General features: G+C 37.4%; 53 protein-coding genes and 1 tRNA gene (2 of these 54 cut by a window edge). 14 read left to right on the top strand and 40 right to left on the bottom strand.

Annotated elements, in window-relative coordinates:
* From J4051_RS12855 to J4051_RS12835, 5 genes are all read right to left on the bottom strand, one after another.
* Positions 1-123 carry the start of a DUF3592 domain-containing protein gene (locus tag J4051_RS12855; protein ID WP_208234278.1) on the bottom strand. The gene continues 387 nt to the left of window position 1, outside the view, so only the first 123 of its 510 coding nucleotides appear in the window; the start codon lies at positions 121-123; its stop codon lies off the left edge, out of view.
* Between the two features lie 252 nt (positions 124-375).
* On the bottom strand, positions 376-3,045 hold the full coding sequence (locus J4051_RS12850; RefSeq protein ID WP_208234277.1) for a T9SS type A sorting domain-containing protein: 2,670 nt from the start codon (positions 3,043-3,045) through the stop codon (positions 376-378).
* A gap of 41 nt (positions 3,046-3,086) precedes the next feature.
* On the bottom strand, positions 3,087-3,911 hold the full coding sequence (locus tag J4051_RS12845) for a DUF4412 domain-containing protein (RefSeq protein WP_208234276.1): 825 nt from the start codon (positions 3,909-3,911) through the stop codon (positions 3,087-3,089).
* A 3-nt stretch (positions 3,912-3,914) separates the two neighbouring features.
* On the bottom strand, positions 3,915-4,364 hold the full coding sequence (locus J4051_RS12840; protein ID WP_208234275.1) for a hypothetical protein: 450 nt from the start codon (positions 4,362-4,364) through the stop codon (positions 3,915-3,917).
* Positions 4,365-4,564: 200 nt separating this feature from the next.
* The gene (locus J4051_RS12835; RefSeq protein ID WP_208234274.1) at positions 4,565-8,551 is read right to left on the bottom strand and encodes a hybrid sensor histidine kinase/response regulator transcription factor; all 3,987 of its coding nucleotides are present in this window, start codon (positions 8,549-8,551) and stop codon (positions 4,565-4,567) included.
* A 376-nt stretch (positions 8,552-8,927) separates the two neighbouring features.
* On the opposite strand from J4051_RS12835, the gene J4051_RS12830 reads away from it, so the two are divergent.
* Positions 8,928-9,296: a hypothetical protein gene (locus tag J4051_RS12830; protein WP_208234273.1), complete on the top strand. Its 369-nt coding sequence runs from the start codon at positions 8,928-8,930 to the stop codon at positions 9,294-9,296.
* A gap of 58 nt (positions 9,297-9,354) precedes the next feature.
* On the opposite strand, the gene J4051_RS12825 is transcribed toward J4051_RS12830, so the two are convergent.
* From J4051_RS12825 to J4051_RS12800, 6 genes are all read right to left on the bottom strand, one after another.
* The gene (locus tag J4051_RS12825) at positions 9,355-9,726 is read right to left on the bottom strand and encodes a DUF4260 domain-containing protein (RefSeq protein WP_208234272.1); all 372 of its coding nucleotides are present in this window, start codon (positions 9,724-9,726) and stop codon (positions 9,355-9,357) included.
* Between the two features lies 1 nt (position 9,727).
* Entirely contained in the window at positions 9,728-10,477 is a 750-nt protein-coding gene (locus J4051_RS12820) for a cyclase family protein (RefSeq protein WP_208234310.1), read from the bottom strand.
* A gap of 96 nt (positions 10,478-10,573) precedes the next feature.
* The gene (locus J4051_RS12815; protein WP_208234271.1) at positions 10,574-11,191 is read right to left on the bottom strand and encodes a hypothetical protein; all 618 of its coding nucleotides are present in this window, start codon (positions 11,189-11,191) and stop codon (positions 10,574-10,576) included.
* 62 nt (positions 11,192-11,253) lie between these two features.
* Positions 11,254-12,426: a radical SAM family heme chaperone HemW gene (gene hemW, locus J4051_RS12810; protein WP_208234309.1), complete on the bottom strand. Its 1,173-nt coding sequence runs from the start codon at positions 12,424-12,426 to the stop codon at positions 11,254-11,256.
* A 227-nt stretch (positions 12,427-12,653) separates the two neighbouring features.
* Positions 12,654-13,256 (bottom strand): crossover junction endodeoxyribonuclease RuvC, encoded by a 603-nt coding sequence (gene ruvC, locus J4051_RS12805; protein WP_236027424.1) that lies wholly within the window; start codon positions 13,254-13,256, stop codon positions 12,654-12,656.
* Positions 13,257-13,898, bottom strand: a complete 642-nt coding sequence (locus J4051_RS12800; protein WP_208234270.1) for an outer membrane beta-barrel protein — start codon at positions 13,896-13,898, stop codon at positions 13,257-13,259. It lies immediately after the preceding gene.
* A 27-nt stretch (positions 13,899-13,925) separates the two neighbouring features.
* On the opposite strand from J4051_RS12800, the gene J4051_RS12795 reads away from it, so the two are divergent.
* Genes J4051_RS12795 through J4051_RS12785 form a run of 3 tightly spaced genes read left to right on the top strand, consistent with a single transcriptional unit; the run spans position 13,926 to position 16,955 of the window.
* Positions 13,926-14,894: a lysylphosphatidylglycerol synthase domain-containing protein gene (locus J4051_RS12795; protein ID WP_208234269.1), complete on the top strand. Its 969-nt coding sequence runs from the start codon at positions 13,926-13,928 to the stop codon at positions 14,892-14,894.
* Entirely contained in the window at positions 14,891-16,030 is a 1,140-nt protein-coding gene (locus J4051_RS12790) for a glycosyltransferase (RefSeq protein ID WP_208234268.1), read from the top strand. The genes J4051_RS12795 and J4051_RS12790 overlap by 4 nt, the downstream gene beginning before the upstream one ends.
* 49 nt (positions 16,031-16,079) lie before the next feature.
* Positions 16,080-16,955, top strand: a complete 876-nt coding sequence (locus J4051_RS12785; RefSeq protein ID WP_208234267.1) for an outer membrane beta-barrel protein — start codon at positions 16,080-16,082, stop codon at positions 16,953-16,955.
* On the opposite strand, the gene J4051_RS12780 is transcribed toward J4051_RS12785, so the two are convergent.
* The 14 genes from J4051_RS12780 to J4051_RS12715 form a co-directional block, all read right to left on the bottom strand.
* Positions 16,952-17,359, bottom strand: coding sequence for a hypothetical protein (locus J4051_RS12780; protein ID WP_317192719.1), 408 nt, complete (start codon positions 17,357-17,359; stop codon positions 16,952-16,954). The two genes, J4051_RS12785 and J4051_RS12780, sit on opposite strands and share 4 nt — an antisense overlap.
* Positions 17,360-17,854: 495 nt before the next feature.
* The gene (locus tag J4051_RS12775; RefSeq protein ID WP_208234265.1) at positions 17,855-18,991 is read right to left on the bottom strand and encodes a tetratricopeptide repeat protein; all 1,137 of its coding nucleotides are present in this window, start codon (positions 18,989-18,991) and stop codon (positions 17,855-17,857) included.
* 8 nt (positions 18,992-18,999) lie between these two features.
* Positions 19,000-19,554, bottom strand: coding sequence for a hypothetical protein (locus J4051_RS12770; protein ID WP_208234264.1), 555 nt, complete (start codon positions 19,552-19,554; stop codon positions 19,000-19,002).
* A 12-nt stretch (positions 19,555-19,566) separates the two neighbouring features.
* Entirely contained in the window at positions 19,567-22,347 is a 2,781-nt protein-coding gene (locus tag J4051_RS12765; protein ID WP_208234263.1) for a M56 family metallopeptidase, read from the bottom strand.
* A 2-nt stretch (positions 22,348-22,349) separates the two neighbouring features.
* On the bottom strand, positions 22,350-22,712 hold the full coding sequence (locus tag J4051_RS12760) for a BlaI/MecI/CopY family transcriptional regulator (RefSeq protein ID WP_208234262.1): 363 nt from the start codon (positions 22,710-22,712) through the stop codon (positions 22,350-22,352).
* Between the two features lie 641 nt (positions 22,713-23,353).
* Positions 23,354-24,022, bottom strand: coding sequence for a response regulator (locus tag J4051_RS12755; protein WP_208234261.1), 669 nt, complete (start codon positions 24,020-24,022; stop codon positions 23,354-23,356).
* A 5-nt stretch (positions 24,023-24,027) separates the two neighbouring features.
* Positions 24,028-26,061: a tetratricopeptide repeat-containing sensor histidine kinase gene (locus J4051_RS19215; protein ID WP_208234260.1), complete on the bottom strand. Its 2,034-nt coding sequence runs from the start codon at positions 26,059-26,061 to the stop codon at positions 24,028-24,030.
* A gap of 132 nt (positions 26,062-26,193) precedes the next feature.
* Entirely contained in the window at positions 26,194-26,367 is a 174-nt protein-coding gene (locus J4051_RS12745) for a hypothetical protein (protein ID WP_208234259.1), read from the bottom strand.
* A 482-nt stretch (positions 26,368-26,849) separates the two neighbouring features.
* Positions 26,850-26,923 (bottom strand) — tRNA-Asp (locus J4051_RS12740).
* Positions 26,924-27,003: 80 nt separating this feature from the next.
* On the bottom strand, positions 27,004-27,933 hold the full coding sequence (locus J4051_RS12735) for a DUF58 domain-containing protein (RefSeq protein WP_208234258.1): 930 nt from the start codon (positions 27,931-27,933) through the stop codon (positions 27,004-27,006).
* A gap of 97 nt (positions 27,934-28,030) precedes the next feature.
* On the bottom strand, positions 28,031-28,576 hold the full coding sequence (locus J4051_RS12730) for a ClpP family protease (RefSeq protein ID WP_208234257.1): 546 nt from the start codon (positions 28,574-28,576) through the stop codon (positions 28,031-28,033).
* 167 nt (positions 28,577-28,743) lie between these two features.
* Positions 28,744-29,061, bottom strand: coding sequence for a thioredoxin (gene trxA, locus J4051_RS12725; RefSeq protein ID WP_208234256.1), 318 nt, complete (start codon positions 29,059-29,061; stop codon positions 28,744-28,746).
* Positions 29,062-29,489: 428 nt separating this feature from the next.
* Entirely contained in the window at positions 29,490-33,878 is a 4,389-nt protein-coding gene (gene dnaE / locus J4051_RS12720) for a DNA polymerase III subunit alpha (protein ID WP_208234255.1), read from the bottom strand.
* Between the two features lie 567 nt (positions 33,879-34,445).
* A complete protein-coding gene (locus J4051_RS12715; RefSeq protein ID WP_208234254.1) occupies positions 34,446-34,910 on the bottom strand; it encodes a DUF6252 family protein in 465 nt (154 codons plus the stop codon).
* 430 nt (positions 34,911-35,340) lie between these two features.
* Here J4051_RS12715 and J4051_RS12710 point away from each other — a divergent pair, with 430 nt between their 5' ends.
* The 4 genes from J4051_RS12710 (at position 35,341) to J4051_RS12695 (ending at position 38,675) form a co-directional block, all read left to right on the top strand.
* Positions 35,341-35,898, top strand: a complete 558-nt coding sequence (locus tag J4051_RS12710; protein ID WP_208234253.1) for a 30S ribosomal protein S16 — start codon at positions 35,341-35,343, stop codon at positions 35,896-35,898.
* Positions 35,899-36,131: 233 nt separating this feature from the next.
* Complete coding sequence (rimM, locus tag J4051_RS12705; protein WP_208234252.1) at positions 36,132-36,656, top strand: ribosome maturation factor RimM; 525 nt, start codon at positions 36,132-36,134, stop codon at positions 36,654-36,656.
* Between the two features lie 41 nt (positions 36,657-36,697).
* Positions 36,698-37,432, top strand: a complete 735-nt coding sequence (locus tag J4051_RS12700) for a tRNA1(Val) (adenine(37)-N6)-methyltransferase (RefSeq protein ID WP_208234251.1) — start codon at positions 36,698-36,700, stop codon at positions 37,430-37,432.
* A gap of 64 nt (positions 37,433-37,496) precedes the next feature.
* Complete coding sequence (locus tag J4051_RS12695; protein WP_208234250.1) at positions 37,497-38,675, top strand: acyl-CoA dehydrogenase family protein; 1,179 nt, start codon at positions 37,497-37,499, stop codon at positions 38,673-38,675.
* A 190-nt stretch (positions 38,676-38,865) separates the two neighbouring features.
* On the opposite strand, the gene J4051_RS12690 is transcribed toward J4051_RS12695, so the two are convergent.
* The 7 genes from J4051_RS12690 to trmB all read right to left on the bottom strand — a co-directional run bounded on the left by J4051_RS12690 (position 38,866) and on the right by trmB (position 44,021).
* On the bottom strand, positions 38,866-39,198 hold the full coding sequence (locus tag J4051_RS12690) for a 2Fe-2S iron-sulfur cluster-binding protein (RefSeq protein ID WP_208234249.1): 333 nt from the start codon (positions 39,196-39,198) through the stop codon (positions 38,866-38,868).
* Positions 39,199-39,387: 189 nt separating this feature from the next.
* Complete coding sequence (locus J4051_RS12685; protein ID WP_208234248.1) at positions 39,388-40,449, bottom strand: NAD(P)/FAD-dependent oxidoreductase; 1,062 nt, start codon at positions 40,447-40,449, stop codon at positions 39,388-39,390.
* Between the two features lie 217 nt (positions 40,450-40,666).
* Positions 40,667-40,912 carry a NifU family protein gene (locus tag J4051_RS12680; protein ID WP_163517042.1) on the bottom strand — a complete coding sequence of 82 codons (246 nt, stop codon included), beginning with the start codon at positions 40,910-40,912 and terminating at the stop codon, positions 40,667-40,669.
* A gap of 47 nt (positions 40,913-40,959) precedes the next feature.
* Positions 40,960-42,096 (bottom strand): Mrp/NBP35 family ATP-binding protein, encoded by a 1,137-nt coding sequence (locus J4051_RS12675; protein WP_208234247.1) that lies wholly within the window; start codon positions 42,094-42,096, stop codon positions 40,960-40,962.
* A gap of 292 nt (positions 42,097-42,388) precedes the next feature.
* On the bottom strand, positions 42,389-42,718 hold the full coding sequence (locus J4051_RS12670; protein ID WP_208234246.1) for an MGMT family protein: 330 nt from the start codon (positions 42,716-42,718) through the stop codon (positions 42,389-42,391).
* Positions 42,715-43,344 carry a LysE family transporter gene (locus tag J4051_RS12665; protein WP_208234245.1) on the bottom strand — a complete coding sequence of 210 codons (630 nt, stop codon included), beginning with the start codon at positions 43,342-43,344 and terminating at the stop codon, positions 42,715-42,717. The genes J4051_RS12670 and J4051_RS12665 overlap by 4 nt, the downstream gene beginning before the upstream one ends.
* Positions 43,345-43,346: 2 nt before the next feature.
* Positions 43,347-44,021, bottom strand: coding sequence for a tRNA (guanosine(46)-N7)-methyltransferase TrmB (gene trmB / locus J4051_RS12660; RefSeq protein ID WP_208234244.1), 675 nt, complete (start codon positions 44,019-44,021; stop codon positions 43,347-43,349).
* A gap of 312 nt (positions 44,022-44,333) precedes the next feature.
* On the opposite strand from trmB, the gene J4051_RS12655 reads away from it, so the two are divergent.
* On the top strand, positions 44,334-45,392 hold the full coding sequence (locus J4051_RS12655; RefSeq protein WP_317192718.1) for a glycosyltransferase family protein: 1,059 nt from the start codon (positions 44,334-44,336) through the stop codon (positions 45,390-45,392).
* Here the strand turns inward: J4051_RS12655 and J4051_RS12650 are convergent.
* Both J4051_RS12650 and J4051_RS12645 read right to left on the bottom strand, forming a co-directional pair.
* Positions 45,366-46,412: a sensor histidine kinase gene (locus J4051_RS12650; protein ID WP_208234243.1), complete on the bottom strand. Its 1,047-nt coding sequence runs from the start codon at positions 46,410-46,412 to the stop codon at positions 45,366-45,368. The genes J4051_RS12655 and J4051_RS12650 overlap by 27 nt on opposite strands.
* Positions 46,412-47,095: a response regulator gene (locus J4051_RS12645; protein ID WP_208234242.1), complete on the bottom strand. Its 684-nt coding sequence runs from the start codon at positions 47,093-47,095 to the stop codon at positions 46,412-46,414. The genes J4051_RS12650 and J4051_RS12645 overlap by 1 nt, the downstream gene beginning before the upstream one ends.
* 199 nt (positions 47,096-47,294) lie before the next feature.
* On the opposite strand from J4051_RS12645, the gene J4051_RS12640 reads away from it, so the two are divergent.
* Entirely contained in the window at positions 47,295-47,636 is a 342-nt protein-coding gene (locus J4051_RS12640; RefSeq protein WP_208234241.1) for a T9SS type A sorting domain-containing protein, read from the top strand.
* A 271-nt stretch (positions 47,637-47,907) separates the two neighbouring features.
* The gene (locus tag J4051_RS12635) at positions 47,908-48,888 is read left to right on the top strand and encodes a LuxE/PaaK family acyltransferase (RefSeq protein ID WP_208234240.1); all 981 of its coding nucleotides are present in this window, start codon (positions 47,908-47,910) and stop codon (positions 48,886-48,888) included.
* A 372-nt stretch (positions 48,889-49,260) separates the two neighbouring features.
* On the opposite strand, the gene tyrS is transcribed toward J4051_RS12635, so the two are convergent.
* Positions 49,261-50,571 carry a tyrosine--tRNA ligase gene (gene tyrS, locus J4051_RS12630; protein ID WP_208234239.1) on the bottom strand — a complete coding sequence of 437 codons (1,311 nt, stop codon included), beginning with the start codon at positions 50,569-50,571 and terminating at the stop codon, positions 49,261-49,263.
* Between the two features lie 92 nt (positions 50,572-50,663).
* On the opposite strand from tyrS, the gene J4051_RS12625 reads away from it, so the two are divergent.
* On the top strand, positions 50,664-51,689 hold the full coding sequence (locus J4051_RS12625; RefSeq protein ID WP_208234238.1) for an NAD-dependent epimerase/dehydratase family protein: 1,026 nt from the start codon (positions 50,664-50,666) through the stop codon (positions 51,687-51,689).
* On the opposite strand, the gene J4051_RS12620 is transcribed toward J4051_RS12625, so the two are convergent.
* The 3 genes from J4051_RS12620 to J4051_RS12610 all read right to left on the bottom strand — a co-directional run bounded on the left by J4051_RS12620 (position 51,686) and on the right by J4051_RS12610 (position 54,273).
* On the bottom strand, positions 51,686-52,117 hold the full coding sequence (locus tag J4051_RS12620; protein ID WP_208234237.1) for a DUF4296 domain-containing protein: 432 nt from the start codon (positions 52,115-52,117) through the stop codon (positions 51,686-51,688). The two genes, J4051_RS12625 and J4051_RS12620, sit on opposite strands and share 4 nt — an antisense overlap.
* Positions 52,114-53,460: a dihydroorotase gene (locus J4051_RS12615; protein ID WP_208234236.1), complete on the bottom strand. Its 1,347-nt coding sequence runs from the start codon at positions 53,458-53,460 to the stop codon at positions 52,114-52,116. The genes J4051_RS12620 and J4051_RS12615 overlap by 4 nt, the downstream gene beginning before the upstream one ends.
* A 90-nt stretch (positions 53,461-53,550) precedes the next feature.
* Positions 53,551-54,273, bottom strand: coding sequence for a polyprenol monophosphomannose synthase (locus J4051_RS12610; protein WP_208234235.1), 723 nt, complete (start codon positions 54,271-54,273; stop codon positions 53,551-53,553).
* Between the two features lie 87 nt (positions 54,274-54,360).
* On the opposite strand from J4051_RS12610, the gene J4051_RS12605 reads away from it, so the two are divergent.
* Both J4051_RS12605 and J4051_RS12600 read left to right on the top strand, forming a co-directional pair.
* A complete protein-coding gene (locus tag J4051_RS12605) occupies positions 54,361-55,014 on the top strand; it encodes a DUF4271 domain-containing protein (RefSeq protein ID WP_208234234.1) in 654 nt (217 codons plus the stop codon).
* Positions 55,015-55,029: 15 nt separating this feature from the next.
* Positions 55,030-55,779 (top strand): uroporphyrinogen-III synthase, encoded by a 750-nt coding sequence (locus J4051_RS12600; protein WP_208234233.1) that lies wholly within the window; start codon positions 55,030-55,032, stop codon positions 55,777-55,779.
* Between the two features lie 75 nt (positions 55,780-55,854).
* Here the strand turns inward: J4051_RS12600 and pckA are convergent, their stop codons facing one another.
* Positions 55,855-57,471 (bottom strand): phosphoenolpyruvate carboxykinase (ATP), encoded by a 1,617-nt coding sequence (gene pckA, locus J4051_RS12595; RefSeq protein ID WP_208234307.1) that lies wholly within the window; start codon positions 57,469-57,471, stop codon positions 55,855-55,857.
* Between the two features lie 60 nt (positions 57,472-57,531).
* On the bottom strand, positions 57,532-57,671 hold the end of the coding sequence (locus J4051_RS12590) for a DUF423 domain-containing protein (RefSeq protein ID WP_208234232.1). It continues 256 nt past the right edge of the window; only the last 140 of its 396 coding nucleotides appear in the window; the start codon falls outside the window, past its right edge; it ends in the stop codon at positions 57,532-57,534.

Raw genomic sequence — 57,671 nt, 5'->3', positions numbered from 1 at the left:
AAGCATGATATTTCGGATGGTAAACAGCAAAAATGGTGTTGTCGAGACTAACACAATCAATGCGGGTGTATGAATATTAAAATTTAAAATCACAGAAGCGTCCATATTATCATTCTTAAACATTAAGAAGTGCCATTTTCAGTCGAAAAAAAATTCATTAGGGTCTGGAATTTAAACATCCGAATTCCAATTATAGGCTTTATTTTTCAGCCCTTTTGCCCCCTTAATTTCTATTTAAAATCAATTGAGTTAGACATAATTCTCCCATCTCCAACCTTATTTTAAACTTGACCCTTCCTCTTTCTGGTCTTGGCATGAAGAAAATAGCGCAAGGAACATGACAATTTTTAGATGTTTTTTCACATTCATTATTTACTAGTTTTTAATGATTTTAATTGTTTGGAAATTCCTATTGTCATCCATCACGTTCAAAACATATAGGCCTCTTGATAATGACGATAGATCCAATTCTGCGGAAGCACTATTACTATCTTGACTCATTACAAGTTGCCCCAAACTATTGACCAGTTTTAAATTGAAATTTTTTGAAGATGGCGATTGAATAAATAATTTATCGGTAACTGGATTGGGATAAAGTTTGACCATTTGATGTTCTAATTGTGAAACAGATAAGGTATAACTAACATTCACTCCAAATTCTGATGTATTTCCATTGGCATCGGTGGCCGTAGCGACAATGTTTTCATAATCAGCGGGATCATAACCACTAGGAAGCTCTATAGTTACGGTTTTAACTCCTGGAGCGGTATATGAATCTGAATCTATAAAAAATTTGCCTTGATCATTGGTTGCCCCAAAAAACTCAATCCATAAAGGATAGGCAGAGTTGGTCACGGAACTTGGAACGGCATAGATGATTTCTATCTGACCTCCTCCCATATACGTAATGGTACTGATTTCTGGGGTGTTTTGAAGATTATTAGGCCCTGTATCAGCATCGCCAATATCATTTTTAGTTGCACCCACCAGATGAATTCCTATATAAGAATTATCAAAAATGCTGTTCTCCAAAATGGATACTTGAGTTGGAGTTCCTGAAGAAGGACTTAACTCTATGCCTGTTTGGTTATTTGCTATACGGTTATACTTGATGGAATTACCTGTGTTGGCACCTGTAATGAAGATACCGCTATAGTTATTTCCAATATTGGAAGTACCGTCTAAACCCACGCCTATAGAATTATACCCTACGCTATTGTTACTCGAGTTTTCAACCATGAGTATGCCATGGGTACCATGATTGCCGAAGATATTCCCTTCAGCTGCAGTAGTACCTCCTATCCTATTATTACTGGAACTATTCAATGTCAAACCAACGCCCACATTGATAACTCCCGTATTCCCGTCGGGCAATGTTCCTACTTTATTGCTATAGAAATGAACCTCCTCTGCTAAAACAAAACTCACGTTTATGGATCGGCCCATAATGGTACCGTTACCCGAAATCGTATTGTGGGACACCTTGGTATCGGTTAATGTTCCGCCTAAGATTAAGCCTTCGTAACCATTGCTGATGACTCCTGTGCCCTGCGCATTTAATCCTATATAATTATTCTGAATATTGTGTCCAATCCCAGAAACTGAAATTCCAAAATTGCTATTTCCAGAAATAATGTTTCGATTGGATGGATCAGCACCTCCAACGGTCGTGTTTGTCGAGGCAGCTCTAATGGATACTCCTATGGCATTAGGCACCGCCCCATTGCCCGCAGCGTTTAATCCTATGTAATTTCCGATCACCAGGTTATTCCTACCACTAGTTAAAGAAATCCCGGTATCATTCCCCGAGATCACATTTCGAGAATTTACTGAAGTGCCACCAATGCTATTATTATTGGTTTGTCCTCCATTCATAATTATGCCCCTTCCGTTAGGCAGGGCGATAGTTCCGGTAACATCAACACCAATATAGTTTCCTTGAACTGTATTGGAACTCACAGAATCTAAAGTGTCATCACCTTGAAAATAAAGGCCAAATAGTCCATTTCCGGAAATTAGGTTTCCTTCTCCCACTTGATCGGTTCCAATCTCATTATCATGGGCTCCAAACAGCACAAAAATTCCGCCTCTTACATTGGGAATGGATTTGGTTCCCGTAATATCCGTACCAATATAGTTTCCGATAATTTTATTACCATAAGCCTCCGGTCCTGAAACTGCGATTCCAGTTCCTACCTTGTCATCAGTTTCAGAATAGCTTCCAGAAATAATATTACGGGCCGCCTCTGTATTGCCTCCCAGAATATTGTTGTGGGCATTTAAAAATTGAACATTATAAACGTTTCCTCTATTTAAAGTCCCAGTAATATCCGTACCAATTAAGTTACCTTGAACCCTATTATTAGTAGCGGCAGAATTTGTGGCGAGGCCTTCAAAAGTAACTCCGGCTGCCCGGTTTCCTGAAATTAAATTCCCCTGATTTGGTTGGACTCCTCCAACAAGGTTTCCGCCCGAATTTCTGAAATACATACCATCACCAGTGTTGGCATTAACGGTCGTTCCATCTCCCCTCATCCCAATATAATTGGCCTGAATAATATGATTCCCAGTATTTGCATATATCCCATAACCCCGACTAAATGGATAGTCCACTAAACGTTTAAAGCCACCAATACTTAATCCGTAAATTTCACTACCCTCAGAACTCCCTATAAGTTGTAGCCCATTTCTATCTGTTGGTAATGCATTGCCATCTATCTCGATGAGAGGTGCATTAGTATAACCAGGCTGAGTACGTCCATCGATGATAATAGGTCTCGTGATAGATGGTAATATATCATCCATAACCGCAATGACAAATGGTCCCGTGCCAGAAATATTGAAATGAATGACATCCTTCGTGCTGGTTTTATTTGCATTTTGAATGGCAGCTCTCAAAGTGCAATTCCCGTTGACATCTGCACAAACCGTGTCATTAATATTGTTATCAGGTAGATTGTCCACACTGTTAACCGTATAGGTCGTTTGTGAAAATAGGGTAACTGTAAACGTTACGCTCAGCAAAAAAAGTAGTAGTTTTTTCATGACTTTCTTATTTAGATGATTATTTGATTTTTAATGATCTACTACATGAATGTATAATCAGATTTGTTGATCGACTTTTGAACTTCCTCAAGCCCTATACATTCCATGGTGGCATTCTCTTTTTTATTTTTAAGATTTCTCATATCCATATGGATCATTAGAATTTTATCGTCTTCATTGAAATAATCCTTGAGCGCATCAGGAATTTTTGTCCTGCTGTTTTTATAAATGTCATCAAAGCTTATTTCGGCATCCGTAATAAAATACATGGTCATCTCATAGTCCTCATTGACCGCTTTGACGCCTTTACAATCATATCCGTTTATGGTTTTGTCAGGCAAGGTTTCAAAAGTGAAATTTTCTGGTACTTCATTGGCTTCCTCTAAATCTATCTCTGGCATTTGATTGACCATACCAATATTGTTACCATCAGACGCCATAAATACAGCCATTATATTATGATCAGTATCCATGACCGTGAACATATTGTTCATCATTGCAGAAGTGAATCCGAAATAAGCTGCATCAGGTTTTAGATAATAATCAAAAACGATCTCCCCTTCTTTAGTGGACATTTTTAATGAATATTTCCAAGTGAAATCATAATTATCGGCAACCAAAGAAGGATCTGCCTTTTCTTTACTTCCTCCAAACGGATTGATGTCAAACATTTTGTCCATGGATTTGGTCGCTTTTTCAGCGGCCTTATTGGCCGTTTTTTCGATAACTGCATTCTCTACTTTTTGTTCTACTCGCTTTTTGAGTTTTTTAAGAAACTGTGCATTCGCATCTGGGACAAAAACCAGGCAACACAGTAATAATATCAAATAATGAGACAGATTTGTTTTAACTTTTAGCGTTTTCATGAGTTATAGGGTATTAAAAATTAATTGTGAAGCATTCACTTCTTTAACTTCAAACTTTGATCTATCAAGTGAGAACATGTCACCTGGAAGAAACATATCTCCAGGAAGAAACATGTCGCCAGGAAGAAACATATCTCCAGGAAGGAACATATCTCCGGGTAATTTCTTTTTATCCGTATACATGGTAATGACTGCTCCTTTATTTGGTTTCATCCGATTATTCTCCATTTTATAATTGCCTTTTAACACGCCTAAAAAGAACTTCTTTTTAGGATACTTTTTAACCAGCATTTCAGTGCTTTCTTTTTCGAAGAGCTCTAAACCTTCAATCTTGTTGGACTTTTTATTCACTACAAATACTACTTTGGTAGATTTCAACTGTCGTCTCTGTGAATAGGTGTTCTGTACTGCAAAACCCAATACAATCAGGCATAGGATCATTTTAGTTTTCATTATGTTTGATTTTTAGGTGATTGATCTTTAGTGGAACAAAAAACACAGTTGTTTTTAAATTCCATTCATAGTGATTTTTAGTCTAAATACTAATGAAGCACTATGCAAACAAATTTAGATAGGAGATTTGTAAAGGGATACCATATTTGTAACAACCTATAGAACAGGTGTAACATTGAGGCCATTTGACGGGGAATTTGCTATTTTTTTAGATACTCGTTAGGTGTCTCTCCGTAGAGTTTCTTAAAACATTTTATAAAATAGGAAGGAGTATTAAATCCGACCATATAGGCCACTTCATTGATGCTATATTCGGAAGCTTGCAGAATAAGTGTGGCTTGTTTCAAGCGTTGTGATCTTATGAAATTTGACGTAGAAAGTCCTGTATAGGCCAACATTTTTCGGTGCAGTTGCATTCGGCTCATACCGACCTGCTTACTGAACGTATCGGCATTAAACTCTGGATCAGATAAGTTTTGATCCAATATTTTTTGAACCTTTTTCAAAAAGACTTCATCGGCTGATGTTACCGCAATTTCCTGAGGCCTAAAGAGATTATCCTGTTGGTAGCGTTTATGTAATTTTTTCCGATTTTCTATAATATTATGAATCTTAATTTGAAACGTTCGGGGATTAAATGGCTTTGTAATATAGTCATCTGCACCAGTGGCCAAACCTATAATCTCATTGGTTTCATCTGTTTTTCCGGTCAGCATAATAATCGGAATATGGGACGTTCGATCATCCTGTTTTAAGGTTTTACAGAGTTCAAATCCAGTCTTTATCGGCATGACCACATCCGAAATGATAATATCAGGAATGTGCTTAAACGCTTTTTCAATACCTTCAGATCCGTTTTTCGCCTTGATCACCCTAAAATCAGCGGTCAGCAACGATTTAATGAAGTTTCGAATATCCTGGTTATCATCAACCACCAAGGCGATTGGCTTTGTATTGGGCTGTTTGTTCTTTGGCGTTATCTCTAGGTGCGATTCAATCGTTTGAAAGGGTACTGTATAATCGATCTCGTTTTCGGAAAAAGCCTCTTTTCTAATGGGTAAATTGATTACAAATTTCATTTTTGTGGTTCCTAAATAGGAGGCCTCAATAGTGCCGTGGGCTAAAGTAGCGAGTTCCTTAACTAAGGAAAGACCAATCCCAGAGCCTTCCGAATCTTCATTGATTTGATGAAATCGATTAAATATCTTGGAAATATTCTGTTCTACGATGCCATCGATATCGTTTATAAAAGTCATTTTACACCGCCCCAGATGATCTTCTTTCACGTGTAAATAAATCTCTCCCCCTTTTGACGTATATTTTATAGCATTAGAAAAAAGGTTGTTTACTATTTTTTCAACAATATCTGCATCAAACCACGCATTCTCAATCTCCGGAATGGAGGCTTTAAGTTTCAATCCATGTTGCTCTGCCAAAAATTGAAAGGATTCCGTAATTACCTTTAAATACAATCCTAAATCATGCTGCTTCACCTTGAGTCTCAACTTCCCAGATTCCAACTTTGATAATTCCAGCAATTGATCGACCAAGTTTAAGAGTTGGTTAGTGTTACGTTCTACTAATTTCAGATCGTTTTTTGCTTCTGACTTTAAATCATTGCGAAGCAATTGCTTTTTTATTGGCGCGGTGATGAGCGTTAACGGCGACCGAAATTCATGGGCCAAATTGGTGTATAGTTTTGTTTTGTATTCGTCCAACCGCTTTAATCGCACCGATTCTTCTTTTTCCTGTTTTAAGTCCAACTGCATTTTCCAACGCCATTTAAAATAATAATAGGTGAGAAAAGCCAATACCATGCTCAGAAAAATATAGGCAAAAAGCATCCAATTACTTAAATACCATGGTTTTGAGATAACAAAAGAAAGACTTTCCGGCACGTCATTCCAAACACCATCATAATTACTTGATTTTACTAAAAACTGGTAATTTCCTGAAGCCAAATTGGTGTATCTCACCTTATTGGTAAACTTGGAGTCGATCCAATCTTGATCATAATTCTCTAACTTATAACGATAATTATTTTTCTTAGGAAGCGAAAACTGTAAACTTGAAAATGTAAATGATAACGTATTTTGCTTATAATTAAGGATAGTATCATTGGTTAAAGGGAGACTTCTATTAAACACCTCGAAATTGGTCAAAACTGTTTTTGGAATGACTTTATTCTCTTGAATCTCGGCAGGATTGAACCAATAGAACCCCTCTAACCCGCCAAAATAAAGACTATTGTTTTTGGCCTTAAAATAGGCTCCTGTATTGAACTCGGTGGCCAATCCGTCATAATTATTATAATTGACTATGACTGGTTTGTGTTTAAGATTTTCCGGAGGTTCTATCATAGTAATCCCTCTATTGGAACTCAACCATAGATTGTTTTCTGAATCTGGAAGAATGGCATAAATCACATTATTTGGCAAACCGTCTTCCATGGTGTATTGGTAATATTCGCCGTTCTTAATGTCAAAAACCACGAGTCCATCCCCGTTGGTCCCTACCCATAACAGACCCTTGTTATCGTAATAAAGCGATTTTATTTTTTTAAATAAACTTTTATCTTCAACCTGAAAATCTTTCAAGACATCCGTAATAACTTCAGTTTTAGTGTTAAATGAAAAAACACCATCTTCCTCTGTACCAATCCAGAGCTTATCCTTTTCGCCGGGGATGGTAATTCTTATATTGTTGCTCATTAAACCCTTTGAAGCATCAATTATTTTTAAAACCCCTTTATATTTATCAAATTGAATCAGTCCATTATCCCTGGTTGAAAGCCAAATATTTTGAGCTTCGTCTTTTAAAATACTCCAAATGGTTTGCGCAGGAAGGGCTATGCTGGTCGTATGGTTGTAATGGGTTATTCTTCCATTGGCCTGCAAGATGTTTAAACCACCTTCTTGTGTTCCAATCCACAACTCATCTTCAACATCATCTGTAAATAAACTCACTATTCGGTTAGAACTCAAACCGTTCTTCGATCTGACATAGGTTTTCCATTGGTTAGTTTGCGGTGAATAGGCAGAAAGACCTTTGCCGCTGGTACCAATCCAAACCTTTTTATTCTTATCCACATGGATGGCTCTCACCAAATCAATATGGATACCTTCCGGAGTTTGGTTATTATTTATGAAATTGAATTTCTCAAGATATTCATCATAAAAACTAATTCCCGCGCCATCGGTTCCAAACCACAGCGTGCCCGTGTAGTCTTCAAAAATGCATAGAATGTCATTGTGACGTATGGCTCTTGGATCTTGTTTTTTTACTTCAAAATGTTTTATCTGAGAACTGTTGAGATTCAGTTTAAAAAGTCCGTTGCCAAAAGTTCCTACCCACAATCTGTTTTTTTTATCTAAATGCATCGATAAGATATTCAGATTGTCCGGCAACTCAAAATCATCTTCATTTAGAGCATTGATCCGTTTAAAATCAGACGATTCACCATCCTTATGCCACAAACCATTCCCGTAGGTCCCTAGCCAAATCCCATCTAATCCATCTGCTATTAATTTGCTGTAATTTACTTTCGAATCTGTATCGCCATCCGGAAAATAATTTTGGATGGCACCGTCTTGATCGATACTTATGATTTTTCCCTGACTAGTAATCCAAAGCGTTCCCTGAGGATCTTCAGCAATTGAAAAAATAGTCTTTATTTGGTAGGATGAAAGCACAGAAACCATCCTGCCGCTTGTAAAATCTTTCTTGAATACACCAGATGCGTAGGTCCCAAACCAGTAATTTTTTTTACGATCCTGAAATACGGTACTGACATCTTGCAAATTTGAAAACGAAGTAAATCTATTTTCCTTTTTATTATAGATTTGGGGGTTTTTAGATATAGGAATTGTAATAATATTGCCATCCCTATCGGTATAAATTTGGCCCAAATAACTGTAATCGGGCCGTGTAATATCGACAAAAAACTCGTTAAATATTTCAAATTGATGCCCGTCATACTTATTGAGACCATCCTGTGTAGCTAACCATAAATAGCCTATACTGTCTTGAGTGACAGAAACCACACTATTTTGAGAAAGACCGTCATGAACCGATAATTGCCTAAAAGATACTTGGGATTGACCAAAAAGTTGAGCCATACCAAAAACATACATCATACAACAAAGTATATTCTTGTTAATTTGTATATTTTTTGATGTCTTATCCATTCTACTGATTTTAGTTGTTTTCAGGCTTCATTTGGAGGTTTCATCTGGAAAAACGGTCTCAAGAATCATTTCAATGCCTTTTTACTTTATTTATGATCCTCTGCAGATGTACAAATAGCTCCAAATCCATAAACAGCTATCGTTAGTCTATATTGGTAAAATCAGAACCTTTTCAGACTAACCTGTTAATCAACTCTTAAATATAATCGAAAAAAACAGACCAAATCCTATCATTCCTTTCAAATATTCTTATGTTTCCCACTTTCTATCAATATGTTACCATCGCTACTTAGATGAAATAATTTCCAACCCATTTACGTATCGTCTCTTCAATCCAAAAAATCAGGACACCTATTTACGACGGTCTTTACTGGACGTGGTAAACTTAAATTTCCTTTTCAACACCAGCTTCGGTTTTATTAAAGTTTATGTTTATGACGGAAATAAGAAAGAAAAAAGTTGTTCCAAACAAAAGCCTTTTGAGTTTTTCGTTTTCAATTCATACAGAATCATTTATATTTTATCTTATAAACAACATAAATATGAACGTTTTTTAGAAAAAAACCCCAAATCCGATCTGGAACATCATTATCTAGATGCGTCAAAAGAAAATGACTACAAGCTGGTCAAGGATCTCTATGGCGGCTATAGTGTAGAGTTGCAAGAATTGTTAAACTATCTTTTTGATAATTGGTTTGGGAATAGCCAAAATGCAGATATAAAAATGAAACATGATGTTTCATAAGCCCGTTTAAACTCTTTAAATTTAAACAATAAACTCAATTCAATAATGGTTCATTTCACTATTTCAATGGGTGATTACTGTCATTTTTTAGAAGTCCCAAGTGCGTATCATTAAAAGAGCTTTGGTATTTTAATCCATAACCAAAAACTCGATCAAAAGCTGAATGCGAAAATAAGATGATTCCCACAAGTTGCAAGACATCATTGGCAAGATAAAGACCCAAAAAGTAAACTAAAATGGCCATCCCTTTATGATGAAAAAGGTTATAACTGAGCGCGCCAATTTTTGAATTCACCAAGTATCCAAGCATTCCAATATCCGGGGTCAAGATCAGAACCAAAAACCACCACCAGGCAAAATCTAATTGGTTAAAAGCAAAGATTCCCAGCCCGAACATGGCCAATTCTTCAAATCTCAAAGTCGTTTTCATGTCACTCGAAAATTTTAAATAATACAGGTTTACTCGGTGTTGCATCATTCGCAAACGGAGCTATCTGCAGATTTAACAGATAACTACCGTCCTCTATTTTATTTTTAACATAGATGAGTTCAGTGATGGTGCAATCCATCCTTCTCTCGCCATCAAAATCCCAAAAAGCTTTGTGGGAAGTCAGCTTTCCACCATCATGCTCCCGATCCACACTTGGCAAATCGATCAACAGATGCTTGATACCTTTTTCTCTCATAAATACCATTGCTTCTTCGGTTAAATAGGTCCAATTGGTTTCAGAATACTGTCGGCTTTTTTTGCCTTTTGTATTTGGAAGTGTCCTAATAACCAATGCTTCAGGTATTTTACCTTTCAACAACACCTCTATTTGTTGCCTGGAAATGACCGTGTCGTTCATATAATTTTCCGGAGCGACAGAAATCAATTCCGCAGTAAAGAAAAACTGCTTCAAATTTTTATTGATGGAGTGGAATTCTTCTGTAATATGACCAATACACTCCGTATGCGTACCATGGGCGTGTGGATTGAAATAAATATTGTTAAAGTTGACCGCACCCCCCGCTTTCACATTTCCAATCCAATCACGCGTTTTAACAGGTTCAATTTTCGGTTCTCCAATATACCACGCATTCACATTTGTTTTTGAAGCACGCAGAGGAATGGATATATCAAGGGGTTGAGATAAGTCTATCTCGTAAGTATTTGACTGGTATTGTATGGTTGTTTTCATCATTTTACTTGTATTTCAACTTTTTTTTATCACTTATCCCTCTCAGGGTTCGAAACCCTGAGAGGGCTGGGTTTGAAACCCTGAGAGGGTTTAAAATCACTCCAAAATTAAAGATTTAACATCTTCAAAATCTTGATTCTTGGCATGATATATATTAAAATTCGGCAAATCGTCAAACAGCTCAATGACGTCATTTTTTAATATATAAGTTGGCTTAGATGATAGGATTGAATGGTAAGAAGACCATTTATAATCTGAAATTGTATCCACTAATCGGTGATGAACTGGATTATTATGGATATAAAAAATCAATTTTCTGAAATAATCCTGAGAAGATACTGTTTTTCTTTTGAAAGGTTTTTCAAACACGCTTCCGGTTCGGTCATACTTTTTATTTACAGCTTGTGTGTAAGCATTGAACAGATGTGAAAATTGCTTTGACGGATTAACTTTTTTTATGTTTATTCTAATGTTCGTGGAATAATTTAATTGTTCTATCTTGATTTCATCAAGTTCTCTAATCCTGATTAAAAAATGAAAGTGGTTTTTTAGCAAGCACCAACAATAAGTATCTGCTACAGGATAAATATACTTTAGATAGAGTGAAAGAAAATATCTGTAATTTTCTTCATCAAAGAAAATAGCAACACCATTGTTTCCCCTATTATAGATATGGTAATAATGACCGAATTGTATTTTATCTAATGACGCCATATTATTTAGAACGCTCTCAAAGCTCTCTCAGGGTTTCAAACCCTGAGAGAGTTATCTTTTCTTTAATTCAACATAAATAAATCAGAAGCTATGCCATCACTCAAAAACTTACCTTTTTTGGTGACTAGCAATTTGCCATCGTCAAGATACAATAATTGTTCAATAATATGTTTTTGGGATTGCTCCAGCAGATAGGTTTTGTATTTTTCTCCGAATTCCTGCTCTACTTTTTCCAAGGAAACACCCCAAATGGTTCGCAATCCTGTCATCACATATTCATTGTATTTATCAGTTGCAGAAAGGGTTTCTGTTTCTATGGGAAGTATATTCTTTTCTAAAGAATTGATGTATTTTGAATTATTTCTAACGTTCCAACTACGATTTTTCCCGTCAAAAGAATGTGCCGAAGGTCCAATGCCCAAATACGGTTTGCCTTGCCAATAGGCTGAATTGTTTCTGCTGAAATACTCTGGTTTTCCAAAATTGGAAAGTTCGTAGTGAATAAAGCCAGCAGCTTCCAGTTTTTCAATCATGATGTGAAATTGCTCTTGTGCCAAATCATCATCTACATTTTTAATGATGCCTTTTTTGATAAAGCTAGCCAAAGCTGTTTTTGGCTCGACGGTCAAGGCATAGCTTGAAATATGGGGAATATTGAATGCTAAGGCAGTCTCTAAATTTTGAATCCAGCGCTCGTTGCTCATTCCTGGAATGCCGTAAATTAAATCGATAGAAATATTATCGAAGTGTTTGGTGGCTTCTTCCAAACATCTTTTGGCTTCTTCTGAATTGTGTGCGCGATTCATCAGTTTTAAGTCTTCCTCGAAAAAGGATTGAATGCCGATAGAAAGACGATTGATAGGTGAATCTGAATAATCGTTAAGCTTCTGGTGTGTTAAATCGTCGGGATTGACTTCTATCGTAATTTCTGGACTTTCAGATACATCATAGATTTTGTAAACCTCATCAATTAAAAACTGCAACTCTTCAATCGATAATAATGACGGGGTGCCGCCACCGAAATAGATGGTGTCGACGTTTTGGTTTTTGAATTCATCTTTTCGCAAAACCAGTTCTTTTGCTAAGGCATTGACCAATTCATCTTTCTTCTTTAATGAGGTCGAAAAATGGAAGTCGCAGTAGTGACAGGCTTGTTTGCAAAATGGGATGTGGATGTAGATGCCGAAGGCCCCATCTAACTTCCCCGAAGGGGAAGAACTCTTACTTGAATGGATAGTCTCTTTGTTTGTCAAAATGGATTAAGTCTTTTATTTTAATGGTTATTTCCTAAGATCATTCGAGCCTTTTACTAAACTAATTTAAAAATTCGACAGATTTGATTAACGAAAGTAAAAAAGCTATTCGACAAAGTCATATATAGAATGTACTAAAATTGAAAACTGAGACTCCCAATTGCCGACTTCTTATTGCTGACTGCCGACTGAAGACTGTCAACTAACTCTCATCTTTTCTTCTTTCTCAAATCAACAATCGGATTATTTCTTACGCCTCCTTTGGAAGCTGGGGCACTGTTCTGTTTCACAAAAGCAGCCCATCCAGTATAATTTTTACCGATCTCAATTTTACCTGAATTATAAAAATGGCAAACCGCTGCGGCCAAGCCATCCATGGAATCAAGGTTTTTTGGTAAGGTTTTCAAACCCAACAAACTTTGAAGCATTTTAGCAACTTGTTCTTTACTGGCACTTCCATTTCCAGTAATTGCCATTTTAATTTTTTTTGGAGCATATTCTGTGATCGGAATTTCCCTACTTAATCCCGCTGCCATGGCCACACCTTGGGCACGCCCCAACTTCAACATACTTTGCACGTTCTTGCCGAAAAAGGGTGCTTCAATAGCTATTTCATCGGGATGATGCGTATCAATGAGTTCAATGGTGCGTTCAAATATAAGCTTGAGTTTGAGATAGTGGTCGTCATATTTTTTGAGATCGAGTTCGTTAAGTTGTAAAAATAACATGTTTTTACCAACCACTTTTATAAGACCGAAACCCATAATGGTGGTACCTGGATCAATTCCTAAAATAATTTTTTCTTTTATCATTTAATAACAATAATGGCATCCGCTCAAAGATATAGATACCCCGAAAGCAACATACATTAAATCACCGTTAAATGAAAATCCATCTGTATCCACATCATATTTATCCTTTCCTGATAGCGAATAGGCATAACCCCCATCAGCAAAAATGGATACAGATTCTGACAATCTATAATGCACTTCCAATCCGCCTAAAACATTGACATAGCTATAGGTGTTATTGGCATAACTCCCCAAAGGTTTAGTCATGCTCACACCTGGCCCTGCATGGGCTACAACGCCAATTGGAGGTGGCAGGAAAGTGAACAGATCTTTAAAATCATAAACCGCTTGAACATTGATGCGTGTATAATTCATTTTATAAGGAATAGATCCTGTTTCTGACGAGGCTCTATTGTATCCCAAGTCTAGTTTTGCTCCCAAATTACTGGAAAACATATGCTGCACCCCTAAATTAACAGTGGGAAAATTGACATACTTGGAATAATAACCGTCATCTTGCCCTCTATCAATTGGGTTATTAATTCCTATAGCAAGCTGTAATTTCCATTTTTCTACATCTTTTTGAGCCATACTCAATGAGCTGACCATAAGTGCTAAAAACAATAGCCAACTAAAGTTTTGTGTTTTAAAATAAGGCGTCATAAGCTAATTATCATTTAATTTGTGACTATGTTAACGGCAATCTCCTACAAAACTAAACAATTCTTACTTGTACTTATTAAATTAAGTCTTGTTGTTGCTGCTTTTTACTTCATATATTCGAAATTATTTCAAAATGGAGATTTGAGTTTTGGAGAATTCATCCAAAATTTGATAAAATTCAGCTCTATTTCATCAATGACAGTATTAATCTTATTGTTTTTGAGCCTTTTTAACTGGTTTTTAGAAATCCAGAAATGGCAGACTTTAGTAAGTGCCGTTATGAGAATTTCATTTATTGAAGCCAAATCACAAAGTTTAGGAGCACTTACCGCCTCTTTATTGACCCCGAACCGCATTGGCGATTATGGGGCCAAGGCGATGTACTTTCAATCGCATCTTCGAAAAAAAATAATGTTTCTGAATTTACTCGGAAATAGTGCACAAATGGCAATGACCACTATTTTTGGATCTGTTGGATTTATTTACTTTGTGCTCCGATTTGAACCTGAATTGAACTATAGCGGTATCATCATTTGGCTTGCTGTGATTGTAACTACAAGTCTTTTGCTTATTTGGACTTTGAAAGCGAAATGGTTAAGTAAACAGACAAAAATATTTTACAAACTAATTGATTTTATGAAGTGTATTTCCATAAAGATTACGCTTAAAGTACTTCTGTATTCTCTATTCCGCTATCTCATTTTTTCCTTTCAATTTTATTATCTGTTATTCTTATTTGGGGTGGACATGAGCTATTTGGAAGCCATGGTCGCCATCTCAAGCATGTACCTTTTAACGTCAATTATTCCGTCAATTTTTATTTTCGATGTCGTCATTAAAGGCGGTGTTGCAATTTATTTATTCGGATTAATTGGTGTTTCTGAGTCAATTATTTTGTCCATTGTCACCTGCATGTGGATTTTAAATTTTGTACTCCCGAGCGTGATTGGCAGCTACCATGTGCTTAGGTTCAAACTACCTGAAACCGTATCATGATTTTTATTTTCATTTGTATCGGTATCACTTTAATTTACGTCGTCCTTATTGCGAATTTTAGCTTGGGTTTTGACCGCATTAAAACCTTTGAGCTGAGCCAACATAAACCAATAACACGTTTTAGCATTATTATTCCCTTTAGGAATGAGGAAAAAATGCTCCCGACACTGTTGGAATCGATTTTAAACCTCACTTATCCAAAGGACTATTTCGAAATTATTTTTGTAGATGATGATTCTGATGACACTTCGGTTCAGATGCTAAATTCCACTTTGATAAATAACGGAACCTCTCCCATCGACTTCAAAATAGTTAAAAATATAAAGTCCAGCAATTCACCAAAAAAAGATGCCATTAGTTTGGCCATTTCACAGGCTAAATATGATTGGATCGTGACTACAGATGCCGATGGTATACTTCCAAAATATTGGTTGGACAGCTTTGATGCGTTCATCCAAAAACAAGAGCCTGACTTTATTGCTGCGCCAATAACCTACGCCAATAGCCAAGGTTTTTTACAAAACTTCCAACTTTCGGATGTATTGAGTTTGCAAGGCGCAACAATTGGAGGCTTTGGCATAAAAAGACCATTTTTATGCAATGGCGCTAATTTGGCTTATAAAAAAGAATTATTTAAAACGCTCAATGGCTTTCAAGGCAACTCAGAAATAGCCAGTGGCGATGATGTGTTTTTACTTGAAAAAGCCACAGAACAAAGTTCAAACAAGGTGCATTATTTAAAATGCCAAGGCGCTGTCGTTTCTACATTTGCATTAACTTCATGGTCTGATCTGATTGAACAGCGCGTGCGTTGGGCAGCCAAATCGAGTGCTTATAAAAATTGGTTCGGAAAACTTGTGGGACTGATCGTTTTAAGCCAAAATGCGCTTTTGGTTAGCTGTGTCTTATTAGCTGCTATCGGCATTATGAAACCTCTACATTTACTAATTATTTTCCTCATAAAATTCTGCATTGATTTTCTATTGATTTATAAAGCTGCCAATTTCTTCAATCAGAAACACCATTTAAAATATTACTTTTTATCATCATTTCTCTATCCATTCTTTAGTGTTTTAGTGACCTTCTTAGCTGTATTTAAGGGCTTTAAATGGAAAGATAGAAGCTATAAAAAATAGTGCGCTATCATTTCTTTTTGTAGATTTACATTCATCCAAATCCTGTTTTATGAAAAAATTAATTCTAATTGCAATTTTTTTATTCAGCTCCACTTTGATCTTTGCCCAAGAAACCTATACTATTGACGGCCAATCTGTTCATTTAAAAACTGCCGCCGAAGGCCCTTTGGGCTTGTTATGGAATATTATTGATAATCAGTATCGCTATTTCATAAAGACTCAAGACCATCAGTTGGTGGAATTGACCAACACGAAAAATGCCGACAATGCTTATCAGGAACAATATAAATCGACCTTAAAAGATCTTACCAACAACACCATAGATATATCCAACGTCAAGTTGAGCATACCAAGCTTAGCGCGTTTTATTGACCGCTATAACTCCTCTGTCGACCCAGATTATGTATCCATGAACGCTAATTTCAACCCTGAAATCCGCTTGGGTATTTTTGGAGGCATCACCAACAGTCCGTTTGTGGGCAATCCTCAGAATGTAAAATCGGCCGTATTTGGTGCAGAGATTGAAATGCTCATGAGTGCGAACAAAAGGCATTCTGGCTATTTACAGTTGCGTCATGTGGCTGAAAAAGATGATTTCAAATATAAAACTACGGAGCTTTCCTTAGGGTATCGCTATCGATTTGTTCAGACGTCAAGATTTAGTGTTTACGGCGACGCAAAATTTGCAACCCTAAATTTCACAAAAGCCACCATTACCGGTGTTGATGACGACATTATAAGTAGCGAGCATGTTAATGAAACCGCATTCGATATTCCGCTAATTATTGGATTGGGTGCCGACGTAAAATTGAGCAATAGCATCTATGCCAATCTGAGCTATAACCAGATTTTTGCCATCTTTTTTAAAAACCAAGGCAACTTTTCTTCGGATATCACCCTTGGACTCAAATTTAACGTCAACTAGTTAATGTTGACAATGACCGGTAAACTAAATTCGGTAGCCACTTGCTGACTGCGTTTAATGGCAGGATAAATTTTTGGAAGTGAATCAAAACTATGCCTCAAAATGCTGTCCAAATGTGGGATTTGAGCTTTAGTCATCGCATCCATATCAATATTACGGATGGAAAATTGTCCAGTTTTATCAATATGAATTTTCAGTAGCACCGTATCTGAAACATCTTCAGTAACTATAATTATTTGTTTTTCTAAATGAGACGTGAGCAATTCATGAAGGTGGTTTTCAAAACAAGCTTTTTTTTCTTGATTTGTAGTTGCTGTATCACAATCAGAAAACGTCGGGTACTCATCCACGTCATTCCAATTGATAGCCTGCATTTCTTCTTCCAAAAGTTGTTCGGGGGACACTTTTTTGGATTGAAAATAATCACAAGAGCACAGTAGGATAAAAAAAACAAGTAATAATGGCTTCATTTCATTGAGTACTGAAGCTGAAAAATACAATTTTTTTAGAGAATAAATTCACTCGAAGCCGTTCTGTTCATTAATTTATTTGTGTCAATGGGATTTGATAGTTGAGCTTGATCGCGATCGGAAAATTATTTTCGTTTTAGAGGATAGTTCTTATGCTAAAACTTAACCGCAAGGAGCGCAACGAAAAAACGTTAAGAACGTAAGGAGCGGAAATGAAATTGTAATAGCCAATTCCATTCAGCCATGCTCAAACTCGAAACTCGAAACTTTGAATCCAAAACTCTGAACCCAAAACTTAGAATCCAAACCCCTAACCGTCAGAGCAAGTAAAGTTTTAATATGCGAATAGAATAAAGCATTGCGATATTGGCGCAACCCTTCATTCCCACTGGATATCGGAATTGCGTTAAAAATATAGCACCTCGTTGCTTATTCAGATTTCATGAATTTCTCATCCTTAAGCTCTCTCAAGCGTCTATTAGCAAAAGGAATATAGACGCTTTTGGGAAACTTTTCCTTAAAAACTTCATAGACCTTAATTTTGGAGTCTCTGTCGGCATAATATTCGTCCTTAGTACGCACCAAAAAGAATTGTGCCGTCTCATCCTGAGGATTCTCCTTTATTGCATTTTGAAGCGCGGCAATGGCTTGCTGATATTTTCCTTGCTGATTTAAAACGGTGGCCAATTTGGTGTATTCGGCGTTTAATGGCTGATCCATGATGAACAAAGCCTCAGAAATCCACTTTTCCGCAGATGCATAATCCTTAACAGTTTCGTACAGCTGTCCCAAAATATAAAGATTGGTTGCGCTTTTTGGATCGAAACTTACGGCTTGATTCGCATGAACAATCGCTTTCTCATACAAGGCTTGTTGGGCGTAGCAGAAACTCAATTTTTCATGGATAAACTGAGAGTTTTCACCCAAAGCCAATAATTTCTCAAACCATAGTGAAGATTCCTTATAATCCTCTTTCCAATAATAATTAAGTGCTTTTAAATTGATCAACTCCACATTGTCGGCATAACTCTCCAAACCCTTGTTGATATAACGGAGTGATGACTCATGTTTTCGTTTTGCCAAAAAATACCTGCCAATTTTATAAATGGCTTTTTGATGAGTGGAATCGAGCTCATACGCCGAATGAAATCTTTTCATCGCTGTGGAATCGCCTTGCTTTTCAAAAACAAGACCCAACTCGTAATGGTAATTTGGATTTCTATAATCGAGATATACCAGTTCACTGAACAACACCACAGCATCATTGAGTTTCTTGCTTCTGGACAGCAATTTGGCATAATCATACTTGATGAGCGCATCCTCAGGAAAAGCATTGAGCGCAAGATCATAGTTTTTTAAAGCCAAGTCATAGTTACCAAGTGCCAGATAAGCTTTGGCCATCTTTTCATAGACTAGATCTTGCTGCTCATAGGTTTCATACGCCTCAATGGCTTTAGAATAGTTGCCGTGCGCATACAAGCTGTCTGCTCGCTTTAAGAGAACGTCCTGCGCTTGGATGGACCATGTGAGCAACGTAATTATTAAAAGAGTACAGTATTTAATCATGATGGCCATTAATTGATATTGGGCATAATCCTTTTAGTGATTTTGCCATCAGTAATATTTAAGTGGGTAAAATAAGGATCTCTATTCAGTAAAATAATGAGACCGTCAAAACGTTTTTGTTCGGCCTTAGTAAATTGTTCATGATTCGCCACCACCAATTTCAAAATACCGTCTTGGGTACTGTTTTCCCAGTGTTCCCTGGCTTTATCAATTTTTCTATAATTGACGTAATCCTGATAGGTTTTATGATTTTTTAATTTTTTGGACCTTTCAAAATCGCTCGCAGTATCACTTCCATTTTCCATTTTCATGGCCAACATTTTATCTGCCACATAATTCAAATGAACTACAAACCTATAATAAGCCTCGCGAGACTGAATGTATTGATCGGTCTCCACAATAAACTTTGCAAAAATCAACGGCGGGGTGGCGCCTCTATGTTCCATATCCAAGAGTTCCTTTTCAAGTGTAAATTGAAGTTGCTCATCAGACATATTTTCGAAATCTACATGCTGGGCAATAGTACAAAGAGGGAAAAACATAAGTAGAAGAAGCTTGGACATGACTATAAAACTTTATGGGACTTGAAAAATTACAGGAAGGCTATAAGACACAATTACTGCTTTACCATTTTGTTTGCCAGGCTTCAGTTTAGGCAAGGCTTTTATGACACGGATTAGCTCCTTTTCTAATTCTGGATGTTTAGCTCTCGCTCTAATGTTCAAAATTGTGCCGTCAGTACCTATTTTAAAAATCGCGTTCATGCGCTGTCTTCCAGTCAAGCCTATTTCTTTGGCCAGTTTGGGATTGAAGTTTTTATTGACGAAGGAGGCGATTTTATCAGAAGTACATTTTTTACGATCTTCATTTAAATCTAAAGTTTCACAAGATGGAAATACAGGCACTTCATCTACAACGGCATAAGGAATTTCCGTTTCATCCACTATCTTTTTCTGCTCTTTTGATTGCAAGGCTTTAAGATAATCCTGTTCTGACTGATCTTTGTTTCCATTATTTGTTCCCGGTGCATCCGCTTGAACCTGAAACAAAATTGGTAGGCTATAAGGCACCGTCACAGTTTTTCCTTTTTGTTTACCAGGGATGAAATCGGGCATGGATTGAATGACCCTAACTGCCTCGACTTCCAAAGCTGGATGAGGGGCTCTTGCCATGACATCTCGAACTTTTCCGTCCTCGCCAATTTTAAAAATGACGTTGATGCGCTGTCTTCCTTTAAGGTTCAGTTCTGTAGCAATATCGATGTTGAAGTTTTTATTGACAAACTGCGCTATATTATCAGAGGTACATCGTCTATCATGGTCCTTAGAACCGGATGCTTCACAACCATCGAATAACGGTGGTTGGTCAATTACGGCGTAAGGCACTTCTATCCGATCATCTATATTTTGGTCGCGGGTTTCAACGATTTCTATGATTTCATTTGAATCCCTTACAACTTTCTTCTCCGCTTTTTCAGCACTAACATTATCATTCTGCACCTGAAACAGAATTGGCAAGCTATATGGCACCGTGACGGTTTTTCCTTTTTGTTTGCCGGGCGTAAAATCTGGCATGGATTGAATGACCCTAACGGCTTCCGCTTCCAACGCTGGATGTGGCGCTCTTGCCATGACATCTCTAATCTTTCCCTTCTCGTCAATTTTAAAAATGACATTGATGCGCTGTCTTCCTTCAAGATTCTGTTCTGTAGCAATATCGACGTTGAAGTTTTTATTGACAAACTGGGCTACCTTATCAGAGGTACATCTCTTATCATTTTCGTTTGACCCTGATGCTACACATCCGTCAAACAATGGCACTTCCTCAATCACGGCAAATGGCACTTCAATGTCATAGGATTCGAAATCTTCGTTTTCCCCTTCTTTATCTTTTTTACCAAAATTTAGTGATGTACTTGCTTTACCATCGGTCATAATCAAGGTGTGATAGAAATCATCTTTATTTATCAACTCTAATTTTTCGGCTCTCAGTTTATTTTCTGATGCTGTTAAATTCTTCATATCTTCAACCACCAAGCGCAGTTCACCACCTCTTGCTTTACTTTCCCAATCTCTTTTTGCTTGATCTGTTTTTTTATAAGCGAGATATTCTTCATAAGTTGTGTATTCTTTTGTGATTTGTCCATAAACCCCTTCATTAGCTTCTTTACTTTCTCCATCAGTTATCTTTTTAACCGGTAGTTTTAAACGTATATACTTCATAAAGGCCTGATTTTTAGCCAGTTCATTTTCGTTTAGGATAAAGAATCCAGCATTTTTGCGGTATTCCCAAAAGATATTTCCTATACCGGTATTTTGAGTTGCTGCCATTTCAACAATTTCATTATAATATTTGTCCACCAATTCCTTAAAGTTTAATTCCTGATCCAACGCTTCATTTTGAAACACTGGAAAAGGATCTTTTATTTCACTCGCATAAGACGACGTGTACATCAACATGCCCATAACAATAGGAACCAGGAGGACATATTTAATGAGACGGATCTGTTTTGATTTTGATTTGCTTAACATGACGATTCGTTTTTTGACCTGCCCGTTATTGAATGTAAATTGTTTTCCAAATACGTTCAGGCGGGTTAATGATTTTTTGAAAAATGGATTGATGAAGGAGATCTGCTGGGTCTCAAAAACCTGGGACAGCAAATTTTGATAATAGGCCGATTTGCCTTTGTACTTGACGGCTTTTGCATCGGCGATGAACTCGTGCAAATTGGAAAGCTTGTTTTGATAGATATATATTAATGGGTTGAACCAAAACACAATTCTCAAGATCTCGAAGACCAGTAAATCCCAACTGTGTTTTTCTTTAACATGCACCATTTCATGCTGTAGGATATGTTCTTTCTTTTCAGCTGAAATATCAGTTCCCAAAAAGATATAATGGAAAAAAGAGAAGGCTGCACTACTGTTCAACAAAAACACAATCAGGGCGTCACCTTGCCAACGTTGCGGATTTTTGTAGAGCATTCTGCCAATCTTAATGATCTTATAGGCTAAAATTAATGCCGCCAAGACCATTCCCACAATCCAAACGTAAGTCCAAGAAAAACCTGCCGCTTGCTCTGTAATTTGCTCTGATCCCATCACCAATACAGTGTTGTCAAATGTTGGCGAAACGTCGCCAATGATGACTTCTGGCAGTCGGACGACCATAGGCTCAGGAACGATGGCTTTGATGCTCTCAAATTTTAGAAAAGGTAAGGTAAACGACAAGAACGCCGTACCGATCAAATACGCACGATTCCAATTAAAGAAAGTTTCGTTTTTTAAAAACACATCGTAAATGATCAAAAAGAACACTTGAAACGCAATGGTCTGTAAGATGTAGTGTAACATAATTAGTCGTCTTTTTTATTGATCTCCTTTAAAATCGATTCCATATCCTTTAAGCTCAAATCATTTTTCTTGACAAAAAATGAGACCATGCTTTTGAAAGAGCCTTGAAAATAATTATCTACCAGCATATTAATACTTTGGTTGCTGTATTCCGTTTTTGGCAACAACGGAAAATAAATATGTCCCTTGCCCTGCTTTTCATAATCCACAAATCCTTTGCTTTCCAAAATCCGCACAATCGTCGATACCGTATTATAGGCAGGCTTTGGTTTGGGCAATTCTTCTATAATCTGTTTGACATTGGCTTTCTGCAGTTGCCATAACACCTGCATGATCTCTTCTTCGGCTTTTGTAAGTTGTTTCATAATAACAGTCTGCGGAGGCAGGAATTTTTTTAGTTAATTTAGAAATTTATCATGGTTAAGGACATTAAAATTTCATATTCCTTTACTTTGACAAAGCTAATATAACTAAAATATTAGTTGAAACTAACATTTTAGTTTAAAAGATTGAAAATAATATAGAAGTGGGAAAAGTATTTATAAATATCTTGGAGTATCAATAAGATATTAAAGAGCGGAAATTCACGTTATTGTAAACGAGGAACTACAGATTTGACAGTTGAAAAATTGGATGTACTTCGTTTTTGGGTTTTGGGTTTAGATTCCGCCAATCCCGATACCAATCGGGCGGGATTATCCCGATAGCTATCGGGACAACCAACAAAACCCAATGCGCTTCGCTTTTGGGTTTCGGGTTTCACTAAAAAAACCTAAAAGCTTTCCAGACGGTCAACTATTAGGTTTTTACTTTTTTTGCTATTAACTCAACAAATTACTTAGAGGGATTAATTAATTATTGTTGACAACTCAAATATAGAAAAGAGAATTGACATTTTGTTACGGTAAAACCGTAAACTTGTTGCGGAAAAACCGTAGTCTTTAGGCGCTGTAGGGTTTTGGAGAATTCTCAAAAATCAAAAAAAGAGAAACTTTAACACTTTTTATTAAATAAAGCCTTTTTTTCGTGCCTTTTCAATCAGAGTTTCATCCTTTCCATCATCTACAGAGAACAAAAGCTTGAGTTGCTTTTTGCGTTTTTCAATAGCACTCATAGATAAATTGATATGCTCTCTTAGAGTAACTGTCCTAATGCCTTGCGACAAAAGATGTAGAATTTTCCGATTGATGTCATCAACATAAATGTCGGTGGTAACCGTTTTTTTCAGAAAATTGCTAACAGTACTACTATAATAAGGTGGCGAAGATAAAATATGTTGGAAGGCCTCAGCCAATTCACTGGACGTCATATCGCTTTTAATCAAAAATCCGTCGGGATTAATATCCTTAATAATGCTATGCACCCTATAGGATTCATCGAACATCGTCAGAATAACTATTTTGGCATTGGGCATGATGTCCCGAGTCATTTTGGCCAAATCTTCCCCTGATGTCAATTTGCCATCTACGGAACTGGGCAGGCTGATATCAAAAAAGCAAATATCATAAGGTTTTTCATTTGCGGCACGCTGCAATAATTGATTGGCGGTGTCACAGTCATTTGCAGTATCTATGCGTAAAATTTGGTTTTCTTTCTTGGATGCCATCAAAGTATTTTGGTAACCCTCAATTATGATAGGATGGTCATCTACCATCAATATATGAATGTGTTGCATTGGTTTTAGGTTGTATAGGGGATTTTTACTTTTATGCTTGTGCCTTGATCAATTTTTGAATGGAATGTCACCGTTCCATTGAGCTCCTTTACTCGGGAATTGATGTTTTTTAGACCGATGCCTTTCTTACTCTTATTTGTATCGAAGCCAATACCATCATCAATAATTAACAAGCAAATTACAGATTTTTTTAGTTGAAAGCTAATTTTAACGGTTTTAGCTTTAGCGTGCTTGTAGATGTTTTGGAGTGATTCCTGGACCATTCTGTAAATATTAATTTTGGTTTTATTCGAAACAACGTCCCAATTGATATCGTCAGTATAATCAAAATCATAGCCCAGCTGGTAGGCTTCAGTTTGTTTCTCAATCAACTCTTTCAAAATATCCATAAATCCGGAGCCTGATACAAAATCGGTGCTTAAATCGTGAGAAATCTTCCGAATATCGTTTTCAATGGCCTGCAATTCAGAAATATATTTTGATCTTACCTGAACCGCTTCCTTTCCTTCATTTAAATTATAGCTGTCCAAACTCAATCGCGTACCAAAAAGCCGTCCTAAAACACCATCATGCAGCTCCTGCGAAATACGCTTTTTTTCTTCTGCTCTTGCACCATCAACTTTGTCCTGTTGTGATAACATTAAATTATAAATCTCTTCATTGGCCAATTGCTGGTCTTGTCTAAACTTCAATGCCTTGTTTTTGTTCCGCTGTGTGAAAATAATATAGACCAAGATGGAGCCCACCAATAACACAATGGAGCTAATGGTCCACCACATTTTCGCTGCGGCAATCCGCTCATTTTCCAATTCCATTTGATCGGTCTCAAACTCAATGCGCGCAAACCTGTTTCTGATGCCACGTTCATAAGCCAAGAGACTATCACTTAATTTGATGTGCTCTTTCAAATAAACTTTTCCTTCCTCTCCTGGTTTTAATTCAGAGAGCAGAACCATGGATTCTAGTAGGATGTCGTTAGACGAAATATCATTTGCCAAATGGTAAGATTCTTCGGCATACTTTAATGCTTTGTCTTTCAGGCCTCGAGCTTTATAAAATTTTGAAAGATCAATGGTCACATAGAGCATGGTCACAGGATCTTTGAGACTATCAGAAATATGATACGCTCTTTCAAACATATGCTCCAACTGTTCAAAATCCTTACTCCCATTCAGAAATCTTGCGTAAGCCACATTGTCCAAAATCAAGGCATAAAAATCAGGCTCTATTTCAAATAACTCTTTATAATCTAAAATACCTTCATATAGCGTCAATGCTTTTTTATAATCACCCATTTCCTTATAGACATGTGCCATATTGTTTTCTGAAGACAACTGCAAGATGAACCCCTCTTTCATTTTTTTAGCAATAGCGTAGGCTTTCTCATGATACTCAAGCGCTCTATCCCATACTTTGATGGTCGTGGCCCCTGTACCGATCCTTGTATAGAGCAACCATAAACTATCCATCATATACTCATCCTTAGGAAGATGTTCAGCCAACTTTATGGCCTCGATCGCACTTTCTTCACTACCTATATAATCTTTTTCAAGGCCTTGAATTTCTGAGATGTTTATTAATATCTCTACCTGACGTGACGTAAGCGCCAACTGTTCAGAAATCTTATAGGCTTTAGAATAATAATAATAGGCACTATCATTTTGAACCCTATTTTGATGATGGTACCAACCCAAGTTATGGTTGGCAATAGCCATGGCCAAGGAGTCCTTGATTGATTTTGAAAGCTTTAGGGTTTTGAAATTGATCCTTTTAAATTCATCAAAATCACCGGTATAAATGCACAGCAAGGAATAATTATGATTTGCCTTAATGATGACAGAATCAATCTTCAATGCAGTTGCAAGCGCCACTGCTTTTTTTGCATAGGCAAATTGCTCCGCAAGAGTTAGCTTATTATTTTTACTGAGCGATTGAAACTTTAGGATACTATCGTATTCAGGCGACTCCAACTTCTTTTGGGAATAGACGCTCGATCCGAAAAAAAATAAAAGTACAATTAGGAAACTTAACCTGAACACGCTGGATTATTTTATTTGAATGCTTCCAAATTTATAATAATTTATTCAATCTCTACGGTTTAATTTAGGCCAACGCAGAAAGCTCTTATTAATAACAATAAGAGCTCATGCTTTTTATAAAGACATTAAAATCTATCCTTGGGTTGGAATACGAATCCCGCTTCGTGAGTGTGCCAACAAGTCAAATTGGGTTTTTGACTGTTCGTACTTATTTGCTTCCGATTTAGTTTGAGAAGGCGCTGTGTCAGTTTGGCTAGATACCATTAAAAATAAAGCAAGTAATAAAGTAATTTTTAAAGTTTTCATTTAATTACAATTTAGGGGGTTATATACTATTTTAGTTAATTAATAATTGGGCATAAAAAATGCCATTCGAGGGAAGAATGGATTATTAATTTCTGAGCATAAAAAGCTCTAGTATTGCAATTTCATGTCGAGGGAAGTAAGGACATGCAATAACACCTTGTAAAAAAATGGATTAAATTATTCTTGAAACAAGTTGGTTTAGGGGCTTATTTAAGAGTGACAAATATATTATAAAAAAGTTATTAACAAAATTATTAAGAGAGGAATGTAAAATATATTCGATGAAAAACAAAAAAGCATCCCGATTCTGTTAAAAACAGAAAAGGAAAGCTTCTCATCGGAATACCAAATTGCTTTGGTATCACTACGTTCCGTCCCGATAGCTATCGGGATTAGGAAACAACACAACATCTTCTTCCCATGCCGATGGGAATCTTGCCAAAAAAAGCTCCAAATTTCTTTAGAGCTTCTTAGCATTATTGCGGTCTGGACGGGACTCGAACCCGCGACCTCCGCCGTGACAGGGCGGCATTCTAACCAGCTGAACTACCAGACCGTTGCGTTAATGCGAGTGCAAATATACACTGCATTTTCAATATCGCAAACAATTTAGCTCATTTTTTACAAAATTATTACTTACTTAAATTTTCCGCGCTCTACCATGTATGTTGTCAGGATTTTATCGAAATCTTTTGTGATGTCTGCCTCCACATATTTAATTTGATATTGACCACATTTTAGTCGCAATTCATCAAAATAAGAGCCCACAGCCCGTTCATAATCTTCTTTAATGGTTTCTGGGTACAAATTGATGTGTTCACCCGTTTCAACATCTATAAAACGTTTTGGTGTGTTTTCAAAATCAAAAGTCAACTCCTTGTCCTTATCGAACACATGAAACAAAACTACTTCGTGCTTTTTATGTTTTAAATGCCTTAACGCTTCAATCAGTCTTGCTTCGTCAGCTGTTGTTTGAAACATATCGGTAAAAAAGAAAATCAACGATCTCCGATGTATTTTCTCGGCAATCTGGTGGAGATAGGTATAAGTTTCCGTTTGTTTGTTAACTGGTTTTGAAACTACAGTCTTGCTCAATTCGCTCAACAACATTTGATGATGGCGCTCACTGCCCTTTTCTGGTGCGTAATAATCATAAGCATCACTGTAAATACTCATGCCCACGGCATCACGTTGTTTTTTAAGAATATGCATTAAACTGGCTGAAGCTAGTGCTGAAAAGGCTATCTTATTAAGATTGCTTATTGAGAACTCCTTCATTTCAGGATAATGCATAGAGCTACTGTTATCAATAATCAAGTGGCAACGCAAATTGGTTTCCTCATCATAGCGCTTGGTAAACAACTTATCTGTTTTAGCGTACAGTTTCCAATCAATATGTTTGGTACTTTCACCTTGATTGTAAATCTTATGCTCAGCAAATTCCGCCGAAAACCCATGAAACGGACTTTTGTGCATTCCAGCAATAAATCCTTCAACCACTTGTTTGGCGAGGAGTTCAAGGTTTTTAAAACCTCCCGTTTTATTGAGTTCTGCCTGTAAGTTCATCAATTTAGATATTAGACCACTTTGCTTTTGAAATTAAGCATTAAGACCGAAATTGAGGACACTTCAGTCTTAATACTTTGTACTTGATACTTAATACTTATTTAATTATTTTATCCACAATCCCATAAGCCACAGATTCCTCTGCACCCATCCAATGGTCGCGGTTAAAATCTTTCATCACCTTTTCAATGGTCTGACCACAATTTTCTGCCAATAAACGCGCACTCAATTCTTTGGTTTTCAATATTTCCTGTGCCGTAATTTCAATATCACTTGCTGGCCCACGCGCACCGCCACTTGGTTGGTGGATCATCACACGTGCGTGTGGCTGGATAAAACGTTTTCCTTTTTCTCCTGCTGACAATAAGATCGAACCCATAGAGGCGGCAAATCCTGTACAGATTGTGGACACCTCACTTTTTAAGGATTTCATGCAATCATAAACTGCAAAGCCCGAAGTCACATAGCCTCCCGGACTATTGATGTATAAATGGATGTCTTTGGTCTCCAAAGCGTCCAAATACATTAATCGGTCAATAACATGTTTTGCAGATTTATCATCTACTTGCCCCCAAAGAAACACTTTACGCTCTTCTATCAATTTACTATCGATAAGATCTTGTATTTTTAATTTATTGCTCATTTTATAAGTTTAAATTTTTATCTAAAATAAAAAAAGGTTTGCCATTACAGCAAACCTTTTATCATATTATCCGAATATTATGCTTTTTTGATGACAGATATCACATCACATCATAATTATTTACTCTGAATCGATTATGACGGCAGTTGCTTCTCTGTAATTAACGACTATAGAAGCGCATCAATAGCGTCAGTATAGGCGTTCTTTGGAGCCACACCAACTTGTCTTCCAACTACTTCTCCGTTTTGGAAAACTAAAACCGTTGGAATGTTACGCACACCATACTTGGCAGCAAACTCTTGATTTGCATCAACGTCTACTTTACCAACAATGGCCTTACCTTCGTACTCATCGCTAATTTGGTCAATGATTGGCCCAACCATTCTACATGGTCCACACCAAGCGGCCCAAAAATCTACTACTACAGGCTTATCACTTTTCAAAACCGTTTCTTCAAAATTCGCATCTGTTATTTCTAATGCCATATTTTCTATGTTTTAATTGTTGTTTTTCACTTAAAGAGACAAAATTAGTCAAAATATTTACCAATCCTTATAGGCTTAACATTTGTTTTGCTTATAGCTGGATTTGCGATGGTTATGATGATTTTCAGGGCACATGAACCGGGCTTTCGATCACAACTACATTTGTTAACTAATAGTTCTTGTTATGCTAAATTCACTAATCCTATAAAAAGAATCCCATTGCAATCCCATGTATAAATTTGGAAAATTATAACTAACATAAGCATCCAAAAGCTCATGATTTAAACATTGTGAAGGAATCCATGGCGATTTATATCAAAACAAATCTTCTCATTATTAGATTAACGAGTTTAAAAGGATTCCCGCCTGCGCGGGAATTGTATACACTCATCTTCTTATCATGATGTACCTACCATCGCAGGCCTTGGTTAATTCAACTTATAATACACATTCTGGTTGTCAAGTTCATCGAGCAACTCCTGAGAAATTCTCACCTTTTGCTTCCTACTCGGCATGTGTAATTTCATTTTCTCTTCTGTATCGTACACTAAGAAATTAAGCGCATGGTTACCTTCATGCATTCTTAAAACATCCTCAAGCGCCTTAATTTTGGTCTCTTTCAAATCTTTTATCTCCAATTGGATGGACAATTTTTTAGCATAGGTATCCATGACGTCATGCAACAACTGAAAATTGGAAAACTGCAATCTCGGATCGGTTCTCTTACCCGTCTCTTTATTGATCCAACCTTCTTTAACATACACTCTAACATACACAAATGAACTTCTCACTAAAAAGTGTCTGAATCTCAGGTATTCCTCTCCAAATATCCGGAATTCAAAACTATCCGTATAATCTTCAATAGTAAACATGGCCCAACCTTTACCTTGCTTGCTAACACGGTGTTCCACATTGGTCACTACACCACCAAATGTCATTTCACGATTCACAAAAGGTTCCAAATTTGCAAAATGTGCCAGAGTCGCATTGCAGAAAGTCTTCATTTCTACCTTAAAATCATCAAGTGGATGCCCGGAGATATAGATTCCGACCACTTCACGTTCCTGTGCCAATTTTTCCATAGTACCCCATTCTTCACAAGGTGGGACCAAAGGCTCTGCGATTTGGACATCACTGGCATCGCCAAACAAGCTTACCTGGGCTGAATTTTCATTTTCCTGATGTTTATTGCCATACTTTATGGCTTTCTCCAGAAAGGTAATTCCGTCGCCTTCATCCTGAAAATACTGTGCTCTATGGGTATCTGTGAAACAATCAAACCCGCCAGCCAAAGCCAAATTCTCAAAGGCTTTTTTGTTTGCTGCTCTTAAATCTACTCGTTTTGCAAAATCGAAAATGGATTTATATTGGCCATCTTTTCTTCGATTTTCCACAATGGTCATCACCGCTCCTTGTCCAACACCTTTTATGGCCCCCATTCCAAAACGAACCGCATAGTCTTTATTTACAGAAAATTTATAAAAGGATTCATTGACATCAGGTCCAAGCACGTTTAATTTCATGCGCTTGCACTCTTCCATAAAGAAAGTCACTTGCTTGATGTCGTTCATGTTATTGCTCAATACCGCAGCCATATATTCGGCAGGGTAATGTGCTTTTAAATAGGCGGTTTGATAGGCTATCCACGCGTAACAAGTTGAATGTGATTTATTAAACGCATAACTCGCAAAGGCTTCCCAGTCCTTCCAAATTTTTTCCAATTTTTTAGCGTCATGACCATTTGCTTCCGCTTGGGCAATGAATTTTGGTTTCATTTTGTCCAAAACTGCAATTTGCTTCTTACCCATCGCCTTACGCAAAACGTCAGCTTCCCCCTTAGTGAAATCGGCTAACTTTTGGGACAGCAACATCACCTGCTCTTGGTAAACGGTAATACCGTAAGTTTCTTTTAAATACTCCTCCATCGCAGGGAGGTCATATTCAATCTCTTCATCACCATGCTTACGTCGGGTAAAACTCGGAATGTATTCCATTGGCCCTGGGCGATACAAAGCGTTCATTGCAATCAAATCCTCAAAGACGGTTGGTTTCAATTCCTTGAGATGTTTTTGCATCCCTGGCGATTCATACTGAAACACCCCAACGGTTTCGCCCTTTTGGAAGAGCTCGTAAGTCAATTCATCATCTAAAGGAAAAGTATCTGGGTCCAGCAGAATATCGTGTTTTGCTTTCACAATTTTCACTGTATCCTTAATTAAGGTCAAGGTTTTTAATCCCAAGAAATCCATTTTCAGCAATCCCGCATCCTCCACAACAGAGTTGTCAAATTGGGTCACATACAAATCAGAATCCTTAGCGGTAGCTACCGGGACGAATTTTGTAATATCATCAGGGGTAATGATCACCCCACAAGCGTGAATTCCGGTATTTCTTACAGATCCTTCAAGAATTCGTGCCAAATTAAGAGTTTCAGCCTCCAAGCCAGATCCATCGGCGATATTGAGCAACTCGTTTACTTTCTCTAAATCCTCAGACCTGAACGCTTTACTGAGTTGTTTTTCGTCATAACCAAATATTTTACTCAATTTGGACATGGTAGGGATCAGTTTCGAAATCCTATCGGCATCAAAAAGTGGCAGATCTAAAACTCTTGCGGTATCTCTGATAGAGGATTTGGCCGCCATCGTACCATAAGTAATGATTTGAGCCACTTGGTTACTTCCATATTTCTGGATGACATAATCCATCACCTTGCTTCGCCCTTCATCATCAAAATCGATATCAATATCTGGCATGCTGATACGGTCCGGATTCAAGAAACGCTCAAAAAGCAGATTGTACATGAGCGGATCAATATTGGTAATCTTCAGGCAATAGGCTACTACCGAACCTGCGGCAGATCCACGCCCTGGACCTACGGAAACGTCCATATTCCGTGCTTCCCTGATAAAGTCCTCAACAATCAAGAAGTACCCAGGATATCCCGTATTTTCAATAACACTCAACTCAAAGTCGATGCGTTCTCTAATTTCATCCGTAAGTTCCGGATAACGTTTTTTGGCGCCTTCATAGGTAATATGGCGCAAATAGGCATTCTCTCCCCGTTTACCTTTATCGATAAGATCTTCTTCATGCTTGAATTCGTCAGGAATTCCGAATGCCGGCAACAGTACATCTCTTGCCAATTCAAATGCCTCAATCTTGTCCACCACTTCCTGAATATTGGAGATGGCTTCCGGAATGTCCTTAAAGAGTTTTTTCATCTCTTCTGAAGACTTGAAATAATATTCCTGGTTAGGCATCCCGTAACGATAACCTCTGCCGCGACCGATTGGAGTGGCCTGCTTCTCACCATCTTTGACACACAACAAAATATCGTGCGCATTGGCATCTTCTTTCTTACTATAATAGGTATTGTTGGTAGCCACCAACTTGATATCATGTTTTCTTGCAAAATCAATCAACACAGGATTCACACGATTTTCATCTTCCTGATTATGGCGCATCAATTCGATATACAGATCGTCGCCAAATTCTTCTTTCCACCAGAGCAGTGCTTCCTCTGCTTGGTTTTCACCAATATTCAAAATCTTACTTGGAACTTCGCCATAGAGATTCCCGGTCAATACAATTAAATCTTCCTTGTACTGTTGGATCAGCTTCTTATCAATCCGTGGCAGATAATAAAAGCCATCCACAAAAGCATGCGATGACAATTTGGATAAGTTATGGTAGCCGTTTTTATTTTTGGCCAAGATGACAATCTGATAACCATTATCCTTTCGCGACTTATCTTTATGGTCTTCACATACAAAAAACTCACAGCCAAGAATGGGTTTGATTATTTTTTCGGTAGGTGTTTCACCGCGCTCTTCCGCAGCTTTATTTTTTGCTTCAACAGTTTTATTATGATTACCAACCGCTCTTATAAAGTGAAAGGCTCCCATCATATTGGCATGGTCAGTAAGCGCCACCGCAGGCATATTTTGCTCCGCTGCTATGGCTACCAATTGAGGAACGCTAATGGTAGATTGCAATACAGAGAATTGAGAGTGGTTGTGCAAATGCACAAATTCCACTTCTTTTAGCTCTTCTATATTTTGGGCAATCTCCTTTTTTGTCGGCTCGTCAGATTCTTGGAGTGCCTCAATCTGTTTTTTGATTTTCGCACTTTCAGCCTTTAAGTTGATGTGCTTTAATCCGATAAGCTGAATTGTTGCCGGATTTGCCTCTTTAAAATTCTCGAAATAATCTGGCGATACATCCAACTGTTCCTGGGTGTACTCCTCACGTCTTATCAACTCCAAGAAACAGCGCGTTGTTGCTTCAACATCGGCGGTAGCGTTGTGAGCTTCTGAAAAAGGTGTACTAAAAAGAAACTCGTGCAACTCCGTTAAGGTTGGCAATTTGAACCTACCGTAACGTCCTCCAGGGAGTTGACATAAGTTTGCGGTATGTTCAGTACAAGTATCCAAAACCGGAAGTTCCTGTAAATTATTGACCACAGCTTCACGATGGAACTCCGCTCCCATTATATTCAGGTCGAAACCGACATTCTGACCCACCACAAATTTGGCTTTTGCCAAAGCAGCATTAAATTTCTCTAATACTTCAGATAGTGGAACACCTTGTTGTTGTGCCAATTCGGTCGAAATACCGTGGATTTTCTCAGCATCATAAGGGATATTAAATCCGTCAGGTTGCACCAGATAGTCCTCATGTTCAATACAATTCCCCATGCCATCGTGCAATTGCCATGCAATTTGGATGCATCTTGGCCAGTTGTCCGTATCGGTAATGGGCGCATCCCAACGTTTTGGTAATCCTGTAGTTTCGGTATCGAATATTAAATACATAAAAAATCCCCTTTTAATTTCCCCAAAGGGGAAAAATGTTATGACTATACTTATTACTTTTCCTCAAACCCACAATCATAGGATCGTTTTTCAAACATTATTTGAAACAATTTCTAAATGGCTGCGTATTTGACCACGAATTCACGACTGTTTGAGCTTAAAATGGCTGAAATTGCTGGATTTTTTCTATGAAAGAAAAGTTTTTAAAATTACATATAAATAACGCTTTTTTAAAGGGAAAGTTATAAACAGTTGCCAACAAAAAAAAGCATCGTTGTGGTTAATTAGGCCATATCAACTATAATAGTAAGTTTCTAAATGTATTATGCTCTATTTTTAAATAGAAGGGATGCAGTAACAGAAAGTTTTGGGAATTAAGACAACTCAAGAAGCAGCAAATTTAAAATTGAAAACTCCAATAAGACGATCTGTGAAGTTCTGTTCAATACGCGTTTGAAAATCAGTGAAAACAAGCCTAAATGGCGTCATCTGCGTTCCATTGCGACAAAGGCACCATAATTATGCTCTAAAAACGTTGCCATTTAAATTCATTCATGATTCTTTACATTATCGTACTGGCACTTTATAGAATATTCCTTCATTGAATCCTACGGAATCCAAACCGTCTGCCGAAAAGGCAATAAATCTAAAGGTTCCAGTAATTGTATTTCCATCAAATTCCGTTATAATCACTTGCCCATTTTCCATATCAAAATTGCCCTCTGGATTTTGTGGGTTAATCGTAGAATATGAAATGTTTTCAAGATCTAAAAAATTGATTTTTGAATCACTCATTTCAGATAAACTATAGGTTCCTTGCTGAAGTGACGACAGCACAAAATTCATTTTCTCAAGTTTGTTTCCAGCATTGATAGTCAGTTTGCCATTTTCACCAAGTACAGCGTCAAAATAAGTAGCGCGCCAAAGTTGATAGTTTTTATTTCCTTGCAGCGCAGGCGTATTAAATTGCACCTCATCACCACACCCATATAATGTCGAAATTGTAATTAAAAACAAGACAATTTTTCTCATAGTATTAAATTAAAGCAACTTATTTAGAGGCTAAATAAACGAAAAATAAGCTTTTCATTAGCATAAAACGGAAGGTATTTAAAACCTAAGACCTTTTTAAAGAGCAAACGTACTAAAGCCAATTTTACATTTTCGGACACTACGCCCACTTATTCAAATAAACAACCAACTTCAACTCATTTAAATCACCACGATATGACGCTCCTAAACCATTCCTGCCATTGACGAAACCCTTTGATTCTTCATTAATCAGTAAATATTTGTGTCTCAGGACATCAAATGTATTTAATCACACTTTATTTACTGTAAATAATTTGACAATAAAAAAATATTTGTAGTATCTTTGCGCCCGCCTGAAAGATATAAATTGTTTATATCGGGCAGGCACTTATTAATAATAGAGGTCGCGAACCTCACTAATTAATTATTTATGTCAGTTAAAATCAGATTACAAAGACGTGGAAAAAAAGGGAAACCTTATTTCTGGATTGTTGCAGCTGATGCACGATCAAAAAGAGATGGTAAATACTTAGAGAAAATCGGTGCTTACGATCCTACAACCAATCCAGCAACTATTGAATTAGATGTTGACTTGGCTGTAAGTTGGCTTCAAAATGGTGCACAACCTACTGATACGGCAAGAGGAATTTTGTCTTACAAAGGGGCCATGTTGAAAAATCATCTTGCAGGTGGTGTTAGAAAAGGTGCTTTAACAGAAGAGCAAGCAGAAGAAAAGTATGCTGCTTGGTTAGAAGAAAAAGCAAGTAAAGTTGATGCCAAAAAAGAAGGTTTAGCAAAGGCTGGTGCCGATGCGAAAGCGAAAGCTCTTGAAGCTGAAAAAGAAGTAAATGCGAAGCGTGAAGCTGAAGCTGCACAGGTTATCGCCGACGCAGAAGCTGCTGAAGCTGCTGCAAATGCGCCTGCTGAAGAAGTTGCAGAAGTTGAAGAAACTCCTGCAGAAGATGCGGAAACAAAAACAGAAGAATAAAGAATTTATTTTTTATACTTTTAAACTCCGATATGACCTATCGGAGTTTTTTTGTGAAATAGCATTCTTTTTATATTTAAAATATCGAGATTTTAAAACCCACTGGTGGGAATAAAAAGAATGCGTTATTGAACAAATCCCGCCTTTTGGCGAGATCCCACTTAAATTGGGCACATTTTCTCCGTTATGTAGGATCTTAATTAAATTATAGATTAAATAAAAAAAAAGAACCGATGCTAAAAAAAGACTGCTTTTTCGTTGGGAAAATTGTAAAGAAATACAGTTTCAAAGGCGAACTGTTGATAAAATTGGACACGGATGAACCAGAAATGTTTGAAGACATGGAATCCGTTTTTGTTGATCTTCGCAATAATCTGGTGCCATTTTTCATCGAATCCTCTCAATTGCATAAATCAGAATTGTTGCGCATTAAATTCGAAGATGTGGACACCGAACAGGATGCCGACGCCTTATTAAAATCTGATCTCTATCTCCCTTTGGAATTTCTACCTAAGCTTGAGGGCGATAAATTTTATTTTCATGAGATCATCGGATTTACGGTTGAAGATGTCAATTTCGGAAAGGTCGGCATCGTAAAATCTGTCAATGACTCCACAGCCCAAGCGCTTTTCGAGATTGATCGTGATGGGATTGAAATCTTGATTCCGATGAATGATGCCTTTATTAAGAAAGTGGACAAAAAGAAGAAATTAATTATTGTTGACACACCAGAAGGGTTGATTGATCTCTACTTATAAGCCATCCTAAATCCTTCACAAAGGGAAGGACTTTCACTCTTATGGAAAACCGATTTAGCTTCAAACAATTCACAATAAACCAAGACCGTTGCGCCATGAAAATTGGCACAGATTCGGTATTGCTTGGCGCTTGGACGTCTTTGGATGCACACCCTTATTCTATTTTAGATATTGGGGCAGGCACTGGCGTCCTAGCATTGATGTTGGCACAACGCAGCGGCGCCCAACTTATTGATGCCATCGAAATTGATGACGCTGCCTACGAACAATGTGTTGAAAATTTCGAAAATTCACCTTGGGGAGATCGGCTTTTCTGTTATCATGCTTCATTGGAGGAGTTTGTTGAAGATCACTCTGATGATGAGTCAGAACCCGAAGAGAAATATGACCTGATTATTTCGAATCCGCCATTTTACCTAAACACATACAAGAGCGACAATGAGCAACGTGATTTGGCCCGATTCATGGATGCTATGCCGTTCAGGCAGCTTATTGAAAGTGTGTCAAAATTACTTTCTCCACAAGGATATTTTTCTGTAGTCATTCCGTTTTCGGAAGAAAAGGAGTTTATCGTATTAGCATCCAAAGAACATCTTTATGCCAACCGGATTCTAAGAGTTAAAGGAACACCGCAGTCAGAAATCAAACGAAGTTTACTTCAATTCTCTTTTCAGGAAACTTCAGTGGAGCCAAAGGAGCTTATCATCGAAACTACACGGCACCAGTACACTGAAGAGTATATTGCCCTGACGAAAGATTTCTATCTCAAAATGTAGTTTAAAATTGTTCCCTGATATCGTTTTCGTTACTTTTGTGTTTCAATAATTTAAATCCAAAAGAATGAAGCCAGATTTGTTTCAAGCCCCTGATTATTATAATATTGATGAGTTACTAAATGACGAACATCGTTTGGTACGTGATGCCTCAAGAGAATGGGTAAAACGTGAAGTTTCCCCAATCATTGAAGACTATGCTCAACGAGCGGAATTCCCAAAACAGATCATCGACGGCCTTGCCGAAATTGGTGCTTTTGGGCCTTATATTCCTGTAGAATATGGTGGTGCTGGCTTAGATCAAATTTCGTATGGCCTAATCATGCAGGAAATTGAGCGTGGCGATTCTGGTGTGAGAAGTACAGCTTCTGTACAATCGTCATTAGTGATGTATCCTATCTGGAAATACGGTAACGAAGAACAACGTAAAAAATATCTTCCAAAACTTGCCAGTGGTGAGTGGATGGGAAGTTTCGGACTGACTGAACCAGATCATGGTAGTGATCCAGGAGGTATGACCACAAACTTTAAGGACAAAGGCGATCATTATCTTCTAAATGGTGCCAAAATGTGGATTTCAAATGCACCCTTTTGTCAAGTGGCTGTAGTTTGGGCTAAGAACGAAGAAGGCCGAATCCATGGATTGATTGTAGAACGCGGTATGGAAGGCTTTTCAACCCCTGAAACACATAATAAATGGTCCTTGAGAGCTTCGGCTACAGGAGAACTTATTTTTGATAATGTTAAAGTTCCCAAAGAAAACTTATTGCCTAATAAATCTGGTCTAGGCGCACCATTAGGATGCTTGGATTCAGCGCGTTATGGCATTGCTTGGGGCGCCATTGGAGCTGCTATGGATTGTTATGACACAGCATTGCGCTATAGCAAAGAGCGCATGCAGTTTGGAAAGCCTATTGGACAATTCCAATTGCAACAAAAGAAATTGGCCGAAATGATTACAGAGATCACCAAAGCACAACTCTTGGCTTGGAGACTTGGAGTCATGAGAGAAAATGGAACGGCAACCTCAGCACAAATATCCATGGCAAAACGAAATAATGTTGATATGGCAATCAACATTGCTCGTGAAGCACGTCAAATATTGGGAGGCATGGGAATTACTGGTGAATACAGCATCATGCGCCACTCGATGAACCTTGAAAGCGTCATCACTTACGAAGGGACGCACGACATCCACCTACTGATTACAGGATTGGACATTACTGGTTTGAACGCTTTTAAATAAAATTCCTGCGTAGGCAGGAATCCTTTAGGTTCAACCTAATTAATCTTGAAGTTGGTTGGTATTCTTATCCAATCGATTTGTAAAACATAAAATGCTTCTTTTTACGGAAGCATTTTTTTGTGTTTTTAAATAAAAGAATAAAGACCGATAGACCTGACAGGTTTTTAAAACCTGTCAGGTCTTCTGCTAATTAAGATTCGGGCGCCAATTCCACTTCCAAACCCTCCAATTCAAGGGTAATAGGAATTTGGCAACTCAATCGTGAATTATCTTTCACATAAAATGCTTCAGATAGCATCGCCTCTTCTTCATCTTGCATTTCTGGCAGCGGAGTGCCATTTATAACATAGCATTGGCAAGAAGCACACATGGCCATTCCTCCACAGGTACCAATGGTGCCTTCTGGAGCAAGTTCGTAGCTTCTAACGACCTCCATTAAGTTCATGGCCATATCCGTGGGCGCCATAACCTCATGAGTAACACCTTCTCTATCTGTTATTTTGATTTTTACATCTTGTTCCATGAAGTAATCTTTAATTGCTATAAGTTTTAAACCTACAAGGTTTTAGAAACCTTGCAGGATGTTTTAGAAACCTTGCAGGAGGTTTTGGAATTCCTATTGAATATTCTATTCTCTATCTACAACTACATCTTACTGCATACTACTTATTAGCGCCATCTGCATACTGCCAACTGCTCACTGCCGACTACATTAATCGATTGCCTTCACAACTTGTTTCGGTGCTTCCTTGCGTGTACCATCAAAACCATCAACACCACTTACCGTTGTGTATTTTAAAACATAGCGCTTACCAGGATTAAGTATTTGATACGCAGCCTGGCACATCAAGGTCGCTTCATGAAAACCGCACAAAATGAGTTTTAATTTACCAGGGTAAGTATTCACATCACCAATGGCAAAAATTCCAGGGATATTGGTTTGATAGTCCAAGGCATTGTTGACGACTATCGCATTTTTTTCGATTTCAAGTCCCCATTTTGCAATCGGTCCCAGTTTAGGAGATAGCCCAAACAATGGAATAAAATGATCGCACTCAATCTCAAATTCCTTTTCGATATTTAAGGCTTGAGAAACTACCACCGCCTCAACTTTATGATCACCAACGATATTGATAACTTCAGCAGGTGTCACTAAATTGATTTTTCCGGCATCTTTTAATTCTTGGACTTTGTCCACAGAATCCAATGCTCCTCTAAATTCAGTACGTCTATGGATCAAAGTGACCTCTTTGGCAATATCGGAAAGGTAAATGCTCCAATCCAAAGCGGAATCTCCGCCACCTGAAATGACCACACGTTTATTTCTATAAATCTCTGGGTCTTTTATAAAGTATTCCACACCTTTATCTTCAAAATAGCCGATATTGGCAATCAAAGGCTTACGTGGCTCAAAACTCCCTAAACCACCAGCAATAGCGACTACTGGAGCTTGGTGTTTCGTGCCCTTATTTGTGGTGACAATGAAACTGCCGTCTTCTTGTTTTTCAATGGTATCTGCCCGCTCACCCAAAGTAAATCCAGGTTCAAACTGCTTACACTGTTCCAAAAGATTTTTAGTTAAATCGCCCGCTAAGATCTCAGGAAATCCAGGAATATCATAGATGGGTTTTTTAGGGTAAAGCTCTGTACATTGACCGCCAGGTTGTGGCAAAGCATCAATAAGGTGGCATTTCATTTTTAATAATCCGGCTTCGAACACAGCAAAAAGTCCTGTTGGTCCTGCGCCAATGATAAGTATATCTGTTTTAATCATATAGTGGCCACTAACCTGTCTGTCAACAGGCCAAAGTGGTATTTCATTTAATTCAACTTCGTTTTATTCCGCAAAACTCCAAATAATAAAACTTAAATTTCATGATATTTGTCATTTGCGTAGAGAATTCGGTTCTGATGTTTTTGAAAATAATGTCTAAAGAGATAATTGACAAAAACCTTCCCGATAGCTATCGGGACAGTAACCTCTCTCTGCTTTATTTGCCATCAACATTGATGACATGCTCAATTTGTGGTGCATATTTTTTAATGGTCATTTCAACTCCCGATTTTAAGGTCATTTGATTGACCGAACATCCCACACAAGCACCTTCTAACTGTACTCTTACCAAATTGTCATTTTCAATGGACAATAAAGCAATGTCCCCACCATCACTTTGCAGAAATGGACGGATTTCATCAAGTGCTTTCTCAACATTTAATCTAAGTTCTTCGGTTGTCATATTACTTATTTAAGGGTGTTGACAATACCAATTAAGGGTATTGCTATTTATTTTTTAACTGCTGAGCATCCAGCCATCGTTGTAATTTTAATTGCTTCTGTAGGTGGTAGATCGTCATTACGTCTGACTACTTCTTCCACGACGTTCTGAGTTAATTTTTCAAAGGCTTTTTCCAAAGGCGTGGCCGTTTGTAAAGCTGCAGGTCGCCCCACATCTCCTGCTTCGCGGATGCTTTGTACTAATGGAATTTCACCTAAAAATGGAACATCTAAATCTTGGGCGAGGTGTCTAGCGCCTTCTTTTCCAAAAATATAGTATTTGTTATCTGGTAATTCAGCTGGTGTAAAATAGGCCATATTTTCAATAATACCTAACACCGGAACGTTTATGCTTTCTTGTTGAAACATGGATACACCTTTCTTGGCATCCGCCAAAGCAACATTTTGCGGGGTACTGACAATAACAGCCCCTGTGATAGGTAAGGACTGCATAATACTTAAATGGATATCACCGGTTCCAGGAGGTAAATCGATGAGCATAAAATCCAACTCGCCCCAATGCGCGTCAAAAATCATTTGATTAAGAGCCTTTGCCGCCATTGGTCCTCGCCAGACTACAGCTTGATTTGGTTGGGTAAAAAAACCGATAGACAAAATCTTAACACCGTAACTCTCTACTGGTTTCATTTTGGATTTACCATCGACATTTATGGCAATAGGCTTTTCTAATTCCACATCAAACATGATAGGAACAGATGGTCCATAAATATCAGCATCCAGAATGCCTACTTTAAAACCCATTTTAGCCAAAGTGACCGCTAAATTTGCGGTAACCGTTGACTTCCCAACGCCACCTTTACCCGAAGCTACTGCTATAATATTTTGAATCCCGGGAATGGCTTTCCCTTTAATGGTATTGGCTGGCGATTTTGGTGGCGCATCCACCTTTATATTGACGGTAACTTTTGCTTTTTCGTAAACCTTATCATGGATGGTTTTCATAATTTCTACTTCCGTCTTCTTTTTAGCCTGAAGTGTCGGATTAGAAATAGTAATGTCTACAATAACTTCGTCAGCAAAAGTAACTACGTTTTTCACTGCACCACTTTCCACCATGTTTTTACCCTCGCCAGGAACAGAAATGCTCTCGAGCGCCCTAAGGATGTCTTGTTTATGTAATTTCATTGTTATAAGATGCTAAAAGACAAAGAAAAAAGAGGGTTATACAAGTCCGTCGTTAAATCTTTGCTTAGTTTTATTAAGAATCATTCTAAAGTGCAAATATAATTAATATAGCTGGAAGAAGGAAACTGGAAGCATGAAGATTTCAATGGCAAGATTGAAATGGTCTATCACTATTTTTTATGTGATTATTTGTAAATTTTACAGAAATTAGGAAAAAATAGAACAAAATTCTAAGACTGAACATCCGATTGAAATGATCAATGCCTGATAATTCGGTTTTGAGAGTTGGAATTTATAATTCTTTACTGGGTTCCCAAAAGATTTCATCAAAATTCTGGACTTGATTATCCTTTACGATAACACCCTCACTCTCCAAGAGTTGCTGCATTAAGTTAGTGCCTTCAAAATGGTGTTTACCAGTAAGCAACCCCTTTCTATTGACCACACGATGTGCTGGAACATCCTTACCAACCGAACCATTTAAGGCATAGCCGACCATTCGTGCGCTTCGAGCTGCGCCCAAAAAGTTTGCGATTGCTCCAAAGCTGGTTACGCGACCGTAGGGAATTTGTTTGGCAACCTCATATACTTTATCAAAAAAATTGAACGTTTCTGGTTTCATAGGTCTGCTATAATATTGACCAAAGTGACAACGGCTATAATACCAGTTATCGTACCAATGATATAGTTCATGTTTTTTTGAGAGGTGAGATTTTTATTTTTGATTTTATCAAAAAAGAAAATATACATATATAACATCACAAAGGTTCCCGTCACTGCACCTCCAACATAAGAAATAATCATGGGCCTGTTGAATTCCAACCAACCAAATGAAGCCAACGTAACGGTCATATAAGCCTGATAGGGAATCGGGAATACATTGATAGCCGATAAAAACATGCCATGAAAAAACCGACTGTGCTTACTTCTGGGCTGTGGCTCAATTTCCTTTTTCGGGGTTGATTTCGCGATAAGAAGATAATAAACCGTGATCAGCACAAATATAACAAATGCCACACGTTGCAATACGTCAACCACATCTTGATGGTTGGTTAAATATCTTGCGAACATGGCCGCAATATAGGTTTGTAAAAACACGATGACACAAACACCAATCGAAAACATAATGCCTCTTACATGTCCTTCTTTAAGGCTTATTTTGGCCGCTGTCATATTCAATAATCCAGGAGGAATAACACCAACAAGGGCGATGACCATTCCAAGTAAAAATATGACAGTAATGTTCAAGTTTATTTAATTTTGAATCTAATATAGGTAATTGCTTTGTTTTTTTCTAAATACTGACCTTCATAATACGTCTGAATTTCTGTGACTTCCGCAGGACTTCCCTCTTGTTTGTATACATTATGATTAGCATACACCACGTCATGCCCTGCACCATGCAGCAAGCCCAAGGTGTAACCATGCATAAACTCACTGTCCGTTTTTAAATGCACCACGCCATCTGGCTTAAGGATTGATTTATAGCGCTCCAAAAAAACAGCATTTGTCATACGGTGCTTGGTACGCTTATATTTAATTTGAGGGTCTGGGAAGGTAATCCAAATTTCGTCAACTTCATTTTTGCCAAAGGCGTGGTCAATGAGCTCTATTTGCGTACGCAAGAATGCAACATTTGGAACGTCATCTTCCACGGCAGTTTTTGCACCTCTCCAAAATCGGGCACCTTTTATATCTATGCCAATGAAGTTTTTATTTGGATATCTCTCTGCCAAACCAAGAGTATATTCTCCTTTGCCACACCCCAGTTCTAAAACCAAAGGGTGATCGTTTTTAAAAACCTCAGCATTCCAACGTCCTTTCAAATCAAAATTGTCATTGACCAGTTCTTCTCTCGTCGGTTGATAAACGTTTGAAAAGGTTTCATTTTCCTTAAATCTCTTGAGTTTGTTTTTACTTCCCACTTTTTAGATGTTTCTTGTTTGTCGTTTCAGGGTTGTACGCATCTGAACATGCTTGTCTTTTAATAATTGGCAAAATTAATCAAATATATGAAAGCCATAAGTTCCTTATCTTCGAATGTTAAGAGATTCTTTTTGAATGTTTGCTAAATTTGTGCGAGAGCTTGGAACAGCATCCGTTTTTTGCCTTTACAAGAACGTTCAATAGCCTTTTGTTTGTTTAGTCAAAACCTTTGCTAATATTAGGCAAGTACAGCAGAGAAAGCCAACGACACGCCTTGAAATTTTTGGAAGGTGTGGTCGCTCGCAAAAATCATGATGAAAAAAAAGATATTAATTGCACCTTTAAATTGGGGATTGGGTCATGCCACGCGTTGCATTCCGATCATCCATGCTTTAATTCAGCACAATTTCACTCCTATTCTTGCGAGTGATGGCGCTGCCCTTGCTCTTTTGACAAAAGAGTTCCCTAATTTGGAAGCCTTGGAATTACCGTCTTACAATATCAGCTATTCCAAAAAAGGCCACTTTTTAAAATTTAAACTTTTTAGAGATTCTCCAAAGATTGTAAGTACAATACGCGAAGAACAAAAAACAATCAAAAAAATCGTAGAGACGCACGCTATTGATGGTGTTATTTCGGATAACCGATTTGGAATTTACCATAAAGAGTTACCATCCGTTTTTATAACCCATCAGTTAAAAGTACTAAGTGGAAATACGACATGGCTCAGCACAAAAATACATCAAAATACTATCAAAAAATTTGATGAATGCTGGGTTCCTGACGTTTTAAACCCGCCTAATTTAAGCGGAGAAATGGGGCATATAGATAATTCAAAACTCAACATAAAATACATTGGACCATTAAGTAGGTTTCAAAAAAAATCATGTGAGACATCCTATGACATTATGGTGTTGCTGTCTGGTCCTGAGCCACAACGCGAGATTTTAGAGAAAAAATTATTAGAGGAATTTAAAATCTATCAAGGCAAAGTGCTTTTTGTAAGCGGTGTTATAGAAGATGAGCAAAGGATTGAAGAATCTGGTAACCTCACTATTTACAACTTTATGACCACCGGTTTATTGGAGAAATGCATAAATTCAAGTCGATTAATTATAGCGCGTTCTGGCTATACCACCATCATGGATTTGGCCAAATTGGGCAAAAAAGCCTTCTTCATTCCGACACCTGGGCAATTTGAGCAAGAGTATTTAGCAAAAAGAATGCAAGAAAACAATATGGCACCATTTTGCAAACAAGAGCATTTCAATTTAGAAAAACTTAAAGATATTGACAACTTTAAAGGTTTGGAAACTATTGAAGACACTCCAAATTTTAAAGAACTATTTAACCTTTTCGAGGGTAAATGAGAATTCACTACCGACGCTCAATTCGCTTTCAATATAAATCTTCTCATCGTGCGCTTCAATAATGTGTTTTACAATCGATAATCCCAATCCTGAACCACCTTCCTTACGCGAGCCGCTCTTATCAATTCTATAAAAACGCTCAAAAAGACGAGGAATATTTGCTTTTGCAATCCCTTCGCCATTGTCAGTAACCCGCACAATAACCTTGTTCTTTATCAAATTTTCGATGCTAATTTCGGTTGTTCCCTTGATTCTTCCATATTTGATGGAATTGACAACTAGATTTGTGAGCACTTGTCTGATCCGTTCTTTATCGGCTTTGACCATAATTGGATCGGGATAGTGCATATCAAAAGTCAAAGTGATTTTTTTCTTTGCAGATTTCATTTCCAGCAAATCAAACACACCTTCCACCAATGCTACGATATCAAATGGTTCTATATTAAGACTCAAATCGCCTACCTCTAATTTGGTAATCATATCCAAATCTTGCACAATGTAGATCAATCGTTCCACACCTTTATTGGCTCTTTCAAGATATTTTACCCTGAGATTTTCATTGTCCATGGCGCCATCCAATAAGGTCAAAACATAACCTTGGACTGTAAACAACGGCGTTTTTAATTCATGTGAAATATTTCCCAAAAACTCCTTGCGATACTCTTCCCTAACTTTTAGGGTTTCTATCTCAAGTTTTTTATCCTGGGCAAATTTTCCAATTTCCTGTGTTAGGGTGGCCATATCCGTAGTTATGGGCTGTTTGCGTAAAGAAGCAGATTCCAATAGAGTCAAATCATCATAGATTTTTTTGACTCTTCTATAGATAAAACGCTCCACACGATATTGAATGATGAAAAATGAAATGATATAAGTAATCACCGCAAAACCTAAGATCGGCCATATATTGAAGGATTTTGTGACCAATGAAAACACAGTAAGCACTACCGTCAAAACCAAAGTAATATACAATGTGGTTTTAAAAGCAAACTTATAGGACTTCCTTATCTCTTTTCTTCGCATTAGTCAACAAACTTGTAGCCTACCCCTTTTACGGTCTTAAAACAATCGTCACCGATTTTTTCACGCAATTTCCTTATGTGGACATCAATGGTGCGACCGCCTACGACGACATCATTCCCCCACACTTTATTTAAGATTTCTTCGCGTTCAAATACTTTATTAGGCTTGGTTGCTAACAAAGATAACAATTCGAATTCCTTTCTTGGTAAAATGATCTCAGTGCCATGATGCGAGATCTTATACTCTTCTCTATTGATAATCAACTCGCCAATCTTAAGAATTTTTTGCGATGGTCGCTCCTCATTTAATCGTCTGAGTAAGGCTTTCACTTTACTGGTCAACACTTTGGGCTTGATGGGCTTAGTGATATAATCATCAGCCCCAGCATCAAAACCAGCCATCTGAGAATAGTCCTCACCACGCGCAGTCAAAAAAGTAATGATGGTATTGCTCAGTTCTGGAATTTTACGAATTTGCTCACAGGCTTCAATTCCGTCCATTCCAGGCATCATCACATCCATAATGATAAGCTGCGGACGTTCTTTCTTCGCTTTTTTTATAGCCTTAATGCCATCATCTGCCGTAATGATTTCATAACCTTCCACAGATAGATTGTAGCCAATTATCTCTAAAATGTCAGGTTCATCATCAACCAATAAAATTTTTATATCCTTTTTATTCATCAGGGGGTCATTCAAATATTATTATGTAAAGATAAGGTTATAAGCAGATACTTATAAAAAAGCACAGGATTGATAACATTAAGATAACCTGTGGAAAACAATCTTTTAACCTTTTGTCGAAAACTTTAATTGTTTAACACTCTTTTGGTATGGGATTTGCCATAATATTAGTACATTTATATTAAAAGATTTCAATTTGATGAAAAACTACTTTTACATTCTTTTTTTAATCTTCGGACTTGGCTTTGGCGTTACAACTAGTCACGCACAAACGAATTCCTCCAAACCATTGATATCTACATCAGATGGCATTATCGGTTTGTCCATTTACCCAAACCCTGTAAGCAACGGTAAAATCTATATTACCACGAAAGAAAATTTGTCGAAAGACATTGAAATATATGATGTTTTGGGCAAAAAAATCCTTTCAACTTCACTTTTTGGAAAAGAGTTGAACATTTCCAAATTGGTTGCTGGCATTTACATTCTAAAAATTAAGGAAGGCGGCAATTCTGCCACTAGAAAACTTGTCGTAAGGTAGTTGCAACTCCGAATATGTAATAAAACTCACATAAAGCAATGCCTCTATCGGAAAATCATCTCCTTTTTTATTTGATTGATAAATGATTTTTAGTCTAAAGTCTAATCTCAAACGAACAATTCTGAATTAACTGCTTTGAATGAGACGGCATTACGTAGAAATTACACCAATTTAAATGAGAAATTATTGATTTCGGAACAATCCTTTAAAATATTGGAAAAGCGTTATCGTATATAGGTAAGGCTTTTTTTATTTTCTATATTTTTGTGATATGATTACGAAGGATACTATTTTCAACATTCAAACACCTGCCGAATTTGAATCAGCAAGCTTAGAGGTTTTTAAATTTCAATTTGAGAACAACCGAGTGTATCGTTCGTTTTGCGATTTGCTATATATTCATTCAAGTGACGTTAACCGTATTGCCGACATTCCGTTTTTTCCCATTCAATTCTTTAAATCTCATGATGTATTAAGCACTAGGCAATCTGTTGAACAAGTGTTCACGAGTTCAGGAACTACAGGCGACTTAACCAGCAAGCACCACGTCACGGATCTAAATATTTACAAAGAGAGCTTTAGGCGTGCTTTCACCCATTTTTATGGTCCCGTTGAAGACTATGTTGTGTTGGCATTATTGCCTTCCTATTTGGAGCGTGAAGGCTCGTCCTTAATCTATATGGTGGAAGATATGATCAAACATTCTGGACATGTTGAAAGTGGATTTTACCTCCATAACCTTTCGGAATTAAAAGACCTTTTAATAGCCTTGGATAGTCAAGGCAAAAAGGTGCTGCTTATTGGCGTTTCCTTCGCTTTATTGGATTTGGTCGAATCTTACCAATTTCAATTAAAAAACACCATTATCATGGAAACTGGCGGAATGAAGGGAAGACGAAAAGAATTGGTACGGGAGGAACTACATCAAATTCTCAAACAAGGTTTTGGAGTAAACAGCATTCATAGTGAATATGGGATGACCGAGTTATTGAGCCAAGCATATTCCAAAGGCCAGGGCATTTTTGAATGTCCCAATTGGATGCGCATTCTTACCAGAGACACAGAAGATCCACTGTCCATACTTCCAAATCACAAAACAGGCGGCATCAATATTATTGACTTGGCCAATATCCATTCCTGTGCATTTATCGCTACCCAAGACTTAGGAAAGACTTTATCTGATAGCACTTTTGAAGTCATTGGTCGCTTTGATAATTCTGACATTAGAGGCTGCAACCTAATGGTGTTATAAATCTATGTTAAAGTCTGGAATTCATGTAATCAACTTGCAATTTACACGACCAACTACGTACTTAAAAAACTGACTTTTTGGGAAACCAAAAGAAAGTATTCTATAATTGAAAAAGAGAAGTTTTTAAGTTGATTGGTTGGTTTTTTAACGCCTGGGGAAGTTTAGTTCGTCAGGCGTTTTTTTTAGTGAAGCAGTCTCGCCATCCCGATGGTAATCGGGAGTGGGACGTAGCTGAACTAATCCCACTTTCGGACGGGATCTAATAAATTTAATTTTTTAACTTTTTTAAAAAAATGAAATCTCATAAAAAAGAGAACACAATCAGATGAAATAGCTCGTTTCAATGGCGCTATCATTATGATTCATCACTAACTAAGAACTCACTTTTATAATATAGGTACTCTTCTTCCCTCTATTGAGAATGATGTATTTGTCATTGATCAGATCCTCTGCTGTCAAGATATAATCTTCAGCAACCTTCTCCTTGTTCACGGAAATAGAGTTTTCTTTCAATGCACGTCTCGCTTCTCCATTGGAATTCAAAAAATTCGTCTTGGCCGCAAGTGCAGCAATCATATCCACACCTTCGTCAAATTCAGATCTAGAAATTTCTGCTAAGGGTACGCCTTCAAAAACCTCTAAAAACATGGCTTCGTTCAAGGTTCTGATATCCTGTTTAAAGCTATCACTGAACAATATATTTGAGGCTCTTTCAGCATTTTCAAAATCCTCTTTGGAATGTACAAAAGTAGTGACCTCCTCAGCCAATCGCTTTTGTAAGATTCTTAAATGGGGTGCTTCCTGGTGTTCTGTAATTAATTTCTCAATAGTCGCCCGATCTAAAAACGTAAATATTTTAATGTATCTAACGGCATCTTCATCACTAGTATTCAACCAGTATTGGTAAAATTTGTAGACCGAAGTTTTATCAGCATCCAGCCAAATATTCCCGCCTTCACTCTTACCAAATTTAGTACCGTCGGCTTTGGTAATCAGTGGACAGGTCATCGCATAAGCTTTTGCCTCCTGGCCAACATTCATACGCCTTACCAACTCGGTTCCTGTGGTAATATTCCCCCATTGGTCACTGCCTCCCATTTGCAAAAGAATATTATGGTGCTTGTGCAAATGATAAAAATCGTAACCTTGTATCAATTGGTAGGTGAATTCAGTAAAAGACATCCCAACGTTGCCTTCTTCACCTGAAAAACGCTTCTTGACCGAATCTTTGGACATCATATAGTTGACCGTAATCCGCTTGCCTACATCTCTCGCAAAATCAATGAATGAAAAATCTTTCATCCAATCGTAGTTATTCACCAAAACAGGAGCATTCTTAGCTGTTGAATTGAAATCCAAAAATCTGGACAGCACTGATTTTATGCCGGCCACATTCTTTGCTAAAGCTGCCTCATCCAATAAATTGCGCTCATCACTTTTCCCTGAAGGATCGCCGATCATGCCAGTGGCACCACCAACCAAAGCATAGGGTTTGTGTCCCGCTTTTTCCAAATGGACCAAAAGAATAATAGGCACTAAACTGCCGATATGTAGTGAATCTGATGTAGGATCAAAGCCAATATAAGCGCTGGTCATCTCTTTACTGAGTTGTTCTTCAGTTCCGGGCATGATATCGTGTACCATTCCTCTCCAGCGTAAATCTTCTACAAAAGGATTTGTCATGAGTTTTGAAATTAATTTTATAAATTTTCTGCAAAGATAAACATCAAAGCAGAAGTAGGGATTAATATCTAATAATTCTTTATTTTAGTGATATGATATTAGTCACAGGAGGCACAGGTTTGGTAGGTTCGCATTTACTATATAAGCTACTAAAAACCAACGATAAGGTTAAAGCAATTTACCGAAGGGAACATAAATTGGAATTGGTAAAAAAGGTCTTTGCCTACTACACCACCGATTATGAGTCACTTTACCAGAAAATAGAATGGATAAATGCCGACATTACAGACGTGCCAGCACTTCAGATCGCCTTTAAGGATATAGATTATGTTTACCATTGTGCGGCTTTTGTAAGTTTTGAACCCGACAAATACCATCAATTGCGTAAGATCAATATTGAAGGCACTGCCAATGTGGTCAATTTATGTATATCGCATCAGGTAAAAAAACTATGTTACGTCAGTTCTATCGCCACTATTGGCCATCATCAAAATCCACAGCAATTAATCACAGAAGATACGTATTGGAATCAGGATGGCGACAATAGCGTGTATGCCATTACTAAATATGGCGCTGAAATTGAAGTCTGGAGAGGCACTCAAGAAGGCGTAGATGCTGTTATTTTGAATCCTGGAATTATTATCGGTCCAGGATTATGGCATAGTGGCGGCAGTAGCGGCTTGATCAAAAAAATATATAAAGGCATGCCGTATTACACTCATGGTGTTACGGCTTATGTCGATGTCGATGATGTTGTTAGAGCGATGGTATCATTAATGGAAAGCACAATTAAAAACGAACGTTTTATCGTCATTTCTGAGAATCTGTCCTTTAAGGAATTTCAGGATCAGACCGCTTCGGCACTTGGTGTAAAACCAGCATCAAAAGAGGCCACACCGCTCATACTTGGGATAGGATGGCGATTGGATTGGTTAAGTCGTTTATTTACAGGAAAGCGCAGAAGATTGTCCAAGCAGATGACCAAAAGCGCGAGGAGCATCACAAAATATGACGCTTCAAAATTAAAAAACACTTTGGGTTTTGAATTTAAGCCAATGCAGGTTTCCATTGAAGAAAACTGCCAATTGTTTTTGGAAGATTTAAAGAAAGAATCTTAATCTAATGACTCGTTTTGTAAGTTCGTTATGGTATCTTTTACTTTCTTATTGGCTTTTTTAATGGAATCTTTTACCCTTTGCTCTTCCTTGGTCAGTTTTTCGTAAAGGTCTTTGTCCTTTTGCAAATCTGTCTTTACCTTTTCCACAAGAGCAGCATAGGCCTTTGTATCATACGCATAATAGGTGTTGCTTTGAGCAAATTGCAAACTATCAATACCATATTTTTTGTACACATATTCCGAAGGCATAATCCCGTTAAGTTCCAACACTTTTTTATTGACTCCTTTTGCTGCATTAAGAATATATAGGTCATACATGATGTCTGACATTTTATTCTTAGCAATCAAATCTTTAGGTTTCTTAGGCCTATTAATCGTGTTGCAACCAACAAAAGAAATAAGGATTAAGATGTAAAAAAGGTGTTTCATCTTTCAAAAGTTAATCGTTTCCCCGCTTTAACGTCCAACACTTTGAAATTCTTATAAACCAAAGTACCATTGACAAAAGTATGGGTTATTCTCGACTTGAATGATACGTTTTCAAAAGGCGACCATCCACACTTGTAGAGGATATTATCCTTATTTACCGTCCAAGGACTATTAATGTCCACAATGGCCAAATCAGCATAATACCCGGGTTTGATATAACCGCGCTTCTCAATTTGAAACAAAATAGCAGGATTATGGCACATTTTTTCAGCAATTTTCTCCAAACTTATTTTATCCTTATGATAAGCTTCAATCATGGCAATCAAGGCATGTTGCACCAAAGGTCCTCCAGAAGGTGCATCGGTATACATATTTTGTTTTTCCTCTAAGGTATGCGGCGCGTGATCAGTTGCAACCACATCTATGCGGTCATCCAGAAGGGCTTTCCACAACTCTTCACGATCATTGACTGTCTTTACTGCAGGATTCCATTTGATGAGTGTTCCTTTTTTCTTATAATCTTCATCACTAAACCACAGATGGTGAATACACACTTCAGCGGTGATCTTCTTATCCTTTAGCGGTATTTTATTTGTGAACAACTTGGTCTCCTTCGCTGTTGATACGTGGAAAACATGCAGTCGCGCTCCTGTTTTCTTAGCTAATTCGATGGCTTTAGAGGATGATATAAAACACGCCTCTTCACTTCTGATTATCGGATGACATTCCATAGGAATATCATTTCCGTATTTTTGAATATGTTCTTCAAGGTTTCGCTTAATTGTCGCCTCATCTTCACAATGCACAGAAATCAATAAATCAGTACTTTTGAAGATGTTTTCCAAAACCTCGGTATTATCCACCAACATGTCTCCAGTAGATGATCCCAAAAACAACTTCAATCCTGCCACATTTTTAGAATCCACCTTCAATATTTCATCCAAATTGGTATTGGTTCCTCCAAACATAAACGAGTAATTGGCGTACGACGTGTTTGCAGCAATGTCAAATTTCTCCTCAAGCTTTTCTATGGTCGTGGTTTGTGGCGAGGTATTTGGCATTTCGATAAACGATGTAATACCGCCAGCAATTGCTGCCTTAGACTCTGATTCGATTGTTGCCTTATGGGTCAATCCAGGCTCTCTAAAATGCACCTGATCATCTATCACTCCAGGAAAAACGTAGCTCCCTTCAACATCAATCACCACCACATCTGAGGTTTTTGCGCTAATAGAATCAGCAACTTCCTTAATAAATTCTCCTTCTATTAAGATATCACCTTCAAAAATGCGCCCTTCATTGACAATTTTGGCATTTTTAATAAGTACGGTTTTTTCTTTCATTTGATTATTTTATAGTTTTTTAACGGACACATGCTGTTCGCAATCAACCTTTCCAATGGGGTTTAAAACCTTTAGCATGCTCGGTTCATATTACTTGCCAAACAGGCTTTTAAGTTTCATGTTTATAACTCCAAAAACAGCTTCAGAAATAATGCCTCCGCTCATTTTTGATTTTCCTTTTGCTCGATCTGTAAAGATCACTGGGACCTCCACAATGTTAAAACCTTTTAAATGGGCTTTAAATTTCATCTCAATTTGAAACGCATAACCGACAAATTTAATGGCGTCTAAATCGATGGTTTCCAACACTTTCCTTTTATAGCAAACAAAGCCCGCTGTGGTGTCCTGAATTTTCATTCTTGTAATAAATCGCACATATTTTGATGCAAAATACGACAATAATATTCTGTTCATTGGCCAATTGACCACGTTGACCCCTGTTATATATCGAGATCCGATGGCAACGTCAGCACCATCCTTGGCACAGGCATGATAAAGTTTCACCAAATCGTCAGGATTATGAGAAAAATCAGCGTCCATTTCAAAAATATATTCATATTTATTCTTCAAGCACCATTTAAATCCATCAATATAAGCAGTTCCCAATCCAGTTTTATTCTTTCGTTGGAGCAAAAACAGACGGTCTGGAAATTCTGCCTGAAGAAACTTCACTTTTTCTGCCGTCAAATCTGGTGAGTTGTCATCCACTACAAGAACGTTAAAAGCTTTATCTTGGGCAAAAACCGCAATGATAATAGCCTCAATGTTCTCAATTTCATTGTAGGTTGGAATGATGACAATAGCGTCTTTCATTGGTAAAAATTTTAGCAAAAGTAAGTTTTTTTAAAAGATTAATTTTATTGAAATGGACAGATAAAATTTTCTTTATAATTTAGCAGCATGATGAGAGAAATAATATCTAACGAATGGTTTACCATTTTCATGGTTTTGGGATTGGTTTTCATAAGCCTCGCGAAAGTATTATTCACCAATCGTTTTATGGATTTTATCGGCGTTTTTGGCAATTCCAAATACCTTAAGATTTATACTAAAGATCAGAAATTCATTGACATTTTTGACGGACTCTTGTTTTTCAACTTAGTCATCTCACTTTCCATTTTCGGCTACCTCTCTTTTCTTACCCTACAACCAGACCATACTTTTGAGCTTGATGTTTTTTTAAAAATCATTCTCGGAATATCTACATTGGGAATTATAAAGATTTTAATAGAACGACTGATAGGAAGTCTTTTTGAAATTGACAAAGTGATCGAATCTTACCTGTTCCAAAAGACAAGTTATAAAAACTTTAGCGGCTTTGTGCTTTTACCTCTTAATGCCCTGTTATTATATACCATAACCCCATCAAAAAACAGCATTCTATTAGTCATCTTGGTATTGGTCCTTATAAACCTTATCGGTTTTATGACCTCGTTTAAAATTCATCAAAAGACTGTGTTAAGCAACATATTCTATTTTATTTTGTATCTTTGCGCACTTGAAATTGGGCCTTATCTGATTTTATATAAAATAATTGTAGAATATAAAGCTTAAAACTATCGCAAGCCTATGAAAGTGAAAACAATTTTAGTGTCACAGCCCGAACCTAAAATCGAAAATTCGCCTTATTTTGATCTCCAGGAAAAACAAAAAGTCAAGATTGACTTCCGACCATTTATCCATGTTGAAGGTGTTGCTGCGAAAGATGTAAGACAGCAAAAGGTTGATTTAAATCAATATTCTGCTATTATTCTAACCAGTAGAAACTCTGTAGATCACTTTTTTAGAGTGGCTGATGAGATGCGCTTTAAAGTGCCTGACACTTTAAAATATTTTTGTCAAAGTGAAGCCGTAGCTTTCTATCTTCAAAAATATGTCGTGTATAGAAAACGAAGGATTTATGTTGGAAAACGCAACTTTGAAGACCTTTCACCTTTGATCAAGAAATACAAGGATGAAACCTTCTTATTGCCAACTACCGATAAATTAAAGGACGAAGTACCGGAACTCCTAAATAGTTTAAATATTCAGTGGAAGGAAGCTGTTTTTTACAAAACGGTTATTAGCGATCTTTCTGATCTCGCCGATGTCTTTTATGATATTTTAGTGTTTTTCAGTCCCTCAGGTATTGAGTCTCTATTCCATAATTTTCCGGACTTTAAGCAAAACACCACGCGAATTGCTGTATTTGGAAATACTACGGCAAAAGCAGTTGAGGATCATGGTTTGAGAGTTGATGTTTTAGCACCTACTCCTGAAACACCGTCAATGACCATGGCTTTGGAAAAATATATTGAAAAAGCTAATAAAGGAAAATAATATCTCATTTTTTTATAAACAAAATAGGCGATTCAGAATTCTGAATCGCCTATTTTGTTTTATAAGAAGTTTGATCTAAAACGCATAACGTTGTGGACCTCCTCTTCTAATTTCCTCACTCGCAAAACTTTCAAATTTCTTGAAGTTCTCTCTAAAGGCATTGGTCAATTTAAAGGCCGTTGTATAATAGGCTTCATCATTGTTCCAAGTAGTTCTTGGGCTTAGCACTTCAGTAGGTACACCTGGGCAAGATCTTGGTTGTGCCACTCCAAATACGGAGTGAATATGGTAATGGTCGTAATCATAAAGACCCAAATCGCCATTCAATACGGCGTTGATCATCGCTCTTGTATATTTCAGTTTCATTCGGGTACCCACACCATACGGGCCACCTGTCCAACCTGTGTTCACCAACCACACATTGACGCCGGTTTCCTTCATTTTAGTGCTCAACATTTCAGCATATTTTGCAGGATGCAATGGCATAAAAGGCGCACCGAAACAGGCTGAAAAATTTGGAGTAGGTTCTACAACACCAGCTTCAGTTCCTGCAACTTTTGCCGTATATCCTGAAATAAAATGATATGCTGCTTGACTCGGTGTCAGTTTTGAAATTGGAGGTAAAACACCAAAGGCATCTGCGGTTAAAAAGAAAATATTTTTAGGATTTTTACCAATGGAAGGCACAGCGATATTGTCAATATGATCAATCGGATAACTCACACGCGTATTTTGTGTGATGGACACATCATCAAAATCAACATCCCCATTAGCATCCAAGATCACATTTTCTAAAATGGCACCTTTCTTAATCGCTTTAAAAATATCGGGTTCATTTTCTTCACAAAGATTGATCACCTTCGCATAACAGCCTCCCTCAAAATTGAATACTGTATTTTCTTTGGTCCAACCATGTTCGTCATCTCCAATCAATCGTCTTTCTGGATCTGCAGATAAGGTTGTTTTTCCTGTTCCTGACAATCCGAAGAAAATAGCAGTATCATCATCTTTACCTATATTGGCACTGCAATGCATTGGCAAGGTGTTTTTATATACGGGCAAAATAAAGTTTAATGCAGAAAATATTCCTTTTTTAATTTCACCTGTATATCCTGTTCCTCCAATGAGTGCGATTTTTCTGGTGAAATCTAAAATAGCAAAATTATGCTGGCGGGTCCCATCGACTTTTGGATCTGCCATAAAACCAGGTGCGTTAACTATGGTCCATTCAGGAGAAAAGTTCTTTAATTCCTCTTCTGTTGGTCGTAAAAACATATTGTTGGCAAATTGATTGCTCCAAGGATACTCGGTAATGACCCTAATATTTAATTTATAATTTTCATCAGCACATGCATAACTGTCTCTTACAAAAACCTCTTTCCCTGAAAGATAATTGGTTACTTTATCATATAATTTTTGAAAATCGTTGGAGTCGAACGGAATATTGACGTTTCCCCACCAGACGCGATCTTTGGTGACATCATCTTTAACAATGAACCTGTCCAATGGTGATCGCCCTGTGAATTCTCCAGTGTTAACTGCAAGGGCACCAGAAGATGCTTCTACGCCTTGCCCTTTGGCAATTGCAATATCATGAAGCTTTTCTGGAGAGAGTTGGTAATGTACTTCGGCATTTTTAATACCGTACTCATCTAACGAAATCGATTTCGTAGCTTGGGTGTTGTTGGCCATAATAATATTGTGTTGTTTGTTGTACAAAATTAAACATTATTTTAAAGTAGGCACCTATTTTTAGGAATTATCCCGCTTTAGTTTTAAAAAATTGAGCAGCATCAATGTCCAAGAAAGAATGAGTAGCATTCCGCCTATTGGGGTTATAAAGCCGATGCTTTTAAAGTTAAGTCCCGTTAAGTCCATTGTTGACAGACCGT

Source organism: Gelidibacter pelagius, from assembly GCF_017581925.1.
Lineage (GTDB): Bacteria > Bacteroidota > Bacteroidia > Flavobacteriales > Flavobacteriaceae > Gelidibacter > Gelidibacter pelagius.
This window is presented reverse-complemented; position numbering and strand designations above follow the sequence as displayed.

Bases quoted from the DNA above. Each gene is read 5' to 3' on its own strand.
- J4051_RS12850 (WP_208234277.1), bottom strand. From the start codon at position 3,045: ATGAAAAAACTACTACTTTTTTTGCTGAGCGTAACGTTTACAGTTACC.
- J4051_RS12845 (WP_208234276.1), bottom strand. From the start codon at position 3,911: ATGAAAACGCTAAAAGTTAAAACAAATCTGTCTCATTATTTGATATTA.
- J4051_RS12840 (WP_208234275.1), bottom strand. From the start codon at position 4,364: ATGAAAACTAAAATGATCCTATGCCTGATTGTATTGGGTTTTGCAGTA.
- J4051_RS12835 (WP_208234274.1), bottom strand. From the start codon at position 8,551: ATGGATAAGACATCAAAAAATATACAAATTAACAAGAATATACTTTGT.
- J4051_RS12825 (WP_208234272.1), bottom strand. From the start codon at position 9,726: ATGAAAACGACTTTGAGATTTGAAGAATTGGCCATGTTCGGGCTGGGA.
- J4051_RS12820 (WP_208234310.1), bottom strand. From the start codon at position 10,477: ATGAAAACAACCATACAATACCAGTCAAATACTTACGAGATAGACTTA.
- J4051_RS12815 (WP_208234271.1), bottom strand. From the start codon at position 11,191: ATGGCGTCATTAGATAAAATACAATTCGGTCATTATTACCATATCTAT.
- ruvC (WP_236027424.1), bottom strand. From the start codon at position 13,256: ATGATAAAAGAAAAAATTATTTTAGGAATTGATCCAGGTACCACCATT.
- J4051_RS12800 (WP_208234270.1), bottom strand. From the start codon at position 13,898: ATGACGCCTTATTTTAAAACACAAAACTTTAGTTGGCTATTGTTTTTA.
- J4051_RS12795 (WP_208234269.1), top strand. From the start codon at position 13,926: ATGTTAACGGCAATCTCCTACAAAACTAAACAATTCTTACTTGTACTT.
- J4051_RS12790 (WP_208234268.1), top strand. From the start codon at position 14,891: ATGATTTTTATTTTCATTTGTATCGGTATCACTTTAATTTACGTCGTC.
- J4051_RS12785 (WP_208234267.1), top strand. From the start codon at position 16,080: ATGAAAAAATTAATTCTAATTGCAATTTTTTTATTCAGCTCCACTTTG.
- J4051_RS12775 (WP_208234265.1), bottom strand. From the start codon at position 18,991: ATGATTAAATACTGTACTCTTTTAATAATTACGTTGCTCACATGGTCC.
- J4051_RS12770 (WP_208234264.1), bottom strand. From the start codon at position 19,554: ATGTCCAAGCTTCTTCTACTTATGTTTTTCCCTCTTTGTACTATTGCC.
- J4051_RS12765 (WP_208234263.1), bottom strand. From the start codon at position 22,347: ATGTTACACTACATCTTACAGACCATTGCGTTTCAAGTGTTCTTTTTG.
- J4051_RS12760 (WP_208234262.1), bottom strand. From the start codon at position 22,712: ATGAAACAACTTACAAAAGCCGAAGAAGAGATCATGCAGGTGTTATGG.
- J4051_RS12755 (WP_208234261.1), bottom strand. From the start codon at position 24,022: ATGCAACACATTCATATATTGATGGTAGATGACCATCCTATCATAATT.
- J4051_RS12745 (WP_208234259.1), bottom strand. From the start codon at position 26,367: ATGAAAACTTTAAAAATTACTTTATTACTTGCTTTATTTTTAATGGTA.
- J4051_RS12735 (WP_208234258.1), bottom strand. From the start codon at position 27,933: ATGAACTTACAGGCAGAACTCAATAAAACGGGAGGTTTTAAAAACCTT.
- J4051_RS12730 (WP_208234257.1), bottom strand. From the start codon at position 28,576: ATGAGCAATAAATTAAAAATACAAGATCTTATCGATAGTAAATTGATA.
- trxA (WP_208234256.1), bottom strand. From the start codon at position 29,061: ATGGCATTAGAAATAACAGATGCGAATTTTGAAGAAACGGTTTTGAAA.
- dnaE (WP_208234255.1), bottom strand. From the start codon at position 33,878: ATGTATTTAATATTCGATACCGAAACTACAGGATTACCAAAACGTTGG.
- J4051_RS12715 (WP_208234254.1), bottom strand. From the start codon at position 34,910: ATGAGAAAAATTGTCTTGTTTTTAATTACAATTTCGACATTATATGGG.
- J4051_RS12710 (WP_208234253.1), top strand. From the start codon at position 35,341: ATGTCAGTTAAAATCAGATTACAAAGACGTGGAAAAAAAGGGAAACCT.
- rimM (WP_208234252.1), top strand. From the start codon at position 36,132: ATGCTAAAAAAAGACTGCTTTTTCGTTGGGAAAATTGTAAAGAAATAC.
- J4051_RS12700 (WP_208234251.1), top strand. From the start codon at position 36,698: ATGGAAAACCGATTTAGCTTCAAACAATTCACAATAAACCAAGACCGT.
- J4051_RS12695 (WP_208234250.1), top strand. From the start codon at position 37,497: ATGAAGCCAGATTTGTTTCAAGCCCCTGATTATTATAATATTGATGAG.
- J4051_RS12690 (WP_208234249.1), bottom strand. From the start codon at position 39,198: ATGGAACAAGATGTAAAAATCAAAATAACAGATAGAGAAGGTGTTACT.
- J4051_RS12685 (WP_208234248.1), bottom strand. From the start codon at position 40,449: ATGATTAAAACAGATATACTTATCATTGGCGCAGGACCAACAGGACTT.
- J4051_RS12680 (WP_163517042.1), bottom strand. From the start codon at position 40,912: ATGACAACCGAAGAACTTAGATTAAATGTTGAGAAAGCACTTGATGAA.
- J4051_RS12675 (WP_208234247.1), bottom strand. From the start codon at position 42,096: ATGAAATTACATAAACAAGACATCCTTAGGGCGCTCGAGAGCATTTCT.
- J4051_RS12670 (WP_208234246.1), bottom strand. From the start codon at position 42,718: ATGAAACCAGAAACGTTCAATTTTTTTGATAAAGTATATGAGGTTGCC.
- J4051_RS12655 (WP_317192718.1), top strand. From the start codon at position 44,334: ATGATGAAAAAAAAGATATTAATTGCACCTTTAAATTGGGGATTGGGT.
- J4051_RS12650 (WP_208234243.1), bottom strand. From the start codon at position 46,412: ATGCGAAGAAAAGAGATAAGGAAGTCCTATAAGTTTGCTTTTAAAACC.
- J4051_RS12645 (WP_208234242.1), bottom strand. From the start codon at position 47,095: ATGAATAAAAAGGATATAAAAATTTTATTGGTTGATGATGAACCTGAC.
- J4051_RS12640 (WP_208234241.1), top strand. From the start codon at position 47,295: ATGAAAAACTACTTTTACATTCTTTTTTTAATCTTCGGACTTGGCTTT.
- J4051_RS12635 (WP_208234240.1), top strand. From the start codon at position 47,908: ATGATTACGAAGGATACTATTTTCAACATTCAAACACCTGCCGAATTT.
- tyrS (WP_208234239.1), bottom strand. From the start codon at position 50,571: ATGACAAATCCTTTTGTAGAAGATTTACGCTGGAGAGGAATGGTACAC.
- J4051_RS12625 (WP_208234238.1), top strand. From the start codon at position 50,664: ATGATATTAGTCACAGGAGGCACAGGTTTGGTAGGTTCGCATTTACTA.
- J4051_RS12620 (WP_208234237.1), bottom strand. From the start codon at position 52,117: ATGAAACACCTTTTTTACATCTTAATCCTTATTTCTTTTGTTGGTTGC.
- J4051_RS12615 (WP_208234236.1), bottom strand. From the start codon at position 53,460: ATGAAAGAAAAAACCGTACTTATTAAAAATGCCAAAATTGTCAATGAA.
- J4051_RS12610 (WP_208234235.1), bottom strand. From the start codon at position 54,273: ATGAAAGACGCTATTGTCATCATTCCAACCTACAATGAAATTGAGAAC.
- J4051_RS12605 (WP_208234234.1), top strand. From the start codon at position 54,361: ATGATGAGAGAAATAATATCTAACGAATGGTTTACCATTTTCATGGTT.
- J4051_RS12600 (WP_208234233.1), top strand. From the start codon at position 55,030: ATGAAAGTGAAAACAATTTTAGTGTCACAGCCCGAACCTAAAATCGAA.
- pckA (WP_208234307.1), bottom strand. From the start codon at position 57,471: ATGGCCAACAACACCCAAGCTACGAAATCGATTTCGTTAGATGAGTAC.